Source organism: Rhizobium vallis (assembly GCF_003985155.1).
GTDB classification, from domain to species: domain Bacteria; phylum Pseudomonadota; class Alphaproteobacteria; order Rhizobiales; family Rhizobiaceae; genus Rhizobium; species Rhizobium vallis.
Genome location: NZ_ML133689.1, coordinates 1 through 56,671, shown reverse-complemented (window position 1 = coordinate 56,671; position 56,671 = coordinate 1). Strand labels below are relative to the sequence as shown.

Below are 56,671 nucleotides of genomic sequence, written 5' to 3'. Positions count from 1 at the left end.
CGGAGACGAAGGGCAGCGAGGCCCAAATCACCATGCGTATAGTCAGCCAGCTGATATCGGCAACCTACGACAAGGCCGATGCACTGATCGAGGGCGACGCTGAAAACGTCGCCGAGGTCAACGACCTCTGGACCTTCGCCCGCGATACCCGCTCGCGCGATCCGAACTGGAAACTTGTGGCGACCGAATCGGAACATGAGTGATCAGGCATCGGACTTCGTCCTGCAAGCTGTGAGCTTCGATAGTTTGGAAGGCTGGAAGGATGACGATCCCTCCGGCCTTTTTGAAGTCATGCGGAGCTGCCGGCGGCAGATCACCGATGTCAAACCCTACCGCACCGGATCGCTCGGCCTGAGTTCGGAAGACTTGCTTCCGCTGCTGCTTGCCGCAGAAGATTTCATTCCCTCATCTCCGGAATCGGCACGCACCTTTTTCGAGAGGCACTGTCGACCCTTTCTGATCCGTCGAAAGGACGGCAATTCCGGCTTCGTCACCGCCTTCTACGAACCCGAGATCGATGTGTCGGAACAGCCGGACGAGATTTTCCGGTTTCCCTTCTATCGCCGCCCGGACGATCTGGTCGATATTGACGACGCCAACCGTCCCGCCGAGCTCGACCAAGCCTATGTTTTCGGCCGTCTGCACGAGGGCCGGGTCAGTGCCTATCCGGATCGCCGCGCGATCGATGAAGGCTTTCTCGAAGGCCGGGGCCTCGAAATCGCCTGGGCGAAATCGAAGGTTGATGTCTTCTTCGTGCATGTCCAGGGTGCCGCTCGCCTGCGTTACAGGGATGGCCGCATCGGCCGCATCACCTATTCGGCGAAGGCCGGCCATCCGTTCTCGGCGATCGGCAAGCTGCTGATCGAGCGCGGCGAAATCGACCGGGCCGAGATTTCGATGCAGTCGATCCGCGCCTGGCTGGCGCGTAATCCCGAACAGGTGGACGAAGTGCTACGGCACAATCGCTCCTATATTTTTTTCCGCGAAGCTCCGGTTGCCGATCCTGAGGCAGGTCCGGTCGCCGCCGCAAAGGTGCCCCTTCTTGCCGGTCGCTCGCTTGCGGTCGACCGGATGATCCATACGTTCGGCTTCCCCTTTTTCATCCGTGCCGAAAGTCTCACCCACCTCGACCAGGGCCCCTTCCGCCGACTGATGCTGGCGCTCGATACCGGCTCGGCGATCGTCGGTCCGGCGCGGGGCGATATTTTCACCGGCTCGGGGGATATGGCTGGAGAAAATGCAGGCACCGTCCGCAATGACGCCGATTTCGTCATCCTCGTTCCCAATGCCGCCGCCGAAAGATTCGACTGATGGCGAGGGACCGCAAGCTCAACGCCGATGAGAGGATCCTTTGGGGCAAGGTCGCCCGCAGCACCCGGCCGATGCCCGGCAAGGCGGGTGAACTGACCGAACTCGATGCCTTTCTCGTGCAAGCAGAAGCGGCGGCCGAGCAGGAGAAAGCTGAAAAACAGACAGCCGCCTCGCCCATGCCGCTGCAGCCGGCTGCACCCTCGGCCTTGAAACCGTCGGCCGGGGTACATCACCCGCTCGAAAAGCCGGTCAAGCGCAAGATCGCCAAGGGCCGGCTGGCGCTCGAAGCGCGGATCGACCTGCATGGGCTGGTGCAGAGCGAGGCCCACGCCATCCTTCTCGATTTCCTGATCCGCGCCCATGAGCGCGGTATGCGCCATGTGCTCGTCATAACAGGCAAAGGCAGTTCGATGGGCAGCGAGGGCGCCTTGAAACGGGCCGTGCCCCTCTGGTTCTCAAAGCCGGAATTCCGCTACCTGATCTCCTCCTATGAGCCGGCCGCGCATCACCATGGCGGCGAGGGCGCACTCTATATCCGCCTGTCCCGGCGGCATGGGGAAAGGCCATGACACCTTTCGGAGAGGCGGTTCGCAGGCTGAGAGCGCGCAAGGGCGTCTCGCAGAAGGAGATGGCACAAGCGCTGAATGTCTCTCCCGCCTATCTCTCGGCACTCGAACATGGAAACCGCGGCCTGCCGACATTCGATCTGCTGCAGCGCATCGCCGGCTATTTCAACATCATCTGGGACGAGGCCGAGGAATTGTTCCTGCTTGCCCGTTCTTCGGACCCGCGCGTCGTCATTGACACCTCAGGCCTGCCCCCCGAACATACCGAATTTGCCAATCGGCTGGCGCGCCAGATTCGCAACCTTGACAGCGCCGAGATCGGCCGGTTATCCGCTCTTCTCGAAAATGGCGGCAAAGGCGACGGAAAAGCGTCATAATCCCCTGTTTTATGCCTTGGTTTGGGCGCTTGCCATTGGGAAGTGGGTTCAAAAAACCTATATACGAAAGTGAATAAAGCCGGTGATTCGCAAGGTGCGCCGCAGCTTTACGGCAACAGGGAAAATCTCGACAGAATGAGCGATACATCCGCGACGGAAAACGGCGTAAGCACCGAGTATGGCGCAGATTCCATCAAGGTTCTGAAGGGCCTCGATGCCGTGCGTAAGCGCCCCGGCATGTATATCGGCGATACCGACGATGGCTCCGGCCTTCATCACATGGTCTATGAAGTCGTCGACAACGCGATCGACGAGGCGCTTGCCGGTCATGCCGACATCGTCACCGTCACGCTCAATCCGGACGGCTCGGTAACCGTCACCGATAACGGCCGCGGGATTCCGACGGACATCCATACCGGCGAAGGCGTCTCGGCCGCCGAAGTCATCATGACGCAGCTTCATGCCGGCGGTAAGTTCGACCAGAATTCCTACAAGGTCTCCGGCGGCCTGCACGGCGTCGGCGTTTCCGTCGTCAATGCGCTTTCCGTCTGGCTGAAGCTGAAGATCCGCCGTCACGACAAGATCCATGAAATGAGCTTCACGCATGGCGTGGCCGATGCTCCGCTGAAGGTTACGGGCGAAGCGCCCAATGAGACCGGCACGGAAGTGAGCTTCATGCCGAGCACCGAAACCTTCACCATGACGGAATTCGACTACGGAACGCTGGAGCATCGTCTTCGCGAACTCGCCTTCCTGAATTCAGGCGTGCGTATCCTGCTGACCGACAAGCGCCATTCCGATATCAAGCAGGAAGAATTGCGTTATGACGGCGGCCTCGAGGCTTTCGTCGCCTATCTCGACCGCGCCAAGAAGTCGCTCGTCGACAAGCCGGTTGCCATCCGCGGCGAAAAGGACGGCATCACCGTCGAAGTCGCGATGTGGTGGAATGACAGCTACCATGAGAACGTACTCTGCTTCACCAACAACATTCCCCAGCGCGATGGCGGCACGCATATGGCCGGCTTTCGCGCGGCACTGACGCGTCAGGTCGTTTCCTATGCCGACAATTCCGGCATCACCAAAAGGGAAAAGGTGACGCTGCAGGGCGAAGATTGCCGTGAAGGACTGACGGCCGTCTTGTCGGTCAAGGTGCCGGATCCGAAATTCTCCTCGCAGACCAAGGATAAGCTCGTTTCCTCGGAAGTCCGTCCTGTTGTCGAAAGTCTCGTCAACGAGGCACTGAACACCTGGTTCGAGGAGCACCCCAGCGAAGCCAAGATTCTCGTCGGCAAGGTCGTCGAGGCAGCCGCCGCACGCGAAGCGGCCCGCAAGGCCCGCGAATTGACCCGCCGCAAGGGCGCGCTCGATATCGCCTCGCTGCCGGGCAAGCTTGCGGACTGCTCCGAACGTGATCCGGCAAAATCCGAAGTCTTCCTCGTCGAGGGTGATTCCGCCGGCGGCTCGGCCAAGCAGGGCCGTTCGCGCGAAAACCAGGCAATCCTGCCGCTGCGCGGCAAGATCCTGAACGTCGAACGCGCCCGTTTCGACAAGATGCTGTCGAGCCAGGAAATCGGCACGCTGATCACCGCGCTCGGCACCGGCATCGGCAAGGACGAGTTCAATGTCGATAAGCTGCGCTACCACAAGATCATCATCATGACGGATGCCGATGTCGACGGCGCCCATATCCGCACCCTGCTGCTGACCTTCTTCTTCCGCCAGATGCCGGAATTGATCGAGCGCGGCCATCTCTATATCGCCCAGCCGCCGCTCTATAAGGTCTCGCGCGGCAAGTCGGTGCAGTATCTGAAGGACGAAAAGGCGCTTGAGGAATATCTCATCAGCCAGGGCCTGGAAGATGCCGCGTTGAAGCTCGGCAGCGGCGAGGTCCGCACAGGCCAGGATCTGCGCGAGGTCATCCTCGATGCACTACGCATGCGCACCCTGCTCGACAATCTTCATTCCCGCTACAATCGTTCCGTTGTCGAACAGGCTGCCATCGCCGGCGCGCTCAACGCCGAGCTCGTTAGCGACCGGACAAGGGCGCTGGCGCTGGCAAACGAAGTGGCAGGCCGTCTCGATATCATTGCTGAGGAAACCGAGCGCGGCTGGCAGGGCGATCTGACCAGCGATGGCGGTCTGCGTCTCGAACGCATGGTCCGTGGCGTCAGGGAAATCGTCGTGCTCGACATGGCGCTGATCGGTTCCTCGGATGCCCGGCACATCGACCAGCTGACATCGCGCCTCAAGGAAATCTATCAGACGCCGCCGTCTCTGCATCGCCGCGAAGGCGATATCGAGATTTCAGGGCCGCGCGCTCTGCTCGATGCGATTTTCGCCAGCGGCCGTAAAGGCCTGACCATGCAGCGCTACAAGGGCCTGGGCGAAATGAATGCAGAACAGCTCTGGGAAACGACACTCGATCCGAATGTCCGCTCGCTGTTGCAGGTCAAGGTCAACGACGCCACAGATGCCGACGGCCTCTTCGCCCGGCTGATGGGTGACGAAGTCGAGCCGCGGCGCGAATTCATTCAGGATAATGCGTTGAGCGTCGCAAACCTCGATATCTGATTGAGCTTTAGAGAACAAAGAGCCCCGCTATCCCTGGATGGCGGGGCTTTTCTTTATTCTGACTTCTGCTTGGCTGAGCTTCGCGTCAGTCCGCGATGAAACGGCCGTTGAAGGCAACGTCAGAGAGCGGCTTGCGTTGGCTGGGGAATTCGCGCGCCTGATTGCGCTCGGAAAGGACGCTCTTGTCGGCCAGGCGACCGACGGCAACACCAGCCTCGACCCGGTAACCCTCTGGAATACCAAAGGTCTTTCTGATTTCCTCAAGCTTGATGCCGGCCATGCCATGGGCATAGAAACCGGAAAGGCGCGCCTGCAGCGCCAGATATCCCCAGGCAGTCCCTGTATCGAAGGAATGGGTGTAGCTCGGCTTTTCCTCAGCTGAGCCGGCAGCACCCGTAAAGGCGCGCGACACGACGAAGATCAGCGCCGAAGCGTTCTTCGCCCATTCCTGGTTGGCATCGACGAGCAATGCGACAAATTTTTCCCAATGCTCCGAGCCTTTGAGGGCATAGATGAACCGCCAGGGCTGATGGTTGGAGGAGGACGGCGCCCAATGGGCGGCGTCGAGGAGGCTGAGCAGCTGCGCTTCCTCGATGATTTCGCCGGTGAAGGCGCGCGGCGACCAGCGGTCGAGAAACATGGGATCGATCGGATATTGGGATTCGCGGTTGTTACTCTTCGTCATGCTTGTTCCAATGTTCGAGGCAAATAATTTGGGCTAGGCCGGATCAGTCCGTCCAGACGATGTCGAGTTCTTCGCGGAAAGCGAAGCGCTTCAGATGATCGTCGATGACGCCCTGCATCCTCGCCTGCTGAGCCGGGTCTGTAACGGAAAGCGTCATGGTCAGCGCCGCATCGTCGGCGGCAAACGTCACCTCGGCGGTATCGCTGAACGGCACTCGGCCCTTATGCGGATCGAAGTCGACGCTGAACTTGTGGCTCCAATGTTTGCAAAGCTGCTGTAGATAGCGGCTCGCATGTTCGGTGCGCACGACGGCCTTGGAGAGATGCATTTCGAGCTCCACGTTATCTTGTATATCGGAGTCATATTTCCTCCTTCGCCGGCTTGGCAAGCGCAGCGTCGTCGCAGTTTGGGTGCACAGACTGTCTCCATAAAAGCGGCCTTACGCGGGCGCCGAAGCAGGATATTGAACCGCTTCAGTGACATGGATCGGAGAAGTGCGCATGCTGGTGAACGGAAAATGGACGGAAGACTGGCAGCCCGTTCAGGCAAAAGACGAAAAGGGCGGCTTCGTCAGGCAGATCTCAAGTTTCCGCAACTGGGTCACGCCGGACGGCAGCGCCGGGCCGACGGGCGAGGGCGGCTTCGAAGCGGTCGCCGGTCGTTATCATCTCTATGTCGCCTATATCTGCCCCTGGGCCTCACGTGCCCTGATCGCTCGCAAGCTCAAGGGCCTCGAAGATGCTATCTCCCTTTCCGTCGTAGAACCGGTGCTGACAAAACAGGGTTGGCGCTTCGGCGATTATCCAGGCGCGACGCCGGATCATGTCAACGGCATGACCTACATGCATGAAATTTATAAGCAGGCGGCGCCGGATTTCACCGGCCGGGCCACCGTGCCGGTTCTCTGGGACAAGCAGAAGCAGACCATCGTCAACAATGAATCCGCCGATATTCTGCGCATGCTGAACAGCGGTTTTGGCGATCTGGCAAAGAATCCTATCGATCTTTACCCCGTGGAGAGACGGTCTGAGATCGATGCTTTCAACGACCGCATCTATCCCGCCCTCAACAACGGCGTCTACCGTTCCGGTTTCGCCACCACGCAGATCGCCTATGAAGAAGCCTTTGCCGATGTTTTCTCTTGCCTGGATTGGGTCGAACCGCAGTTCGGAAGCCGGCCTTTCCTATTTGCCGATCATCCCACGGAAAGCGATATCCGCCTTTTCGTGACGTTGGTGCGTTTTGACGTCGCCTATCACGGCATCTTCAAATGCAATCTGCGCCGGCTTTCCGACTATGCCAATCTGCGCGCTTTCTGCCGCCGCATGCTGGAGTGGCCCGGCATCGCCGAGACGGTGAACTTCGATCATATCAAGCGCGGCTATTATTCGATCGAAAGCCTCAATCCGACGAAGATCGTTCCTGTCGGTCCCGATCTTGCAGAAATTTTTTAGGGCATGAGGCCGGAATGTATAAGCGGTTCGGGAAGAAAATCCCCTGAATCGCGGAAAGCCGTACCGCTTCCCGGCAAAGCCGTAATGACACCGATGAATAATTCGTTCATAGGTGGCTGCAAATTCGTTTTCGATAAGGAGGAATTCCATGAAGCTGATGCGTGTTGGCGAAGCAGGCAATGAAAAACCCGCGCTTCTCGATGCCGATGGTAATATCCGCGATCTCTCCGGCCATGTCGCCGATATCGGCGGCGAAGCGATTTCGCCGGCCGGTCTTGCAAAGATTGCTGCGATCGATCCGAACAGCCTTCCGGAGCTTACTTCCGGCCGCATCGGCGCCTGCGTCGCGGGCACCGGCAAATTCATCTGCATCGGCCTCAATTTCTCTGACCACGCTGCCGAAACCGGTGCGACCGTGCCGCCCGAGCCGGTGATCTTCATGAAGGCGACCTCGGCCATCGTTGGTCCGAACGATACCGTGCGTATTCCGCGCGGCTCCGAAAAGACTGATTGGGAGGTCGAACTCGGCGTCGTCATCGGCAAGACTGCAAAATACGTCAGCGAAGCCGACGCGCTCGACTACGTCGCCGGCTACTGTGTTTCCCATGACGTTTCCGAGCGCGCCTTCCAGACGGAACGCGCCGGCCAGTGGACCAAGGGCAAGTCCTGCGACACCTTCGGACCGATCGGCCCGTGGCTGGTCACCAAGGACGAGATCACCGACCCGCAAAACCTCGGCATGTGGCTGAAGGTCAATGGCGAGACGATGCAGAACGGCTCGTCCAAGACCATGGTCTATGGTGTTGCCCACATCGTTTCCTATCTCAGCCAGTTCATGTCGCTGCATCCGGGCGATGTGATTTCCACCGGCACGCCTCCCGGCGTCGGCATGGGCATGAAACCGCCGCATTATCTCAAGGATGGCGACGTCGTAGAGCTCGGTATCGAAGGTCTCGGCAGCCAGAAGCAGGCCTTCGTAGCGGATCGTTAACCACGCTTCCTACTGAGAAACTTAAGTTTTCAGGTTGATCATGATGTCGGAGATCAATTCTCCGGCATTTCTTTTGTGGGTCTGGTTCGTTGATGTTGCTGTGCAACAAAAACCTGTTAGTTTGCGTTACGTGCCAGCGTTACGAAAAGATCAGACGCCGATCGACTGGCCTCGTCTTTTCGATGGAGAAAGGTGGCGCCTTCCATGTTTTATCAGCTTTATGAATTGAACCATGCCGCCATGGCGCCGTTTCGCGCCGCGGCCGATATCATGCGATTTGCCTATGCCAATCCGCTGAACCCGTTCTCCCATACGCCGTTCGGCCGGACGATGGCGGCAAGTCTCGAAATGTTCGAGCGCACGACCCGCCGCTATGGAAAACCGGAATTCGGACTGAAGCAGACGACGATCGGTGACCAGACGGTTTCCGTCCGCGAAGAAATCATCTGGTCGCGACCCTTCTGCAATCTCCTGCATTTTGCGCGCAATGTTCCCGCCGCGCGCAGCAATGATCCGCGCATCCTGATCGTCGCGCCGATGTCCGGCCACTATGCCACGCTGCTGCGCGGCACGGTCGAGGCGCTGCTGCCGAGCGCCGATGTCTACATCACCGACTGGATCGATGCCCGCATGGTGCCGATGACGGAAGGCACGTTCGACTTCGACGATTACGTCGACTACGTCATCGAGATGCTGCATTTCCTCGGTCACGACACGCATGTCATCGCCGTCTGTCAGCCGTCCGTTCCGGTGCTGGCAGCCGCTGCGGTGATGGAGGAAGCCAACGATCCGCTTTCGCCGTCGTCCATGACGCTGATGGGCGGCCCGATCGACACGCGCATCAATCCGACAGCGGTCAACAAGCTCGCTCAGGAGCGGTCGCTGCAATGGTTTTCCGACAATGTCATCATGAACGTGCCGTGGCCGCAGCCCGGCTTCATGCGCCCGGTCTATCCAGGATTCCTGCAGCTTTCGGGCTTCATGTCGATGAACCTCGATCGCCACGTCGTCGCGCACAAGGAATTCTTCATGCATCTCGTGAAGAACGACGGCGAACCTGAAAAGCATCGCGATTTCTACGACGAATATCTCGCCGTCATGGATCTGACCGCCGAATTCTATCTGCAGACGGTGGAGCAGGTCTTCATGAAGCATTCGTTGCCGAAGGGTGAATTGATGCATCGCGGCAAACGGGTCGATCCCGCGGCAATCCGCAAGGTGGCGCTTCTGACCGTCGAAGGCGAAAATGACGACATCTCGGGAGTCGGGCAGACCAAGGCGGCGCAGACCATCTGCGTGAATATTCCCGACGATATGCGCATGCACTATCTCCAGCCGGATGTCGGCCATTACGGCGTTTTCAACGGCTCGCGTTTCCGCCGCGAGATCGCGCCGCGCATCGTCAACTTCGTCCGCCAGCATTCCCGTTCCGTCGTCAAGCCGACGATCCCGCGCGTCATCAAGGGCGGCCGAACGGCCTGATTTATGGATCGCTGAATTAGCAAAACGGATTCAAGGCCTTGTCCGATTTCGTGGGCAATCGTCTTGAAGGCACCTATTGCGGTAACCACATCGATTTCAGCGTTCGGTATTCTGCCGGGCGCGGAAAGCGAGGATACCCGCACGATGAACCAGTCAGCATTGCTTCGACCGGATTGGACTCCGGCTACCATTGCCCTGATGATTCTCGGCTTCATGGTTTTCTGGCCTCTGGGTCTGGCCATGCTAGCCTATATCATCTTCGGCGAGCGTCTGCGCGGCTTCAAGCGCGACGTTAACCAGGCGACCGATGGCTTCTTTGCCTCCTGCCGCCGCCCGAACGGCCGTCACCGCTCGCATTTCTCGACCGGCAACGTCGCCTTCGACGACTGGCGCAAGGCCGAGATCGACCGGATCGAGGAAGAGCGCCGCAAGCTCGACGAGATGCGCGAGGAATTCGATGCTTACATGCGCGAACTTCGCCGCGCCAAGGACCAGGAAGAGTTCGATCGCTTCATGCGTGACCGCAAGAACAACAAGCGTGACGACAACGGCCCGGTTGCAGAATTCCAGACGCCCTGAAGGCATAGGCAATGATTTGATGACCGGCATCCCACCGATGCCGGTTTTTCCATGTCTGCCTGCCGGCGAATCGTATAGAAAACACCCATGTTTCCGCTTCTGAAGACACGGCCCAAGACGCGAAAGCCGGCTCCGCCCGAAACGCGGACGCTCGATGTTGCCGGCCGGCCCATGCCTCTGACCATCAAGCAGCATGACCAGGCAACCCGCATTACGCTGCGCATCGAACCGGGCGGACGGGCCTTGAAGATGACCGTGCCGAGAGGCCTTGCGGCGCGCGAGGTCAATGCCTTCCTCGATCGGCACCAGGGCTGGTTGCTCACCAGGCTCGCCAAGTTTTCGACCGATACCGGCCTGCGCGACGGCGGCAAGATCCTCTTGCGCGGCGTTTCCCATCGCATCGAGCACACCGGCAGCCTGCGCGGCTTGACGGAGGTTGTCTCTCTGGACGGTGGCCCTGTGCTCCGCGTCAGCGGTATGCCGGAGCATGTCGGACGGCGTATCGCGGCCTTTCTCAAGAAGGAAGCGCGCGCCGATCTCGAGAGACTTGCGGCGATGCATGCCGCAACGATCAGAGCGCCGATCCGCTCGATCTCGATGAAGGATACCCGCAGCCGGTGGGGTTCGTGCTCTTCGGAAGGTAACTTGAGTTTCTCCTGGCGCATCGTTATGGCGCCGCCCTCGGTGATCGATTATCTCGCCGCCCACGAGGTCGCCCACCTCAAGGAAATGAACCATGGCCCGCGCTTCTGGTCGCTTTGCAAGAAGCTTTGCCCCGGCATGGAGGAAGCGAAATCCTGGCTGAAGCGGCACGGCAGCCAGTTGCACGCCATTGATTTCGACTGACCGGCGTCGGCGCTAAATGCAGCCTGGCACGCAAATTGGCTCGACTCTTGCCGCATTTCGTGTCACTTCGCTGCCATGAAACCGGATATCAAGATCTGCGGCTTGAAGACGCCAGAAGCGATCGATCGCGCGCTGAAACGCGGCGCGACCCACATCGGTTTTATCTTCTTCGAAAAGAGCCCGCGTTATATCGAACCGGACCTGGCGGCAAAACTTGCCGAGCCTGCCCGTGGCAAGGCGAAGATTGTCGCCGTCGTCGTCGATCCCAGCAATGACGACCTGGACGAGATCGTCTCGCTGCTGAAGCCGGACATGCTGCAGCTTCACGGCAATGAGAGTCCCGAACATGTGCTGACCATCAAGGCGCTCTATGGTCTGCCTGTCATGAAAGTGTTTTCGGTGCGAACCGCCGACGATCTGAAGCGCGTCGAGGCCTATATCGGCATCGCCGACCGTTTCCTCTTCGATGCGAAGCCGCCGAAGGGTTCGGAACTGCCCGGCGGCAATGGTATTTCCTTCGACTGGAGCCTTCTCGGCTGGCTCGATGGCAGCATCGACTACATGCTGTCCGGCGGCTTGAACAAGGACAATGTCGCGGATGCGCTGTTGATCACCAAAGCGCCTGGTATTGACGTCTCCTCAGGCGTCGAAAGCGCGCCTGGTGTGAAGAGTGTCACGATGATCGATGAATTTTTCGATGCGGTCGAAAAGGCGGATGCGCCTGTCATGGCCTCAGGGAGTTGAGAGTGAACGAAACGCCTAAACCGAATTCCTTCCGTTCCGGCCCCGACGAAGACGGCCGTTTTGGCATTTATGGCGGTCGTTTCGTTGCCGAAACGTTGATGCCGCTGATCCTTGATCTGCAAGACGAATGGAACAAGGCGAAGAACGATCCGGAATTCCAGGCGGAATTGAAGCATCTCGGCGCGCATTACATCGGCCGCCCGAGCCCGCTCTATTTTGCCGAGCGGCTGACAGCCGAACTCGGCGGCGCGAAGATTTATTTCAAGCGCGAGGAGCTGAACCATACCGGTTCGCACAAGATCAACAATTGCATCGGCCAGATCCTGCTTGCCAAGCGCATGGGCAAGACGCGAATCATCGCAGAAACCGGCGCCGGCCAGCATGGCGTTGCCTCCGCAACCGTTGCCGCCCGCTTCGGTCTTCCCTGCGTCGTCTATATGGGTGCGACCGACGTCGAGCGTCAGGCGCCGAACGTTTTCCGCATGAAGCTGCTCGGCGCCGAGGTCAAACCGGTCACGGCCGGCAGCGGCACGCTGAAGGACGCCATGAACGAAGCGCTTCGCGACTGGGTCACCAATGTCGAGGACACCTATTACCTGATCGGAACGGCCGCCGGCCCGCATCCCTATCCTGAGATGGTCCGTGACTTCCAGTCGGTGATCGGCACCGAAGCGAAACAGCAGATGCTGGCTGCAGAAGGCCGCCTGCCGGATCTCGTCGTTGCGGCTGTCGGCGGCGGTTCGAACGCTATCGGCATCTTCCATCCCTTCCTCGATGACCCCACCGTCAAGATCGTCGGTGTCGAAGCCGGCGGCAAAGGCCTGCAGGGCGACGAACATTGCGCGTCGATCACCGCCGGTTCGCCGGGCGTGCTGCACGGCAACCGTACCTATCTGCTGCAGGATGGCGACGGTCAGATCAAGGAAGGCCATTCGATTTCAGCCGGTCTCGATTATCCCGGCATCGGCCCTGAACATTCCTGGCTGAGCGATATTGGCCGCGTCGAATATGTGCCGATCATGGACCACGAAGCGCTCGAGGCCTTCCAGACCCTGACCCGCCTCGAAGGCATCATCCCGGCGCTCGAGCCCTCGCATGCGATTGCCGAGGTCATCAAGCGCGCGCCGAAGATGGGCAAGGACGAGATCATCCTGATGAACCTCTCCGGCCGCGGCGACAAGGATATCTTCACCGTCGGCAAGATTCTGGGAATGGGACTGTAAGACATGACCGCACGCATGGACAAACGCTTTGCCGAGCTGAAGGCCGAGGGCCGTCCGGCGCTTGTGACCTATTTCATGGGCGGCGATCCTGATTACGATACCTCTCTCGGCATCATGAAGGCGCTGCCGGAAGCGGGCTCCGATATCATCGAGCTCGGAATGCCCTTTTCCGATCCGATGGCTGACGGCCCGGCGATTCAGCTGGCCGGTCAGCGCGCCCTGAAAGGTGGCCAGACGCTGAAGAAGACGTTACAGCTGGCAGCTGATTTCCGCAAAACCGACGATACGACGCCGATCGTGATGATGGGCTACTACAATCCCATTTATATCTATGGCGTCGAGAAATTCCTCGACGACGCACTCGCCGCCGGCATCGACGGCTTGATCGTCGTCGACCTGCCGCCTGAGATGGATGACGAACTCTGCATTCCGGCGATCCGCAAAGGTATTAATTTCATCCGCCTGGCGACGCCGACGACGGATGAGAAGCGGCTGCCGAAGGTTCTGAAGAACACGTCCGGTTTCGTCTATTACGTCTCCATGAACGGCATCACCGGTTCGGCACTGCCCGATCCGTCGCTGGTTTCGGGCGCTGTGGAGCGCATCAAGCAGCACACCGAATTGCCGGTCTGCGTCGGCTTCGGCGTCAAGACGGCGGAGCATGCAAAGGTCATCGGCGGCTCGGCAGATGGCGTCGTCGTCGGCACCGCCATCGTCAATCAGGTCGCAACCAGCTTGACGAAGGACGGAAAGGCGACGGCGGACACGGTTCAGGCGGTCGCAACGCTGGTGCGCGGCCTTTCCTCGGGAACACGCTCGGCGCGCCTTGTTGCTGCCGAATAGTTTTCCCACATTGGCGCTATTCAACCAGGAGAATTCGAGTTGAACTGGATCACCAACTACGTTCGCCCGCGGATCAATTCCATGCTGGGCCGTCGCGAAGTGCCGGAGAACCTTTGGATCAAGTGCCCGGAAACGGGCGAAATGGTTTTCCATAAGGACCTGGAAGGCAACAAGTGGGTCATTCCAGCGTCCGGTTATCACATGAAGATGCCGGCCAAGGCCCGCCTTGCCGACCTTTTCGACAACGGTGAATACGAATCCCTGCCGCAGCCGAAGGTCGCCCAGGACCCGCTGAAGTTCCGCGATTCGAAGAAATATAGCGATCGTCTGCGCGACAGCCGTCTGAAGACCGAACAGGAGGATACGATTCTCGCCGGTCTCGGAAAGGTGCAGGGGCTGAAGCTCGTTGCCGTCGTGCACGAATTCAACTTCATCGGCGGTTCGCTCGGCATGGCGGCCGGCGAGGCGATCGTCAGGGCTTTCGAGCGCGCGACGTCCGAAAAGTGCCCTTTGGTGATGTTCCCTGCTTCCGGCGGCGCACGCATGCAGGAAGGCATTCTCTCGCTGATGCAGCTGCCGCGCACGACGGTTGCCGTCGACTTGCTGAAGGAATCCGGCCAGCCCTATATCGTCGTGCTGACCAACCCGACGACCGGCGGCGTCACGGCCTCCTACGCCATGCTTGGCGATATCCATCTGGCCGAGCCCGGAGCTGAAATCGGCTTTGCCGGCAAGCGTGTGATCGAGCAGACGTTGCGCGAAAAGCTGCCCGAGGGTTTCCAGACCTCTGAATACCTGCTGGAACATGGTATGGTCGATATGGTCGTCAAGCGGCACGATATTCCGGAAACATTGGCCCGCCTCCTGAAGATCCTGACGAAGAAGCCGGTTTCGGCGGCGAACGACATGAATGGCGGCGCGATCGCCCTGGCGGCGAGCGCCTGATAATCGATAAGCAGGCGGGGTGCTGAATTGATACCCAGAGGCCAAACCGCGGTGAGTGAGGCTGCGCAAGAGATCGACAAGCTCATGGGATTGCATCCCAAGGGGTTCGATCTGTCGCTCGATCGCATCACCCGTATTCTCGAGCAACTCGGCAATCCGCACCGGAAACTGCCGCCGGTGATCCATGTCGCCGGCACCAATGGCAAGGGATCCGTCACCGCCTTCTGCCGCGCACTGCTCGAAGCCGGCGGCTACAGCGCCCATGTCCACACCTCTCCGCATCTCGTCAATTGGCACGAGCGCTATCGCATCGGTGTGGCGGGCGGCCGCGGGCAACTCGTGGACGACGCCGTCTTTGCCGAGGCCCTGCGTCGCGTCGCCGATGCCAATGCCGGACAGCACATCACCGTTTTCGAAATCCTGACCGCGGTCACCTTCATCCTGTTTTCCGAACATCCGGCCGATGCCGCGATCATCGAAGTCGGTCTCGGCGGCCGATTTGACGCGACCAATGTCATTTCCGATCCGGCCGTCTCGGTGATCATGCCGATCTCGCTGGATCATCAGCCTTATCTTGGCGACAGAGTCGAACTGATCGCAGCCGAAAAGGCCGGCATCATGAAGCCGGGATTGCCCGTTGTCATCGGTCATCAGGAATATGATGCAGCGCTCGACGTCCTGATGTCGACGGCCGAACGGCTGCATTGCCCGAGCGCCGTGTTCGGGCAGGATTTCATGGCGCATGAGGAATATGGCCGTCTCGTCTATCAGGACGAATTCGGTCTTGCCGACCTGCCGCTGCCGCGCCTTCCCGGTCGCCATCAATATGCCAATGCCGCCGCCGCGATTCGTGCCGTCAAGGCGGCAGGTTTCACCGTCACCGAGACGATGATGGAAAAGGCGATGAGCTCTGTGGAATGGCCGGGCCGGCTGCAGCGACTGAGCGAGGGCCGGCTGCTGGCGCATGCTCCCGCCGGCGCCGAGATCTGGATCGATGGCGGGCATAATCCTGGTGCCGGCGAAGTGATCGCCGAAGCCATGGCCAATTTCGAGGAGCGCCAGCCGCGGCCGCTTTTTCTCATTATAGGCATGATCAATACCAAGGATCCGGTCGGCTATTTTAGGGCCTTCACCGGATTGGTCGAGAAAGTTTTCTGCGTGCCGATCCGCGGCAGCGAAGCGATGATCGATCCCGTGATATTGTCGAATGCCGCTTACGATGCCGGCTTGGTTGCCGAACCGATGTCGACCGTCGGCGATGCGCTGGAAGCCATCAAAACCGCCCTCGATCCGGAGGCATTGCCGCCGCGCATCCTGGTCGGCGGCTCTCTCTATCTCGTCGGCGATGTGCTTGCCGATAACGGCACGCCCCCGAAATAAGGAATAAACGAAAAAAGCCCGGTCGAAGCCGGGCTTTTTCATGGGATATCAATAAGCGATATCGATCAGGCGGCGTTCGAAATCCAGTTCGAAAGAGCCGTCTTCGGCTTGGCGCCGACAGAGATGTCGGCAACTTCGCCGCCCTTGAAGATCGCAAGGGTCGGAATGGAGCGCACACCGAACTGTGCAGCGAGTTCCGGATTCTCATCGATATTGAGCTTGGCGACCTTGACCTTGCCTTCCATCTCGACGGCGATTTCTTCGAGGCTCGGCGCAATCATCTTGCACGGGCCGCACCACTCAGCCCAGAAATCGACGACGACGGGTTCTGCAGATTCCAGAACTTCCGACTGGAAGTTATTGATATCGACTTTCACGGTAGCCATAGGCTGCTCCTTTAACGGAATTAGGTGTTGAACCACATGTGATGGTGCGGTGCCGAATTTTCAATGTCCGGTATTTCACTTTGTCTTGAGTCCTGCAAGCGCCAAACCGAGCGCCTTTTCGCTCAAGGTGTAGAGCGAGGCGTTCTCGGTATAGACGAGCATGCAGTCGATGCGCTTGCCGGGATAGAGGGGTGCCAGGATCTCGCGGTAGATCGCGAGCTGCGCCTTGTGCGCGAAGGGGATCGCCTCTTCCGTCGCCGGCGGGACCCGATTGGTCTTGTAGTCGAGAATGACGACGCGATCGGAAAGCACGGCAAGCCGGTCGATGCGGCCGGAGACGGCATAGCGCTTCTCATCGAGCGTCAATGTTCCCATGATCGAGACCTCGGGCCGGGCCTCTGCGCCGAGAACGGGCTGCAGACCTTCGTCGTCCAATAGTTTCAGAACCGAATCGACGAGCCTCCGCCGCTCGGCTTCCGGCCAGAACCGCGCCGCCCGCTCGGCATAGCGGCCTGCGGCGTCAGCCCGTTCCGCCGGCAGAATTTCGGGAAGCGCCTGAAGCATGCGATGAATCAGTCTGCCTTTCTCCAGCGAGCGGTCGCTGCGCTCCTTCTCGCCGAACAGCGGCGAGACCACGAGCAGGCCGCCTTCGTCCTCGTCGACGATCGTCCCGGCGCCGGAAGGGCTGAGCGGTCGCGGCAGTTCGGCCTGCGGCGGCAGCGGCCCCAACAAGCCGTCCGGCAGGGCTTCTTCGCTGTCTCGCTCTTCGCTGCGGTCGATCCGCTCGAAGCTGCGCTCCACCTGCGGCACACGCCATCTGGTGCCCTGCCATTCGCCGTCGGGACCGGAAAATGTGGCCGCCTCCACATAGGGATGATCGTCACGCAGCGCCGTCGAGATCATCATATGCCAGGTGTCGCTATTTGCCCGCACACCGCGATAGCCGCAGACGACAAGTCGGTCGGCGGCGCGTGTCATGGCGACGTAGAGCAGCCGGCGATATTCTTCTTCGGCCAACGTCTGAATGCGCGCCGCATCGTTCTGTGTCAGCGAATTGGCGAGATCGGAGACGGGAACCCAGACCGGCATCGGCGGCTCGCCGGATCTGGATTCGAGCAGGCGAAGCTTCGGCAGATGGGTATGGGTGAAGGCCTTGGAACCGCCATCCACGAGGAAAACAATCGGCGCTTCGAGACCCTTGGAGGCATGGACCGTCATGATCCGCACTTCGTTGCGCCCCTTGTCCTGCTCGCGCTTCACCTCCGGTGCTTCGAGCTCCAAAGTCGAGATGAAGGATTGCAGGCCGGGAAGGCCGGAGCTCTCGTGGTCGAGGGTGAAGGTCAGGAATTCGTCGAGAATATCGCTGACCTCGGTGCCGAGACGCGCCAGGAATTGCCGCCGCCCGCCATGGCTGGCCAGCACGCGTGCATAGAAATCATGAACCGACAGGCTCTTGGACTGTCGGAGGAACAGTTCCAGCTTCTCGACGGCACCGTGGAAACGCTCGGTACCGTCGGCGGCAAATTTTTTGAGATGGCTCCAGACACTCTCATTGTCGCCCCGCAAGGCGGCGATCGAAAAGATATCCTCTTCGGAGAGATCGAAAAGCGGGCTCTTGAGCACGGCGGCAAGCGAAAGGTCGTCTTCCGGCAGAAGCAGGAAACGGCCGAGCGCCAGCAGATCCTGCACGGCAATATGGCTGGTGAGCACCAGCCTGTCGGCGCCCGCAACCGGAATATCGCCGCGACGTTTCAGTGCGCGCGTCAACGCATTGACGAAGGCGTCGCGCTTGCGCACCAAGACCAGGATGTCGCCAGCTTCGATCAGGCGTTCCCGACCCTTTTCGACGATGGTCTCGCGACCGACGAGCGTACCGATCGAATGCGCGATCCGCCGCGCCAGGATTGCGGCCGGCGCGCTTTCCGGCGTTGCGTCGAAGGGCGCCGTCCAGTCCTCTTCCTTCACCACCGCTTCCGGCGCGACCATCTCCCAGAAGTCGACGGCGCCGGGATGTCCGATTCGGCTCGAACGATGGACGACCGGTTCGCCGAGCGCGCTGAGGCCGCGGGCATTGTCGGGTTCCTTGAAAATATGGTCGACAGCCTCAAGCACATCGGCGGTCGAACGGAAAGACAGTGGCAGCCGGACGGAGGAAAAGCTCTGCCCGCTGTCGGAAACGCGCCGCCGTGTTCGGTCGCTCTCCTCGGAAAATCGCTCCGGCCGTGCGCCCTGGAAGGAATAGATCGACTGTTTCTCGTCGCCGACTGCAAAGAGCGTGCGCACGATCGGTCGGGCGCTTTCGCCGGAGAAGAAATCCTCGGCAAGCGACTGGATGACACTCCACTGGATCGGGCTGGTATCCTGTGCCTCGTCGACCAGAATATGGTCGATGCCGCGGTCGAGCTTGTAGTGGATCCAGGGACCGACTCCGTTTTTCGTCAAGAGGTCGGCGGTGCGGGTGATCAGGTCCTCGAAATCGAGCTGGCTTCGCTGTTTCTTCAGCTCCTCGTAGTCGTGGTTCAGCCGGTCGGCGAGCACGAGTGCTGCATGCGTGGCGCCGTACATCCGCATCAGTTTCAGCCGGTCGCGGCTTGCCGCGACATGCGCGCGGGCAGCAGCGATGGCGTCCGCCAGCGCGGGTGCTTCGGCAAGCATGGCTTTGACGTGGAATTGCGAATCCGCCTTCGGCTCACCCTTGGCCGCCGTCAAGAAGATCCTTTCGAGCATCTCGGCGCGTCTTGCGTCATCGCGCTCCCGAGCGGCGAGCCTGAGACCGTAGGCGACCTCCTGTGCCTTGACACCGCCCTTCTGGTCGGCAAGCGAGAGATAGAGCTCCAGCGTGGCTGCCGACAACTGCGGCAAGGGCCAATATTGCGCCGCAATCCGGCTCTCCGTATCGTCTGCGGCAAGGCCGAGCCTTCTGCGCAGAACCATCTCTACGCCGCCCTGCTGTTCGGCCGCTGCGGTGAAACGACGAATGGCGTTGCGGTTGGCGACGATGTCGCCGAGCAGGTTCTCAAGTCCGGATTCGTCGCCGAGATTGAGCACGTAGGTAAATGCCTCGGCAAGCGCGCTGCCTTCCTCCGGCGCGGTCGCCGTCAGCAGGGCTCGGCGCGCATCGGAAAGCAGCGCCGCTGCCGCGCGGTCGTCGAGAACGGAGAAGTGTCCCGCAACGTTGGCTTCGAGCGGGAACTGATGCAGCAGCGCCTCGCAAAAGGCGTGGATCGTCTGGATCTTCAGTCCGCCGGGTGTTTCCAGGGCCTTCGCAAACAACCGGCGGGCCTCGGCAAGCTTGATTCCATCGGGCGCCGTACCCTCGATCTGCATGATCCGCCGGCTAAGATCCTCGTCGTCGAGCACCACCCAATCCGACAGCCTTTCGAAGACGCGGTTCGACATTTCGGAAGCCGCAGCCTTGGTATAGGTGAGACAGAGAATGGCCGAAGGCCGCGCCCCGGCAAGCAGAAGGCGGATGACGCGCTGTGTGAGGACATGGGTCTTGCCGGAACCGGCATTGGCCGACACCCACGCTGAACGCATCGGATCGGACGCGATTGCCTGCTGGATCGTCGTCCAGCCAATCCAGTCACCCGGATTGTCATCGTCAGGAAGGTCGGTCACGTCACTCATCGCCGCCGCCTTCCTCTGTCTCGGCGGTCGACCATTCGGAAACGCGGGCGAGATGATCGTAATCGCCGCCGAAATCGAATTGCTGCGCCGGAATGAGCCGCGAGGTAAAGCCCTTTTCGCCGGATTGCAGCAATCCCACGAATTTGACCAGCTGGTCGATCGATTCCTCGGCCAGGTCCATCGCCGATTTCGCCTTGTCGCTGCGCGCCGAGCTTTCGTTATTGACGGTATCGACCTGGAAGCGTCGTCCGGGACGCAGGCGGACATAGAGCAGATCCTGCGGCACGAGACTGCCGGCATCGCGGAAGGCGCCGGCGCCGAGCGCTGCGGCTTCGAGCGCAAGCTGCGGGTCCAGAAGCGCCCGCGCCTGTGACGGTGAAGGATTGTAGCCGGTCTTGTAGTCGATGATATCGGCGGCGTTCGGTCCCGTGACGTCGATCCGGTCGGCGACACCGTTGAGCCGGATATTGATCGCCTCCAGTTCGACGCCGCCCCGCACCTCCGTCAACGTCTTCCGAATGCCGGGCCGTCGCCCCGCCTCCCATTCGAGGAAGGCTCGGGCCACCTCGCGAAAGCGAGGCCGCCACACGGCATCGATATGCGGTGGCAGCTTCTCCATATCGAAAAGCTCGGAAAGGATGCGCTCCATGGCCGCTGCCGCATCCGGCGTGCCGGCGATATGGGCCTCACGGATGAACCGGTCGATGATCTTGTGGTAGAGCGTGCCGCGTTCGGCCGCTCCCGGATCGCGATTGAATGGATCGACGGGGTCGAGCCGAAGGACCCGGCGGGCATAGATGGCGTAGGGATCGCGGCGCAACCGGCCGACTTCGCTGAAGGAATAGGATGTCGGCTGCAGCGCCAGCGGCGGTTTCGGTGAAGGCCGCTGTGCGGGCGCCTGAGCCTCTCCCCGATCGATGAGACCAGCCCATTGCAGGAACCGGTTGCCGCGTCCCTTCAACTGCGCTTCGAACGCCTCGCCGCCGAGCGCCATCAGTCGCTGCAGCCAGCGCGAGGAGACCGTCGGCGTCGAGCCTTGGCGCAAGGCGCGCGAATAGATCAGATGGCGCGTGCCGTTCGCCATCTCGAAGTCATGCGCCAGCTGGCCGATGCGACGTTCCGGCGGCTCCAGCCCGATCTCCGTCTTCATCATGCGCGGCATGAATGGATTGTTGGCCGTCTGCCCCGGCCAGGAACCTTCGTTCAGGCCGCCGAGGATCAGCGTATCGACGCTCTGCAGGCGCGCTTCCAGCGTGCCGAAGATGAAGAGCCTGGGGTGGCTGAGCGCCCGCGGCTTCACGGCATGACCGGCGGCAAGTGCCGCGACGATGTCGATCCATTGTGGTCCGTCGGCCTCCATCTGGCCGTCCGTGCCAATCACTTCGCTGAGCAGCGCGGCGAGCGCATCTCCCGCTTCATCGGACCAGAGATCGGCGAGATTGCCTTGCGGATCGGCCGCGACGGCTTCAAGCGAGCGACCGGTGCGCTCCGCCCATTCTGACAAAGTGAAACTTGCCGTCTTCCCACGATATTCCCTCTGCTGCCGCATCAGCGCCGCAGCTAGGGGCTCGGTCGCTCGCATCGCCCTGCGGGCAAGGTCGTGTGCGGCATCGGCTGCATGGGGCGGCATCGCCTTTCGCCATTGCGGCGCATGCCTGTCCAGGGCCTGTTCGGCAAGCTGATGGCTCAAGAGTGATTCGAGGGCGCTGATATCCACTTCGGCCACGCCGCCGCGCAGCGCTAGGAGTTCGAGCGCCTCTGTGGCGGAAGCCAATGCCTCGCGTTCGAGCCCGAAGCGGGCCAGCGGATGTTTGAGCAGCGACACGATCGCCACCGGATCGCCCGGACGCAGCGCCGCCTCCAGGAGCAATTGCAGCAAGGTGCCCTGCGGCGTGCCGGCAAGCGGCGTGCCGGCGGAATCGTCTGCCAGGATGCCGAAGCGGGAAAGCTCCGCCATCACCCGCCGGGCGAGATTGCGGTCGGGGGTGATGAGCGCTGCCCGGCTCTCGCCATCCTGTCCCGGCCTCTCCAGCGCCAGCCGAAGGGCGATGGCGATCGCTGTTGCCTCCTCGCGCTCGTTGGCGGCTTCGATCAGCGCGGTATCGGCAAAGGCCGAAGACAGGGCGCCCTCGGGGAGATCGTTCTTCCATGCTCCCCAATCGCTGGTCGCCTCCGCCGGGGCAAGCGCCCGGGACAGGATTTCGGCGCGTCGGTCGAGATCGGCCTCCGGCGTGTCGAGGAGCGCGACGTCGGCACGCGTCAGCTTCAGACGCTTGAGCAACGACGACAGGCCATATTGCGGATGGCTCCGGCTTGCGGGATTGGCATGTTGGCCGGGCGCCGGTTCCGGCGCGACCATCTGCCAGTGTCGTTCGGGCATGGAGAGATCGAGACCCGGCAGCACGATCACGCCTTCGGCGAGATTGGCGACGGCGGCGATGAGATCGGCGGTAGCGGGAACCGAACCCGTCGAGCCGGCGATGATGATCGGCCCGGTGGGCTTCGCCGTCGAAAGCCTGTTTGCTTCGGCTCGAAGGATGGCGTTTCTGTGCCGCGCCGGCGAGGATTTGCCGAGCTCGGAAAGCCGCGCCGGCCAGAAGGCGCTGGCGATCTGCAGGAATTCCGCCGTGAGCTGCCACCAGGCCGCATAATCGGCGGTGTCGAGTTTCGACAGCTCCGACCAGTCGAGGTCCTCTGTTTCGATGGAATCGATCAGTTCCGCGAGGTTGCGGGCGAGCCAGATAGCATCCGCCGGGCTTGCGGGCGCGACGAGCGGCGAGTCCGAATGGATATGACGGACGATCTCCGGCAGCTTGTTTCGCCAGGCAAGGATGAGGCGCGCAAGCTCCAGCAGACGGGCGGTATTCGACAGCGGCTGGGCGAGATCGATCGTCGCCGGCAGCGCCTCATCGAAATAGCCGCTGTCGTCATCGGTCTCGCCAAGGGGACGGATAACGGGCAGGATGGCCGAGCGGCCGCCGAGCAGGTCGACGAATTCCGAGCGCAGCACACGCACGGCGCGGCGAGTTGGCAGATAGATCGTAACCCCGGCGAGCGACAGCGGATCGTCGGGCTCGTGCCGGAAAAGGGGCGTCAGACGGCCGTCGCAAAGTGTCGTCGCCAGCGTTTTGAGGAAGGAAAGGCCCGCCGGGATCGTCAGGATGCGTGGCTGGTGCCGCTCCGCCATGAGCCTACGCGAACGCCCGCAGCCGACGGATCGTTTCCTCCGCTTCGCCGATCGCTTCCGGCGTTCCCACCGTCAGCCAGTGGCCTTCGAGCACCATGCCGAAAAGCCGTCCGCGCGCGATCGCCTTGTCGAAATAGATATTGAGGTTGAAGGCATCCTTCGGCGCATCGTCGAGCAGCGATGGGTTCATGACGATTGCTCCGGCATAGACGACGGGATTGGTGGGATCGTCGCGATAACGCGCCAGCCGGCCATCGGTTGCGAGGCTGAAATCGTTCTTGCCATTGTGACCTGTCGTATCCTCAATCCGAACGCAGAGCAGCGCCATATCCATTCGTTCGGGATCGAAGAATCCGGCTAAGCGATGCAGGTTGGTTGGCCGCCCCGGCTGTTCGCCGATCCAGAAGAGATCGGCATTCATCACGAAGACATTGTCGCGCGCAAGCAGCGTGAGGCCCTTCGCCAGCCCGCCGCCGGAATTCATCAGCGCGTCCTGCTCGTCTGATATGACGATGTCGAGGCCGCGATAATTCCTGAGATGATCGAGCATCTGATCGGCATGATGGTGGACGTTGACGACGGCCCGTTCGACGCCGGCTGCGACCAGCGAATCCAGCGCGTAGTCGATCATCGGCTTGCCGTCGATCTTCACCAGCGGCTTCGGGATCGTGTCGGTGATCGGGCGCATACGGGTCCCGAGACCCGCGGCCAGTACCATGGCTTGTCTGATCGTCATTCTGATCCGGAACTTATGATTCGCTCTGGCCTATTCCAGCCCTTGCGCACCAATCGCGCAAGGGGGCAAGCGCCTCATGTTCAAACGCGACGTTGAGATAGGAGAGCGTGCGCGGCATGTGTTTCAGATATCCGGGCTTGCCGTCGCGCTGCAGCAGTCGCACCCAGAGGCCGGCAAGTTTGCAGTTGCGCTGCGCAGACATAATCGCCCAGGCCTTCATGAATCCGGCTTCATCGAAGCCACCCTGCGCGCGGCGAAGCGTAAGATAGTCGTCCATCAACTGCCGGAAGAGATCCGGCTCGATGGTGACACGCGCATCCTGGACGATCGAGGCGAGATCATAAGCGGTCGGTCCGATCATCGAATCCTGGAAGTCGATGATGCCGACCTTGCGGATGCCGTTTTCATGTTCTCGCCAAATGATGTTGGGCGAATGGAAGTCGCGCAGCAGAAGGTTCGTTTCAGCCGATTGCAGCTCGTCGATCAGGTGGTCCCAGATCGCCAGATATTCTTCCCGTTCGGCATCTGATGGTGCCGTGCCGCGCTTCCAGGCGATATGCCAGTCGAGCACAAGCCGCACTTCCATCTTCATCGCCGTGCGGTCGAAATCCGGAACGTGATGCGTATGCATTGATGAAACCGGAATATCCTGCGGAATCTGCATGGAATGGAGATGTGCCAGGCAGGCGACACTTTGCCGATAACGCTCGGCGATCGGCCGTCCATCGTCATCGAGCACGCCTTCGCTGCCGAGATCCTCGATCAGCAGGATGCCGCTGTTATAGTCGACCTTGTAAATCTCCGGCGTCGCAAAACCCCGTTCACGCAAAGCGTTAGCGATCGCCACGAAGGGATAGGCGTTTTCTGCGAGATGCGCGACCTTGGGGTAAGGCTTGCCATCCAGAACAGGCGGCCCGTCCGGCAGCGGCGGCCAATCCATCAGGATCTTGCGTTCACCCTTCTTGGGATAGACGGATTCATAGGCGCGTAGCGACGCATCCCCGATAAGAAACCGCCGCTTGGCTTCTCCATAGCCGGCCCCGGCAAGGAAGCTGCGGATATCAAGCACGCGATGGATACGGGCCGCTGTTTTCTCAGGCGCCGTAATCGTCACGCGGCGGCCGGCACCTTCATGTTCAAGCCGCAAGGAGATGCGTGTTTCAGGCAGCTCGCTTACGGCCATCTCGGGCCATTCGACAAGGCAGATGCCGTTCTGCAGGGCCTCGTCGAAGCCGAGTTCCGTCAGTTCCGCCGGGTCGCCCAGCCGGTAGAGATCGAAGTGCGAAACGGGGATGCGCAGATCGTAGGATTGCACCAGCGTGAAGGTCGGGCTCGGGACCTCAAGCCCCTCGTCATCGGCCATGGCGCGCAGGATGGCGCGCGCGAGCGAGGATTTCCCGGCGCCAAGGTCGCCCGAAAGAGCAAGGCAGTCACCGGCTTTGAGGGCAAGCGCCAGGTCTTCGCCGAAGCGAATGGTGGCCGCCTCGTCCTTCAGGAAAAGCGAGATCGCGTCGCCGGTCGTCATTCGGCGGCGGCGGCAGAATGCGGAATATCGACAGAGGGGATGCGGCAGACGACGGTCGTACCCTTGCCCGGCTCGCTGTCGATGGTCACATCGCCATGGTGCAGGCTGACGAAGCTGTCGACGATCGAAAGGCCGAGGCCGGCGCCGCCGCGTTTGCCGCTTTTTGCCCCCGTCGCGAAGCGGTCGAAGACGGTCGTGATCATCTCAGGCGAGATGCCGGGACCGCGGTCGCTGACCGAGAAGACGAAATCCGTGCCTTCGCGATGGCATTCCAGCGCGATCGAAGTGCCCTCGGGCGAAAAATTCGCCGCATTGGAAAGAAGTTTGAGAAGAATCTGCTTGAGCCGCTGCGGATCGGCGACGATCGAGCCGAGATAGGCGGGTGCGGTGATCTCAAGCGCAACGCCGCTCTCGTGGAGGCGATCGGCGATCTGCATCGAAACGTCGTCGAGCAGGTCGTTGAGATCGATCTCCGCATAGTTGAGCCGCATGATGCCCGCATCGACGGTCGCCAGGTCGAGAATATCGTTGACGAGCGTGAGCAGAACCGAGGACGAGGTGGAAATATGGTCGATATATTCGGCCTGGCGGTCGTTCAGCGGCCCCACACCCTGCGTGCGCAGGAGATCGGTAAAGCCGATGATATTCGTCAGCGGCGAGCGCAGCTCGTAGGAAACATGCTGGACGAAATCGTTCTTCAGTTCGTCGGCCTTGCGCAGCGCTTCGTTCTTCTCGGTGAGGGCGCGCTCGGCACGCACGCTGTCCGTCATGTTGACGAAGGTCAGCATCGTCTGGGCGTTCGGCAGCGGGATGACGGCATAGTCGAGGACGAGGCCGGAGAAGAGTTCCAGCGTTCCCTGGCCCGAGCGGCGCTCGTCATCGAAGCTGGTGATCAGTTCGGCGAATGCCTTCCAGCCGTCCGGCCGGTCATAGGAGGGCGCGCAGGCTTCGCCGAGCGCACGGATATGGGTGCCGGGCTTGGCTTCGGTTTCCGTAATTCCCCAGAGCGCGCGGAAGGCCGGGTTCGACAGGCGGATGCGCCCGTCGGGACCGAACACCGCCACGCCTTCGGAAAGGTGGTCGATCGTTTCGCCCTGCACCTTGACCAGCGTGTTGTAGCGCGTTTCGAGATCGACCTGCTCGGTCAGGTTTTCGAACACCCAGGTAGCGCCGCCCTGCGGGTGAGCGGTCGCGAATACGCGCAACGTCTGCCCGTTCGGCAGATGCCAGAGATCCGATTGCGTGTCGAGCGCGCGATAGACCGAAAGGGCCGCTTCCTTCCAGCTTTTCCAGTTGAGCTGATCCGGCAGCTTCTTGGCTGCCCGCAGCCGTTCGAGCAATTCGCTGTTGTCGGGCCGGCCTTCGAGGAAGGCGATATCCAGCTCCCAGAGGGCGACAAAGGCCTGGTTGTAGAATTGCAGCCGGCGGTCGCCGTCGAAGATGGCGACCGGAGTGGCGAGATGGTCGAGCGTTTCGGCATGGCTCTTCAGCGTCCGTTCCAGTTCGGCGCGCACCGCCTCTATATCGGACACATCGATCGCGATACCTGCCGACCCCCCGGGCACCCTGACGTCGACGACGTCGAAGAATGTGCGGTTGCCGTGCACGACAGTCGAGATCGTATCGTGGAAGGGCGATTCTGGCGTCGTCACCGCACGAATGCGTTCGCGCGCAACCGTCGTCAGCATCTCGCGGCCTTCATTGATCGCCTGCTGCGGCGTTCGCGCTTCGACCGCCTCGCCGTAAGCCTGGTTGACCCAGGTGAGGCGCCCGCCCGGGTCGCGCTGCCAGGCCGGCATGTCGATCGCGTCGAGCATGGTCTGGAAGGCAGAAATCGAGGTCATCAGCCGATCGCGCTCGATCCTGAGTTCCGCGAGTTCGGCACGCAGATTGTTGAGCGCCACGAAACGGACGAAGGCACGCCCGCCGGAAACCCGGCCCTGCGCCTCGAGGATTTCGTCGCGGATGGTTTCGACCACCATGTCGAAGCTCTGCGCCTCGTCGCGCAGCCGGTCGATCGCCTTTTCCAGCTCGGAGGCCGAGCGTGACCTCAGCCAAAGGCCGAAGGCCAGGAATTCGCCGTCCTGCGGCGCGCCGGTCTCGGGCGGAAGCTGGCCGAGCAGTTCCGGCCGGGCATTGCCGTCCCAGATGACGATCCGCCGGTTCTTATCGGCGATCAGGGCTTGGTATTGCGAAATGCGCTGCTGTGCATCGGAGAGCGCCGAGCGGATTTCCCGGCTCTCGCTTTCCAGATTGCCGCGTTGGCGCACGAGCCACAGCGTCGAAAGCAGGGCTGCCGATATGACGCCGATGACGACGGAAACGCCGACGACCTGCGAGGAGGTGAAGAGGTGGGCCGAGGCTGCCGCCTGCTGCTCCGCCTGTGCCAGAACCGGCCGCGCCAGCGCAGAGAGCGCCGTGCCGGCCGCGCAGGTTTTCAGGAAGCGCGCCAATGATCCATGCTCCTGCTTTGCGGCCTCGTGTGCCGTTGCAGATTTATGTTCTTGGCCTGCCGTGAGCGAGCGGCGACCGGCGCGCGCGCCGTCATCCGCCTGACCGGGCAGGCTGTTTTTCATTTCCGACATCCGCGGTATGTCTCCGTCCTTCAATGTGCCGCATTACGACAAGACATCCCATTTTCGAGACGGTCGGACGGGTCCGGCGCCACGAATCAAGTCTTAAAACAATACTTCGGAAGGGAATCGGCGGGAAGGGAGCGTCCAAAAAATAAGCCACGGCATTTGTCAATGCCGTGGCTTCTACATCTTGTGGATATTGATGATCAGATCAATATCTGTAGTGATCGGACTTGAACGGGCCCTTTGGCGAGACGCCGATATAGGCAGCCTGTTCCGCCGAAAGCTCCGTCAGCTTTACGCCGAGCTTGTCGAGATGCAGGCGTGCGACCTTTTCATCGAGATGCTTCGGCAGGATATAGACCTGGTTGGAATACTGGCCGGGCTTGGTGAAGAGCTCGATCTGCGCCAGCGTCTGGTTGGTGAAGGAAGCCGACATGACGAAGGACGGGTGGCCCGTTGCGTTGCCGAGGTTGAGCAGGCGGCCTTCGGAGAGAAGGATGATGCGGTTACCCTTGGGGAACTCGATCAGATCGACCTGCGGCTTGACGTTGGTCCATTTGAGGTTACGCAGCGCAGCGACTTCGATTTCGTTGTCGAAGTGGCCGATATTGCCGACAATCGCCATGTCCTTCATCTCCCGCATGTGGTCGATGCGGATGACGTCCTTGTTGCCGGTCGTGGTGATGAAGATATCGGCCGAAGAAACGACGTCCTCGAGCAGCACGACTTCATAACCGTCCATCGCGGCCTGCAATGCGCAGATCGGATCGGCTTCGGTGACCTTGACGCGGGCGCCGGCGCCGGAAAGCGAAGCGGCAGAACCCTTGCCGACGTCGCCGTAGCCGCAGACGACGGCAACCTTGCCGGCCATCATCACGTCGGTGCCGCGGCGGATGCCGTCGACCAGCGATTCCTTGCAGCCGTATTTGTTGTCGAACTTCGACTTGGTGACGGAGTCGTTGACATTGATCGCCGGGAAGGGCAGCAGGCCCTTCTGGCTGAGCTGGTAGAGGCGGTTGACGCCTGTCGTCGTTTCTTCGGTAACGCCCTTGATGGCGTCGCGCTGCTTGGTGAACCAGCCCGGAGAAGCGGCAAGGCGCTTCTTGATCTGCGCGAAGAGGATTTCCTCTTCCTCGGAATGCGGATGGGACAGCACGTCCTCGCCGGCTTCGGCGCGGGCGCCGAGCAGGATGTACATGGTGGCGTCGCCGCCGTCATCGAGGATCATGTTGGAAAGGCCGCCATCGGCCCACTGGAAGATCTTGTCGGTATAGACCCAGTAATCTTCGAGCGACTCGCCCTTGATGGCGAAGACCGGAACGCCGGCAGCAGCGATTGCGGCAGCGGCGTGATCCTGCGTCGAGAAGATGTTGCACGAGGCCCAGCGGACTTCGGCGCCGAGCGCGACCAGCGTCTCGATGAGCACGGCTGTCTGGATGGTCATGTGCAGCGAGCCGGTGATGCGCGCGCCCTTCAGCGGCTTTGTATCGCCAAATTCGCTGCGGCAGGACATCAGCCCCGGCATTTCGGTTTCGGCAATCGTAATTTCCTTGCGGCCGAAATCCGCAAGCCCGATGTCGGCGACGACATAATCTTTTTCAGTGCTCATAGAGGCCTCCAGGCTGAAAAACGTTTCAAAATTGGCGCGCGCGAAGATGACCGCGCGACGGATGGACCGCGTGCTAACGCATGTCGTCCGGAAGTGTGCAGCGGTTCCGGGATTACGGCATGCATAACAGCAAGAGCTAAAGCGCATTGCATGAATTACGTGCAATGCGACGCGCTTTAGCGCACGGCATGCCGCCGTTTAGCAGGCTTCGCGTGGGATGGCAATAAGGATATAAAGAAGTCTTTATATGTTTATATGATTCGGACGGCGGTTATATTTCTTCGCCGAACCGGTTCTGAATCAGTTGATCCAAGGCCTCCAGCGCTTCCTGAGCCTGGCTGCCGCTCGCCGAGACGACAACGCTCGAGCCGGGGCTGGCCGCTAGCATCATCAGGCCCATGATCGAGGTGCCGCCGACCGTCATTCCGTCTTTGGAAACGGTAATGGCGGCATCGAAGGTCTCGACCATCTGCACGAATTTGGCGGAGGCGCGCGCGTGAAGACCGCGTTTGTTGATGATGAGGAGTTCCCGCGAGAGCGACGTCATGAAGGCCCGTTATTTTCCGCTGAGCACCCGGCTCGCGACATTGATGTATTTTCGCCCGGCTTCGGAAGCCTCCACCAGTGCCTTCTCCATGTTGTTCTCGCCGCGCACGCCAGCAAGCTTGATCAGCATTGGCAGGTTGACGCCGGCAATGACCTCGGTATGGCCGCTGCTCATGACCGATATGGCGAGATTGGACGGCGTACCACCGAACATGTCGGTGAGGATGACGACGCCATGGCCATCGTCGGCGCCGGAAACAGCTTCCAGAATGTCCTGCCGTCTCTGGTCCATATCGTCTTCGGGGCCAATACAGACCGTCTCGATGAATTTCTGAGGACCGACGACGTGCTCGACAGCATGACGAAACTCTTCAGCCAGCTTGCCATGAGTGACAAGCACAAGTCCGATCATGATATTACTGCTCCCATATACGCAAACGGTGGCCCAGATATCGCAATGCAGCAATTACGTCCACCGGTGGCGGCACATCTTGGCTATGAAAAGCTGAAGTGCAAGATAAAAATGCAAATATATAAGGCAGATTGGCCAATCTTGAAGGCCTCAATGGCCGATATCCGGCGCTTTCGCCATCAGAATGGCGAGGGGTGAGGGAACGTTTGTGAGCAACCGCAATGCGGGAAGCGAAAAACCGGCCGCAAGGCTGACGATTTCACCCTCGGGAGGAACGCGGTTTTCACCGGAAGCGCTGCCAGGAAGCACGGCATAGTGCATGGTCGCCCTGGGGATATGATCCTGCCGGACGATGCCGGTGCCGCGAAGCTCGATCAGCCCGGCGATCGACGGCGGGCATGCGGCGATCACCGAGCCTGCCTCTTTGGAAAGAAGAACCTGGTCGTCTGCAACAAGCGACGTGAAGAGGCCCAGCCGTCGCGCCTCGGTCATGCAGGAGAAGGCCAGCATCGATTTTCCCCAGCCCGAGGGTCCGCTGAACAGGAGCCCGGTTCTGCCGACGACGATCGCCGTCGCATGAATGTTCGGAGCTTCCGTCATGCCGCGGCGTCGAGGGGCAGGGCGAGGATGAAGCGCGCGCCGACCACATGCCCGTTTTCGCCATTGGTGATGTTCTCCGCCCTCAGCGAACCGCCATGGGCTTCGGCGATCTGGCGGCTGATCGAAAGGCCGAGACCGGAATTCTGGCCGAAGCCCTCCGATTCCGGCCGGTCCGTATAAAAACGCTCGAAGATGCGGTCGATATTTTCCGCCTGGATTCCGGGGCCATTGTCCTCGATGTAGGTGACGCAGCGCGACCGTGTCCGCACCAGCCGTACGGTGATCTTGCCGCCCTTCTCAGGCACGAAGGAACGGGCGTTCTCGATCAGGTTCGTCACGATCTGGCCGATGCGCAGATCGTGACCGTTGACGATGAAGCGCGCCTTGACGTTCGGCTTGCGATCGATGGCATATTCGATCTCCACCTGCTTCTTGCTGCCTCTTATCTGGCGTGACACATCGATCAGGTCGCGCAGCAGCACCTCCATGTCGATGGAGGAGGCATCGACGCGCGCGAGTTCGGCGTCGAGGCGCGAGGCGTCGGAAATATCGCTGATCAGGCGGTCGAGGCGGCGGACATCGTGCTGGATGACATCGAGCAGCCGCTTCTTGGAATCCTCGGATCTGGCGAGCGGCAGTGTTTCGACGGCGCTGCGCAGCGAGGTCAGCGGGTTCTTGAGCTCATGGCTGACATCGGCCGCAAAGCTCTCGATCGCGTCGATGCGGTCATAGAGCGCCGTTGTCATCTCGCGCAATGCAATGGAAAGGTTGCCGATTTCATCCTGGCGGGCGGAAAAGTCCGGGATTTCCTCACGCGCCTTGGCGCCGCGGCGCACGCGGATCGCCGCTGCCGAAAGCCGGCGTAGCGGATTGGCGATCGTCGATGACAGCACCAGTGAAAGCAGCACGTTGACCAGCGTCGCCACGCCGAAGACCCGCATGATGGCAAGCCGTTCGGCATGCACGATATTGTCGATGTCACCCGCCTGCGTCGAGAGCAGCAGCACGCCGAGCACGGCGCGGAACCGCTGGATCGGCACCGCAACGGAAACGATGAGCTCACCTTTTTCGGTGGTGCGCACCACGGCGCCGCGCACGCCGGTCAGCGCGTTCATGACTTCGGGATAGATGGAGCCGTCGCCGCCCGGGGCTTCCTTGTAGAGCGGCAGGTTGCCGGGCTGCAGCGCCTTGTTGAACAGCGTCGCGAACCAATCGCTCCAGGTCTGCTTCTCCTCTTCGACTGGCGGCAGGTCGAAGCGCAACACTTGGCCGCGCGAATAGAGATGGCGCGAATCGAGCAGCAGATTGGCGTCGGCATCGAAGATGCGGGCGCGCGTGCGCGTCGGAGAGATCAGCCGGCGCAGAACCGGGGCGACCTTTTCGGGATCGATCGGGAATTCGAGATCCTCGTCGTTTGGCACCGGGGTGATGCTCTGGCCGGCTTGCAGCTCGAGCAGTTTCTGCGGATCGATGGTGATCGAGTTCGTATCGACCGACGCAGAGGCTGAAACGGCGCCGGCGATGATCTCACCTTGCGTCAAAAGGCTTTCGGCGCGAGCATCGATCAGTCCCTCACGAAACTGGTTGAGGTAGAGAATGCCGCCGACGAGCACCACCAGCGCGGCGAGATTGAAGAAGACGATGCGGCGCGTCAGGCTCGAAAAGACGGCATTGCCGAAGATGCGACGGATCAGCGTGAAGGGATGCGACCAACGGCGCCCTCGGGCGAGAGGGCTGCTTACGCCCTCCGCATCATCCAGATCCCTTTCCCGCACCAACTGTGCCAATGACAGGCCCTTTCAAAGGGCGGGGCCGGTTGGACCGGCCCGCAACCCTTAATCGTCTCTTGCCGCGCTGTAAGGCGTCAGGCTGCTTCGCGGAAGCGGTATCCCACTCCGTAAAGCGTTTCAATCATATCAAAATCGGTATCGACCATCTTGAATTTCTTGCGAAGCCGCTTGATGTGGCTGTCGATGGTCCGGTCGTCGACATAGACCTGTTCGTCATAGGCGGCGTCCATTAATGCATCCCGGCTCTTGACGACGCCGGGGCGCTGCGCCAGCGAATGCAGGATCAGGAATTCCGTCACCGTCAGCGTCACCGCCTCGCCCTTCCAGGTGCAGGTATGGCGTTCCTGGTCCATAACCAGTTGTCCGCGCTCCAGCGAGCGGGCCTGCTGTACCGCGCCGGCTTTCGGCGTGCCGGCGGGGTTCGTGCCGGCGGCGGCCGCGGCTTCGCGGCTCGAGGCGCGGCGCAGGACGGCGCGCACGCGCTCCACCAGCAGGCGCTGCGAAAACGGCTTGGTGATGAAATCGTCAGCGCCCATCTTCAGGCCGAAGAGTTCGTCGATCTCCTCATCCTTGGAGGTGAGGAAGATCACCGGAATATCGGACTTCTGCCGCAGGCGGCGCAACAGCTCCATGCCGTCCATGCGCGGCATCTTGATATCGAAGATCGCAAGCTGCGGCGGTCGCGCCAGAAGGCCGTCGAGCGCCGAGGCACCGTCCGTATAGGTCTCGACCTTGTATCCTTCAGCCTCCAGCGCGATCGACACCGAGGTGAGGATGTTGCGGTCGTCATCAACGAGCGCGATTGTCGGCATGGTGTTGGTCTCCATCATCAGTGCGCAATCTCCCGGATTTTGGTGGTCCCCAGGCGGTCTCAGTGACCGGATGCGCTTATGGAGGATAAAGGTGGAACAAATTGTGGCAAAGATAAAGGGGAGGATTGTCGTAAAATTCTAGGACAATCTGAACGCGTACGACAAAATGTTTCAACGCGATCTTTTCAAACGATTTAAAAAGAACGCCACAAATTTAAATCGATTAATTATTTGATATTACTGCATTTTCTCAATTTTTGTCTCTTGTTTTTTAAAATTTCTCCCCGTATTTCTAGCTTAGTTTTAACGGCAACGAGCCTGAGCAAAGGGAACTAGCCATGGAAAAGTTCGGAGTTCATAACCCGGCAACGGAGCTGAAAACGGTTGGATTGGGCGGCGCAGCAAGCGTTCGCTATAACTTTTCCGCCGCAGCGCTCTATGAGGAATCGATCCGCCGGGGTGAAGCCGAACTGACCGCTCAGGGCGCACTCCGGGCCATCACCGGCCAGCACACGGGCCGTTCGCCGCGTGACAAGTTCGTGGTTCGCGACGCCAATACCGATGGCGAAATCTGGTGGGACAACAACAAGCCGATCTCGCCGGAGCACTTCGCCCTGCTGCGCGACGACATGCTGGTGCATGCCGCCGGCAAGGACCTGTTCGTCCAGGATCTCGTCGGCGGCGCCGAGGAAAGTCACGCCCTGCCGACCCGCGTCGTGACCGAGTTCGCCTGGCATTCGCTGTTCATCCGTAATCTGCTGATCCGCCCCGACACTACGGCGCTGCCGACTTTCGTGCCGAAGCTGACGATCATCGACCTGCCGAGCTTCAAGGCCGATCCGGCCCGCCACGGCTGCCGGTCGGAAACGGTGATCGCCTGCGACCTCACCAACGGCCTCGTCCTCATCGGAGGCACCTCCTATGCCGGCGAGATGAAGAAGTCGGTTTTCACCGTGCTCAATTACCTGCTGCCGGCCAAGGGCGTGATGCCGATGCACTGCTCGGCCAATGTCGGCCCGGATGGTGATTCGGCTGTTTTCTTCGGCCTCTCTGGCACCGGCAAGACGACGCTTTCGGCTGATCCGGCGCGCACCCTGATCGGCGATGACGAACACGGCTGGAGCGAAAACGGCATCTTCAACTTCGAAGGTGGCTGCTACGCCAAGACCATCCGTCTTTCGGCCGAAGCCGAGCCGGAAATCTACGCCACGACGCAGCGCTTCGGCACCGTGCTCGAAAACGTCGTGCTGAACGAACGCCGCGAGCCGAATTTCGACGACGGATCGCTGACCGAGAACACCCGCTGCGCCTATCCGATGGATTTCATTCCGAACGCCTCGGAAACCGGCCGGGCAGGCCATCCGAAGACGATCATCATGCTGACCGCCGACGCTTTCGGCGTCATGCCGCCGATCGCTCGGCTGACGCCTGATCAGGCGATGTATCACTTCCTCTCCGGTTACACCGCCAAGGTGGCCGGTACCGAGAAGGGTGTCGTCGAGCCTGAGGCGACCTTCTCCACCTGCTTCGGCGCGCCTTTCATGCCGCGGCATCCGGCTGAATACGGCAATCTGCTCAAGGAGCTGATCGGCCGCCACGGCGTCCAATGCTGGCTGGTCAATACCGGCTGGACCGGCGGCGCTTACGGCACCGGCAAGCGCATGCCGATCAAGGCGACGCGCGCGCTTCTTGCCGCTGCCCTTGCTGGCGAACTCGGCAATGTCGAATTCCGTGCGGATCCGAATTTCGGCTTCGCCGTGCCGGTCTCCGTCAATGGCGTCGACGGTGGCATTCTCGATCCGCGCTCGACCTGGGCCGACAAGGCGGCCTATGACGCGCAGGCCGAAAAGCTGGTCTCGATGTTCATCGCCAACTTCGCCAAGTTCGAGGGTCACGTCGATGGCGGCGTCCGCGACGCCGCTCCCGGCGTGAAAGTCGCAGCCGAATAAGCAGATCAAACTCTGACTCACGTGAAACCCGGCATCGCAGGATTGCCGGGTTTTCTCGTTGATGGCCGATATTTTCAATTCATTGCCGATATGAGATAGAACGCCGCATGGCCAGCGACGCGCTCTACATCGATGACAGGATTACCATCGCCGGATGGGAGCTGACGGAACAGTTCGTTCTGGCGGGCGGTCCCGGCGGGCAGAACGTCAACAAGGTCTCGACGGCAGTCCAGCTATTCTTCAACATCCCGAATTCGCCGTCTCTCAATGAGCGCGTCAAGGCCAATGCGATCAAGCTCGCCGGTCGGCGCCTGTCGAAGGAGGGTGTGCTGATGATCGAGGCGAGCCGGTTTCGCAGCCAGGACCGGAACCGCGAGGATGCGCGCGAGCGGCTGAAGGAGCTGATTCTGGAAGCCGCCAAGCCGCCGCCGCCGCCGCGGAAGAAGACCAAACCGACCAAGGGCTCGGTCGAGCGTCGCCTGAAGGAAAAATCCGGCCGCTCGGAAGTCAAGAAAATGCGCGGCCGCCCCGGCGGCGGCAGTGAATAACATGCCGGAACTCTTGAAAGGCATCCGCCATCTCCCCGGCTATCTTGACCGGGCTCAGCAGGAAGCGTTGGTCGAGGTGATCCGCACTATCGTGGCCGAAGCGCCGCTTTACGTGCCCGTGATGCCCGGCACCGGCAAACCGATGTCCGTGCGCATGACCAATTGCGGGCCGCTCGGCTGGGTGACGGACAAGGAGCGTGGCTATCGCTACCAGCCGACGCACCCGGCGACCGGCCGGCCCTGGCCTGATATGCCGCAGAAATTGCTCGATATCTGGAATGAAGTGTCGGGTTATGACAGGCCGCCCGAAGCCTGCCTCGTCAATTTCTACTCCGACGAAGCGCGCATGGGCCTGCATCAGGACAAGGACGAACAGGATCTGCAGGCGCCTGTCGTCTCGATCTCGCTCGGCAACAGCTGTCTCTTCCGCGTCGGCGGTCTCAGCCGCAACGATCGTACGCTATCTTTCAAACTTTCGAGCGGCGATCTGGTTGTGCTCGGCGGCGAGGGGAGGCTTTGTTTCCATGGCGTCGACCGCATCCATCCGGCGACCTCGACGCTGCTGAAGAACGGCGGCCGGATCAACCTGACGCTGCGCCGTGTGCAGCCCTGAAATATAATCGCCTGCTATAGTTTTCTGAGTGCGACCTGCTCGATCAGATGATCCTTGCCCTTTTTCAGGATCAGATCGGCGCGCGGTCGCGTCGGCAGGATGTTCTGGCGCAGGTTCTTCAGGTTGATGTTCGTCCAGAGATCCTCGGCGATTTCAAGCGCCTCCGCATCGGTAATCGAGGCGTAGCGATGGAAATAGGAGTTCGGATCGCGGAAGGCGGTCTCCCGCAGCCGCATGAAGCGCGTGACGTACCAATTGTGGATCTGGTTCTCCGCGGCATCGATATAGATCGAAAAGTCGAAGAAATCGGACACCATCGGCACGATCTTGCCGTCGGCCGGCAGGTCGCGCGATTGCAGCACGTTGATGCCCTCGAAGATCAGGATGTCCGGCCGGTCTACGAACTTGTACTCGTCCGGCAGCACGTCATAGACGAGATGCGAATAACAGGGCGCCTTCACATCCGGCCGCCCCGCCTTGATCGCCGAAAGAAAGCGCAGGATCGCGGCCGTGTCGTAACTCTCAGGAAAACCCTTGCGCTGCATCAGCTTTTCCCGCTGCAGCACGGCGTTCGGGTGAAGAAAGCCGTCGGTGGTGATCAGATCGACCTTCGGGCTGGAAGGCCAGCGTCCCAGCAGCTCCTTGAGAACACGCGCCGTAGTCGATTTTCCCACAGCGACCGAGCCGGCGATGCCGATGACGAAGGGAGTCTTCGTCACATCGGACAGGCTGAGGAAGCGGTTGCGCTGCTCAAACAGCATCTGCGAGGATTCGACATGCGCCGAAAGCAGGCGCGACAGCGAGAGATAAATGCGCCGGACCTCGTTGAGATCGATCGGGTCGCCCATCGAGCGCAGTCGGTTGACCTCGTCGCTGGTCAGTGTCAGCGGCGTGTCGGCTCGGAATTTCGCCCATTGCGCGGAGGAGAAGAAATGGTAGGGCGAATAGGATTCCGACTGGAAGTGATCCAACGTTTCCGGCACCCCGATAATCTCAGTCGCGATACTCATGAACTCTGCCGGCTGGCCTTTTCCTTGAGGCCGGACTGCGCGGTTCTGCGCTCGAGTTCGGCCATGACATTCTCTAACGGTATTTCAGCAATCTTCAATACGACCAAAAGGTGATAGAGCACATCGGCGGCTTCATAGGTCAGATTGTCGCGGTCGTCGGTCACCGCCGCCATCACGGCTTCGATCGCCTCTTCACCGAGCTTCTTTGCCGCCTTCGGCTGGCCGGCGGCCACGAGCTTGGCCGTCCAGGATTGATCCGGCGAGGCTGTCGACCGCTCTGCGACGATCCTTTCGAGATCGGAAAGGGAAAATCCGCTCATATGTCCGCTTTCAAGGTTCAGTCGAGACGCATGTCGATGCCGCACTTCGACATATAGTGTTTCGCCTCGCCGACAGAATAGGTGCCGAAATGGAAGATCGAGGCGGCAAGCACCGCATTGGCGTGGCCCTCCTTCACCCCGGCGACGAGATCGTCGAGATCGCCGACACCGCCGGAGGCGATGACCGGCACCCGCACCGCATCGGCGATCGCCCGCGTCAGCTCCAGATCGTATCCAACCTTGGTGCCGTCACGGTCCATCGACGTGACCAGCAATTCGCCGGCGCCATGGGCCACCATCTTCTGGGCGAATTCGATGGCATCGATGCCGGTCGCGTTGCGGCCGCCATGTGTATAGATTTCCCAGGCGCTGAGATTGTCGCCACCGACCTGCTGCGTGCGCCGGCGCTTGGCATCGATCGAGACAACGATGCACTGGTCGCCGAACTTGTCGGCCGCCTCGGTGACGAAATCGGGATTGCTGACGGCCGCCGAATTGATCGAGACCTTGTCGGCGCCGCAAAGCAGGAGCTTGCGGATATCGGCGATGGTTCTGACGCCACCGCCGACCGTCAGCGGCATGAAGCATTGGTCGGCCGTACGCGACACGACATCAAAGATCGTCTCGCGATTGTCCGACGAGGCGGTGATGTCGAGGAAGCAGAGTTCGTCGGCGCCGGCGGCATCATAGGCCTTCGCCGCTTCGACAGGATCGCCGGCATCGACGAGATTGAGGAAGTTGACGCCCTTAACGACGCGGCCGTCCTTGACGTCGAGGCAGGGGATCACACGGGCTTTGAGGGTCATTTATGCGGTCTCCCTTGCCTTGCTGGCTTTGATCAGCGCCAGCGCTTCCGCCGGATCGATCCGGCCGTCATAAAGCGCGCGACCTGAGATGGCCCCTTCCAGCTTCCGCGCATCGGGCTGCAGCATGCGCTTGATGTCTTCGATGGAGGCAAGGCCGCCCGAAGCGATGACGGGGATGGAGACGGCATCGGCAAGCGCCAGCGTCGATGCCCAGTTGATGCCGGTCAGGATGCCGTCGCGGTCGATATCGGTGTAGATGATCGCGCTGACGCCGGCGCCCTCGAATTTCTTGGCAAGCTCGACGATGCCGAGTTCGGAAGCCTCCGCCCAACCCTCGACGGCCACCTTGCCGCCCTTGGCATCGATGCCGACGGCCACATGGCCCGGAAATTTTCGGCAGGCCTCGATGACCAGATCAGGATTTCTGACCGCGACGGTGCCGAGAATGACGCGCCGCAGCCCGCGAGACAGCCAAGCCTCGATATGTTCAAGCGTGCGGATGCCGCCGCCGAGCTGCACCGGATTTTCAGTCGCCTTCAGGATCGCTTCGACGGCATCGCCATTGGCCGAATGCCCCGCGAAAGCGCCGTCGAGATCGACCACGTGCAGCCACTCGAAACCCTGGTCTTCGAAGGATTTCGCCTGGGCGGCCGGATCAGTGTTGTAGACCGTCGCCTGCTGCATGTCGCCGAGCTTCAGGCGGACGCATTGGCCGCCCTTCAGATCGATCGCGGGAAAAAGGATCATGTCGTCTTACGTCCGTAGAGTGGTCGGTACCATCAGCGCATTCCACGCATCTACGATATCCGAGCGGAAAAAGACAGCGGCAATGGTGGCCGCGCCGAAAAGCAGCAGAAGCAGTAGGGTTACGGTAAAGCCGGCGCGGACCTGGCGCCAGAAGCCGAGACGCCTCTTCATCGATTTCTCGATTTCGCGCACTCGGCGCAGCGCATCGCTGTTGACGGCGGCAAGCCGGATTTCAGGCTCCATCGCTTCCACATAGGTCTCGGCATAGCTCGAAAGAATCTGCGAGGCGCGGTCGCGCAGCGTGTTGCGCAGATCGGTCGAGAGATAATTGCTGTTGACGGCGGCAAGCTCGGCCTCATTGGGCGAACGGCCGGCATTGCGCTTGCGATGGCTAAGGACGAAATCGCGCTTTTGCCGCTCGTAGAGTGCGTAGGCAAGCAGGCCGATCAGATCGTCCTCGCCTTCGATATAGAATTCCAGCACGGCCTCGGCGATATCGTCGGCGCTGATGCCGTTGGCGCGTAGTTGGGAATTCTCGTTGCCGGCAAGGAATTCATGGATCATCGGTCCAGCCTTTCTTTCAACGCCCTGGTCGCATTGGAAAGCGCTTTTTTATGGATGGTTTCGTCGACACGGCGAATGATCGTTCCATCGGGAAGCCGGATGTCCGAGAAGGGAGGCAAACCCTCGCGGGAGGGCCGCAATGTATAGAACACCTTGCCTGATTTCCGTGAAGCCGGCATCGAGCGCACTCCAGTTCCGCCGTTTTCCATAAAGGGAAAATAAGGCGCCTGTATTAAAAGCCAGCCCCTGGAGCAATTCCGGTGAAAGTGCGCAGCGGATTTGCGTCCGGAATGCGCGAAGAGGGGATGCCCTACGGGTTCCAACGCAGGAAGTTGGCGATCAGGGCGAGGCCGAGCTTCTGGCTCTTTTCCGGATGAAATTGTGCCCCAGCCATGTTGTCGCGCCCGACGAGAGCGGTCATCGGGCCGCCATAGTCGACGGTCGCGATGACGTCGCCGGCGTTTTCGGCGGCAAGATGGTAGGAGTGGACGAAATACGCGTGCAGTCCCTCCGACCCGGTCGGAATGCCGTCGAAAAGGGGATGTTCGCGCTTCAGGTCGAGCGTGTTCCAGCCGATCTGCGGGATCTTGAGCATGGGATCATTAGGCGTCATCTCAACGACGTCGCCGGGAATCCAGCCGAAACCGTCGGTCACGGTCTTCTCGAGACCGCGCGAGGACATCAGCTGCATGCCGACGCAGATGCCAAGGAACGGCCGCGCCCTCTTCTCGACTGCTTCGATCAGCACCTCGGCCATCCCAGGCACGGCATCGAGGCCGCGCCGGCAGTCGGCATAGGCGCCGACGCCGGGAAGCACGATACGATCGGCCGCGGCAACGTGCTCCGCCTTGTCAGTGAGATCGATATGCGCATCGATGCCCGCCTCACGGGCGGCACGCTCGAAAGCCTTGGTCGCCGAGCGCAGGTTGCCGGAACCGTAGTCGATAATCGCGACGCGCATTATCAGCGTCCTCCATCAAAACCAAAGAGACCGAGCGATGTGGCCTGGCCATGCGGCTTGCTCGGACGGGCTTTGTTGTCCCAGTCCGCTGCCGCGGTGTCGTCACCCGTCGCTACGCCCGTCCTGTCCGAGAAATAGACCTGCTCGGCAATGCCGATCGTATCGGCTGCAACAAGCCCGTCTTCGTTCCAGCCTTTGGCGGCAAGGTTGCGAATGCGGAAATTCTGGCCCTCGAGGCCGACCAGCATATTCACGCCCAGCAGGATTGCCGCTCCCGCCGGCCAGAGGCCCGGTTCGTCCATCAACGCCCCGCCGATCCCTTGTAGCAGAAAGGCCGCCGCTGCATGCAGCCACAGCCGATGCGCCAACAGCCAAACCCATGGAAACAGGAAGCCGAGAAACGTGAAGCCGTCGCGAATGGCTCGCGTCTCGTCAGGGGCCCGCGCGCCGCCGGGTGGCGTCAAAAAAATATAGCTTGCTGTCATTGTCGCCGCTCCCTTGAGTGGCTCAGACGAGCGTGCCCTTGGTCGAGGGAACGCGGCCCGCCTGTCTCGGATCGATCTCTGTCGCCGTGCGCAATGCACGGGCAACGGCCTTGAAGCATGTCTCGGCAATATGGTGGTTGTTGGCGCCATAGTGGTTGAGAATATGCAAGGTGATGCCGGCATTCTGGGCGAGCGCCTGGAAGAATTCGCGGACGAGCTCGGTGTCGAAGGTGCCGATCTTCGGCGCGCTGAAGGCGACGTTCCAGACGAGGAACGGCCGGCCGGAAAGATCGACCGCGGCCTTCGTCATCGTCTCGTCCATGGCAAGATCGATCGACGCGTAACGGGTGATGCCGCGCCGGTCGCCGAGCGCCTTGGAGATCGCCTGGCCGATGGCAATACCCGTATCCTCGACAGTGTGATGGTCGTCGATATGCAGGTCACCCTTGGCGTCGATGTCCATGTCGATGAGAGAATGTCGCGAAAGCTGGTCGAGCATATGGTCGAAGAAGCCGACGCCCGTCGAAATCTTCGATTTGCCGGTGCCGTCGAGATTGACGGAAACGGAAATCGAGGTCTCGTTGGTCTTGCGGGAAACGCTGCCAGCGCGGCTTGCTGCGGTCTCGGCCATATGGCCCTCCATCGGGAATAAGGCCGTTCCTTATCAGGCGCATCGGGAAATATCCAGAAGCCGGGGAAGAGAAAAGCCGGCCCATTTGCAATCGGCTCCGGCCCACTTACATAGGGTTCAACAAGGCCGGTATGCGGCCTGGAAGAACGGCCCGCGTCATGGGCAGACAGGTGTTTTATGACAACAATCATTACAGTTCGAAAAGGCGGCAAGGTAGTGATGGCGGGCGACGGCCAGGTGAGCCTCGGCCAGACCGTCATGAAGGGCAATGCCCGCAAGGTGCGCCGTATCGGCAAGGGCGAAGTTGTCGCCGGTTTCGCCGGCGCCACCGCCGATGCCTTTACGCTGCTCGAAAGGCTCGAAAAGAAGCTGGAGCAATATCCCGGCCAGCTGATGCGCGCCGCCGTCGAACTCGCCAAGGACTGGCGTACCGACAAATACCTGCGTAATCTCGAAGCGATGATGCTCGTCGCCGACAAGTCGATTACGCTGGCGATCACCGGCAACGGCGACGTTCTGGAGCCTGAACATGGCACGACGGCGATCGGTTCGGGCGGTAATTATGCCTTCGCGGCCGCCCGCGCGCTCATGGATACCGACAAATCGGCCGAAGAGATCGCTCGCCGCGCCCTCGATATCGCCGCCGACATCTGCGTCTACACCAACCACAATATCGTGGTGGAATCGCTGGATGTCGAAGGCTGAGCTCTATGCCTTGCGGCCGTTCCGCCGAACCGAGGCAGGCTCTCAAGGACTTGGCGAAACAACGACGAATTACGGCCGGGCGCTGCTGATCGCCCTGGACCGCCAGGAGAATAACACCCAATGACGACCTTTTCCCCCCGCGAGATCGTTTCCGAACTCGACCGTTACATCATCGGCCAGCATGACGCCAAGCGCGCCGTTGCGATCGCGCTGCGCAACCGCTGGCGCCGCCAGCAGCTCGATCCGAGCCTGCGCGACGAAGTCATGCCGAAGAACATCCTGATGATCGGCCCGACCGGCGTCGGCAAGACCGAGATTTCCCGCCGTCTGGCAAAACTCGCCGGCGCGCCCTTCATCAAGGTCGAAGCCACCAAATTCACCGAGGTCGGCTATGTCGGCCGCGATGTCGAGCAGATCATCCGCGATCTGGTAGAAGTCGGCATCGGCCTGGTGCGCGAGAAGAAGCGGGCCGAAGTGCAGGCCAAGGCGCATGTGAGCGCCGAGGAGCGCGTTCTCGATGCGCTGGTCGGCACGACAGCATCGCCTGCCACCCGCGAAAACTTCCGCAAGAAGCTGAGGGACGGTGAACTCGACGACAAGGAAATCGATATCGAGGTGGCCGATGCCGGTTCCGGCATGGGCGGCTTTGAAATTCCGGGCATGCCCGGCGCCAATATCGGCGTGTTGAACCTGTCGGAAATGTTCGGCAAGGCGATGGGCGGCCGGACCAAGAAGGTCCGCACGACGGTCAAGGCTTCCTACACAGATCTGATCCGTGACGAATCCGACAAGCTGATCGACAACGAGGTGATCCAGCGCGAGGCCGTTCGCTCCACCGAGAATGACGGTATCGTCTTCCTCGACGAAATCGACAAGATCGCCGCTCGTGACGGCGGCATGGGCGCCGGCGTTTCGCGTGAAGGCGTCCAGCGCGACCTCCTGCCGCTTGTCGAAGGCACGACGGTCTCGACCAAATACGGGCCTGTCAAAACAGACCATATCCTTTTCATCGCCTCTGGAGCTTTCCATGTCTCCAAGCCTTCGGACCTTTTGCCGGAACTGCAGGGCCGCCTGCCGATCCGTGTCGAATTGCGTCCGCTGAACAAGGAGGATTTCCGCCGGATCCTCACCGAGACGGAAGCAAGCCTCATCCGCCAGTACCGGGCGCTGATGGAGACAGAAAGCTTGAGCCTCGAATTCACCGACGACGCGATCGACGCGCTTGCCGATGTCGCCGTGCATCTGAATTCCTCCGTCGAGAATATCGGCGCACGCCGTCTGCAGACGGTGATGGAGCGGGTGCTGGACGATATCTCCTATAACGCGCCGGATCGGGGCGGGACGGCCGTGACGATCGATGCTGCTTATGTCCGCGAACATGTCGGCGATCTCGCGCAGAATACCGATCTTTCGCGCTTCATTCTGTGATATCGGCGCACCGGTCTAAGTCTTTCCCGATGTGAAGACCGGATTGTGGCGAACTCTCTCTCGACAGCGGGCCTTTTACTTTTTAGTGAAGGCCCGTTTTGTTTTCCGCTCCGGCTTTATTCGGCCAAGATTCTGGTCCAGTCAGCCGCATCGCGAACAGGACGATGAACGGACGGGATAGCGGATCGTGCGACGCCTTTTGACAAGCCTTATGATTGCCGTTGCCCTGGTGAATTCGGCGCCTGCCTTCGCAATGCAGACGGTGCCGGCGGGCAACCGCAACGCCGAGCAACCCGATATTCCGGGGGCTTCTGTCAGGCGCACCAAAGGCACCAAGAGCAGCTTCGATGTGAAATACGAGAAAGTCCACGATCTTCTCGCGAGCGATCACGAGCTGATGGCCAAGATCCGCAAGGTCTCCAGCGCCTACGGCATCAACCCCATCCACGTCGTCGGCGCGATCGTCGGCGAACATACCTATAATGTCGATGCCTACGACCGGCTGCAGGCCTATTACGTCAAGGCCGCCTCCTATGCCGGAGAAAGCTTCCGCTTCGCCTATGACGGTGAAAACGTCGACGATTTCGTGGCACGGCCGCAATTTGCCGCATGCAAGGGCAAGACCGATTCCTACACGCTCTGGTCCTGCCGGGAAGATGTCTGGGAAAGCGATTTCCGCGGCAAGACCGTGGGCGGCGAGAGCTTCCCCAACAACCGTTTTAGCGCGGTCTTCTTCCAGCCCTTCTATGCCGGTCAGACTTTCGGTCTCGGTCAGGTCAATCCGCTGACGGCGCTGATGCTCTCCGATCTCGTGGCCCGCGTGTCGGGCTATCCGAAGCTGAACGAGAAGAATGCCGGCGCCGTCTACAAGTCCATCATGGATCCCGACATTTCGCTCGCCTTCGTCGCGGCCTCGATCCGCAGGTCGATCGACGATTATAAAGAGATTGCCGGCATGGATATTTCGGGCAATCCCGGCCTGACCGCGACGCTTTATAATGTCGGCAACTCACGTCAGCGCGCCGCTGCCCTGGCTGCGAAGAACCGCTCCGGCGGCGCGACCGTCTGGCCCGAGGAGAATTATTACGGCTGGCTGATCAACGACAAGCTGGACGAACTCAAGGGCCTGCTCTAGCTTCAAGCTTGCCGGGAAGGCGCCGATCTTCCCCGAAAGGCTTTGACGATGGACATGCGTCCTGATCCCTTCGTTCCGCCGGCACCGCTGCCGCGCACCACGCCGCCGAGCCGGTTGGAAATCATCCGCATCATCCTGCGTAACCCGCTCGAACTCTGGGGCGAGCCGTCCTATACGCTGCCCTGGATCCACACCAGATTCTTCGGTCAGAGGACACTGATCGTCAACGATCCCGGCCTCATCAAGCATGTGCTGGTCGACAATGCCAATAACTACCGCATGTCGGATATTCGCCAGCTCGTTCTGCGTCCGATCCTGCGCGACGGCCTTCTGACAGCCGAAGGTCCTGTCTGGAAGAGATCGCGCAAGGCGGTGGCGCCTGTTTTCACGCCCCGCCATGCCCAAGGCTTCGCCGGCCAGATGCTGCGCCAGTCCGAGGACTATGTCCGCAAATATGAGGGCACAGGCGAGGCAGGCGCAATTTTCGACATCAGTACTGATATGACCGAGCTGACCTTCGCAATTCTCGCGGACACTTTGTTTTCAGGTGAAATCGTCACCTCGAGCGGTCATTTCGCAGACGATGTCAATGAACTCCTGCATCGCATGGGCCGCATCGATCCGATGGATCTGATGCGCGCTCCGTCCTGGGTTCCACGTGTGACACGCATCGGCGGCCAGAAGGTGCTGGAGAAATTCAGGGCCATCGTGCGGGACACGATGGATATGCGGCTCGCGAAGATGAAGACGGATCGCAGCACGGCGCCCGAGGATTTCCTGACGCTGCTCCTTGAGCAGGCTGGCCCTGACGGGCTGACGAAGGAAGAGATCGAAGACAATATTCTGACCTTCATCGGCGCGGGGCATGAGACCACAGCCCGAGCCTTGGCCTGGACGCTATATTGCGTATCGAACAGCCCGCATATCCGCGAGGCGATGGAACAAGAAATCGACGGGGTGCTCGCCACCGAGGCCGAACCTGTGGAATGGCTGGATATGATGCCGCAGACGCGCGCTGCCTTCGAGGAGACTTTGCGCCTCTACCCGCCGGCTCCATCCATCAACCGCGCCGCCATATCGGATGATTCCTGGACGAGCGCCAAGGGCGAGCGGGTCGAGATCGAGACCGGTGTGACGGTGCTCATCATGCCCTGGACGCTGCATCGCCATGAACTTCACTGGGACAGGCCGCGCGCCTATATGCCCGAACGCTTCCTGCCGGAAAATCGCGGCTCCATCGGACGCTTCCAGTTCCTGCCTTTCGGCGCCGGTCCGCGTGTCTGTATCGGCGCGACCTTTGCGCTTCAGGAGGCGGTGATAGCCCTTGCCGTCCTGATGGGCCGCTATCGCTTCGATTCCACCGATCAGACGAATCCCTGGCCGGTGCAGAAACTGACGACACAGCCGCAGAACGGACTTCCGATGCGCGTGACGCGGCGTATAATTTCCCGAAAGGCATAAATCTTTCGAATTATTGCGGAATTGACTATGAATGAAAGCCGGGCAAAGTGGCAGCATTCAAGTCATTGCCAGGGAGAATCTCACATGAGCCGCGTTGATAAGAACGGTCTTGCCATCGAAGCCGTCCTTCACGATTTCCTCGTCAAGGAGGTATTGCCGGGTCTGGCGGTCGATGCGGACAAGTTCTTTGCCGATTTTTCGGCGATCGTCCACGATCTTGCTCCAAAGAATCGCGCGCTGCTGGCAAAACGCGACGAACTGCAGGTCAAGATCGACGACTGGTATCGCCGGCATGGTGCGCCCTCGGATATGGACGAATACCAGTCCTTCCTCCGCGAAATCGGCTATCTCCTGCCTGAGGGATCGGACTTCCAGGTTTCGACCGAAAATGTCGACCCGGAGATCGCCTCGATCGCCGGCCCGCAGCTCGTCGTCCCTGTAATGAACGCCCGCTATGCGCTCAACGCCGCCAATGCCCGCTGGGGCTCGCTCTATGATGCGCTCTACGGCACGGACGCGATTTCCGAAAGCGACGGCGCCGAAAAGGGCAAGGGCTACAATCCGAAGCGCGGCGACAAGGTCATCGCCTGGGTACGCGATTTCCTCGACACCGCAGCGCCGCTGCAGGACTTGCGCTGGAAGGACGTCGGAAGTTTCGCCGTCAAGGATGGAGCGCTCGTCGTCAGATCGGTCGATGGCGAGTTGGCAATGCTGACGGATAGCCGCCATTTTGCCGGCTATCGCGGCGATGCCGCCACTCCGACGAATATTCTCCTGAAGAACAACGGCATTCACATCGAAATCGTCATCGATGCGGCCACGACGATCGGTAAGGCCGATCCCGCTCATATTTCCGATGTCTGGCTGGAATCGGCGATCACGACCATCATGGACTGTGAGGATTCGATTGCCGCTGTCGATGCCGAGGACAAGGTCACCGTCTATCGCAATTGGCTCGGCCTGATGAAAGGCGATCTGCAGGAAGAAGTGGCAAAGGCCGGAACGAGCTTCATCCGCAAGCTCAATCCGGATCTGGACTATACCGGTGCCGACGGTGCGGCCTTCGAGCTGCATCGCCGCTCGTTGATGCTGGTGCGCAATGTCGGCCACCTCATGACCAATCCGGCGATCCTCGACCGCGACGGAAACGAAGTGCCTGAGGGCATCATGGATGCTGTCATCACCGGCCTGATCGCGCTTTATGATATCGGCCCGGCCGGCCGGCGGAAGAATTCCCGCGCCGGCTCCGTATATGTGGTCAAGCCGAAGATGCATGGGCCTGAAGAGGTTGCCTTCGCCGTCGAGATCTTCTCGCGGGTCGAAGATGCGCTTGGCCTGGCGCGCAACACCATCAAGATGGGCATCATGGATGAGGAGCGCCGCACGACCATCAATCTCAAGGAGTGCATCCGCGCCGCCCGCGAGCGCGTCGTCTTCATCAATACCGGCTTCCTCGATCGCACCGGCGACGAGATCCACACCTCGATGGAAGCCGGTCCGATGATTCGCAAGGGCGACATGCGCCAGGCGGCCTGGATTTCAGCCTATGAGAATTGGAACGTCGATATCGGCCTCGAATGCGGCCTCTCCGGCCATGCCCAGATCGGCAAGGGCATGTGGGCGATGCCGGATCTGATGGCGGCGATGCTGGAACAGAAGATCGCCCATCCGAAGGCCGGCGCCAACACCGCCTGGGTGCCATCGCCGACGGCAGCGACCCTGCATGCCACGCACTACCACCGCGTCAATGTCGCCAGGGTCCAGCAGGGCCTGAAGGACCGCGCCCGTGCCAAGCTCTCCGATATCCTCTCCGTGCCGGTTGCGGTGCGGCCGAACTGGACACCGGAGGAGATCCAGCGCGAGCTCGACAACAATGCCCAGGGTATCCTCGGTTATGTCGTGCGCTGGATCGACCACGGCGTCGGCTGCTCGAAGGTGCCCGACATCAACAATATTGGCCTGATGGAAGATCGCGCGACATTGCGCATCTCGGCCCAGCACATGGCGAACTGGCTGCACCACAAGGTGGTCACCGGGGCTCAGATCGTCGAAACGATGCGACGCATGGCGGCCGTGGTCGACCGGCAGAACGCGTCGGACCCCGCCTATCAGCCGATGGCCGCCAATTTCGATGATTCGATCGCCTTCCAGGCCGCCCTCGATCTCGTCCTGAAGGGCAGGGAGCAGCCGAACGGCTACACCGAGCCGGTGCTTCACCGCCGCCGCCTCGAGCTGAAGTCAAAGCAGTCCGTATGATGAATACAAAAAGGCCGCCGGAACGACAGTCCCGGCGGCCTTCTTTATACCGAATTCGATATCTAGCTTACTGAATGACGACGACCTTGGACGTGCCCTTGCCGGGACGGACGCGGCTGTAGAGATCGATGACGTCCTGATTCATCAGGCGAATGCAGCCCGAGGAAGCGGCAGTGCCGATCGAAGCCCATTCCGGCGTGCCGTGCAGGCGGAAGAGCGTATCCTTGCCGTCCTCGTTGAAGAGATACATGGCGCGTGCGCCGAGCGGATTGCTGAGACCCGGGCCCATGCCGTCTTCGACATATTTGGCGACATCGGGACGGCGGACGGCCATTTCCTTCGGCGGGTGCCAGGTCGGCCATTCCTGCTTCCAGGCGACGTAGGCGGTGCCGGCCCATGCGAAGCCCTGCTTGCCGACGCCGATGCCGTAGCGCATCGCCTTGCCGTTGGCGAGGATGTAATAGAGGAAGCGCTCGCGCGTATTGACGATGATCGTGCCGGGGCGCTCGGTGGTCTCGTAGTTGACGACCTGGCGGCGGAACTGCGGCTTGACCCGGCTGATCGGGATCGCCGGCAGCGAGTATCCGGCATCCTTCGTCACGCCGTAGGCGTCATCGAAGATTTGTGCCGTCTGTACTGTCGGGCCTGCGCCCTTGTTGTCAACGGACGCGCTGTCGGAACTCGTGGAGCAACCGGCCAGTGCGAGCGTCGTCAGCAGGCCAAATACAGGGAAAGCATTGCGGATGCGCATGGATGACTCTTGAAGTTTTGGGGCAAGGAGAACGGTCTTTCGACCATCGTTGATTATGGTTTATTTTCGATTAACTTGCGCTTTGCAAGGCTACTGCAGCGCGACAAATCCGTCTGCCGCGCAAATTAGAAGCGCATGGTTTTTTTGCAACAACACGCCAGCCCCTGCGATGGTTATCCATGACGATTTTGAGTGTTTACAATAACAATCCGTTAATCGATGGCCGGCAATCGGACAGAGCCATGATGGTGCGGCGGGGCACGCAGATATTACTGCATGAAATGCGCCATGCCGTGCTGCCCGAACTGCCGCTGGCCAGCGGCCGTCGTGCCGATTTGATCACCCTTTCGGAAAAGGGCGAGGTCTGGATCATCGAAATCAAGACGTCGATCGAGGACTTCAGAGTGGATCGCAAATGGCCGGAATACAGGCTGCATTGCGACCGCCTGTTCTTTGCGACCCACCAGGATGTACCGCTCGAGATCTTTCCCGAGGAATGCGGGCTTTTCCTCTCGGACGGTTATGGCGCCCATATGATTCGCGAGGCGCCGGAACACCGCATGGCCGCTGCCACGCGCAAATCGGTCACGCTCAATTTCTCGCGGGCCGCCGCCCAAAGGCTGATGATGGCCGAATGGGCGAACGGAAAACCGTTCAATCCGGATGATGTCTGATCCTGCGCCTGCTTATTTCGGCGCGCGTTTGGCAAGGATACGCTGCAGCGTGCGCCGGTGCATGTTGAGCCGGCGCGCCGTTTCGGAGACGTTGCGCTCGCACATTTCATAGACCCGCTGAATGTGTTCCCAGCGCACACGGTCGGCTGACATCGGATTTTCCGGAAGTTCCGCCTTTTCGCCCGGGCGCTGCGTCAGCGCCGAGAAGACGTCGTCGGCATCGGCCGGCTTTGCAAGATAGTCGACCGCGCCGAGCTTCACAGCGGTTACCGCCGTTGCGATATTTCCATAGCCGGTCAGCACGATAATCCTGGTGTCATCGCGCCGCTGGCGGATCGCTTCGATGACGTCGAGCCCGTTGCCGTCGCCGAGCCGAAGATCGACCACCGCATATTTCGGCGGCCGGCCCTTCGATTTCGCAACGCCCTCCGCCACTGATTCGGCCGTTTCCACCTGGAAGCCCCGCGTTTCCATGGCTCGCGCCAGACGGCGCAGGAACGGCCCGTCGTCGTCGACGATCAGCAGACTGGCGTCGGGACCGATATGGTCTTCATCCGACACGGCGAAATTTTCATGATTCTGTTCTGTCATCGTCTCGGGTCCTGGCGACTGAGCGCCTATCTCGGTCAACCGCAATTTCTACTTATGCCCATAAACTCATTTTGTCGAATTTGCGTCGATCAGCATGCGCGGCCATTCGATGCGGATGCGGGCACCGGCACTTTCCGGGTCGCGGTTCTCGAAGACAAGCGATGCGCCCGAGCGCTCCAGCAGCGTCTTGGCGATGAAAAGCCCGAGCCCGAGGCCGCCGGCCGTATCTTCCTTTTGCCGTCTGGTCACATAGGGTTCGCCGATTCGCGTCAGAATGTCGGGCGCGTAACCGTTACCGTCGTCCTCGATGACGATCAGCACCTTGTCGTGATCGTGCTCGACGGTGACGGTCACTTTCTCCCTGGCATAGTCGACGGCATTTTCGATGAGGTTGCCGAGCCCGTACATGATGCCGGCATTGCGATCAGTCACCGGCTCGCTCTTGCGCGGGCTCTTTTCGATGAGCTCGAGCGTTATGCCGAATTCCCGATGCGGCGCGACGATCTCCTCGATCATCGAGGACAGCGGCAACCGGCGCATATGCGCCTCGCCCTCCGAGGAGAGCGTCGTCAGCCGCCGCAGAATGTCACGGCAGCGTTCGCTCTGGCTGCGCAGCAGCATGACGTCTTCGCGGAAACGGTCGTCGTCCTTGAGTTCCCGCTCCATTTCCTTGGCAACGACGCTGATCGTCGCAAGCGGCGTGCCGAGCTCGTGAGCGGCGGCGGCGGCAAGCCCGTCGAGCTGCGAAAGGTGTTTTTCCCGCTGCAGCACCAGTTCGGTCGCCGCCAGCGCGTCGGCAAGCTGGCTCGCCTCCATCGAGACGCGGTAGGCATAAAAGGCGGCAAAGGCCATCGTCGAGGCGATCGAGCACCAGACGCCGAACTGCATGACATTGTGCACATTGATCTCGACCCCGTCGAACCAGGGCAGCGGAAAGGGCGAAAAGGCAAGCACCGTGATGCAGACCATCGCAAAGCAGATCAGCGCGGTGCTGTAACGAATCGGCTGCGACGCAAACGATATGATGACGGGCACGCAGACGAGGGCTGCGAAGGGATTGGCAAGTCCACCGGTGATGAAGAGCAGGGCGCAGAGCTGCAGAAGATCGAAGCCGAGCAGCGCAAAGGCGGCCGGAGACTCCAGCCGGTGCGTCGGCGGGTAACGAATCGTCAGATAGAAGTTCACCCACGCAAGGGCGGCGATCAGCGAACAGCTTGCAATGAGCGGCAAGGGAAATTTCAGCCAGAAGGCGACGATGAACACCGTCACCGCCTGCCCTCCGACGGCGAGCCAGCGCAGACGCACCAGCGTCTGCAGGCGCAGCCTCCGGCTGCTGTGGCGGTCTTCCAGCGTGTGGCTTTGCGTCTTATCGATCATACCAGGCTTGTCGATCATGCCGGGGGTTCCTTGAATGACCCTCATGTACCACGCGGCTTTGCCCGTGTCGTCGGCAACGCCTCTTCCGGCCGCTCCGGCCACGGATGTCGGGGATAGCGCCCGCGCATTTCGGCGCGTACATCCTTCCACGACCCGGCCCAGAAGCCCGGCAGGTCGCGCGTCGTCTGGATCGGCCGGTGTGCCGGCGAGGTCAGTTCCAGGAGCAGCGGCAGGCGGCCTCCGGCAATCGCCGGGTGTTGCTTCAGCCCGAACAGCTCCTGCACGCGGATCGTCAATACCGGCTCCTCACCCTCATACTGGATCGGATGCCGCTGGCCGGTCGGCGCCTCGAAATGCGTCGGCGCAAGCCGGCTAAGATCGCGCTGCAACTCGTGTGGCACAAGGGACATCAGCCCGTTGGAAAGCCCGCCTGCCGAAATCTCCGAAAGGCTGCGGGCCTCCGTCTGGAAGGGTGCGAACCAATCGTCCAATCGGGAAAGTAAGGCGGCGTCGCTGACGTCGGGCCAAGGATCGCCGATCGTCCGGTAAAGGAATCCAATCCGGTCGCGTAGCTGCAGCGCCTCCTTCGAGAAGGCAAGCTGATCGAGCCCGAGTTCGCGCACCCCCTCCATCAGTGCTTGGGTGACGGCGGTTCCGGAAGGACGCGGCAAGGGCGTCTCCTCAAAGACGATCGCGCCAAGCCGGGTTGCTCGCCGCGCTCGTACCTGCCGGCTCTGCCGGTCGAAGAATGTCTGGTCGTCCGTCCTGATTTCGCCGGGTAGCTCGGCTTCGACGTCGGCGCGCGTCACTTCGGCCGCGGCCAGAACCCGCGCCTGCGCCGCCCGTCCGGTCAAGTCGGCAATGACAAGCATCTGGCTGCCGGCCAGCCTCTCGGTTTCCGGCAGCTCCGCCCCCCGCCCGTTCGCCATCACGAATCGCCCGCGCCCGCCGCGCTGAAGCGCGATTCGGTCAGGGAATGCGTGCAGCAGAAGCTGGCCAGCCAGCGCCGGCGATGCTGAAGTGCCGGTGTCGAGGCCGGCGGCCAGCCGCCCCGCCAGCCGTCGCGAGGCTTCGGCTCTTTCGCCCCGCTCGGCCTTGAAGCGTCGCAGCCGCTCTTCGATATCGACGCTTGTTCCGCCGAGCCCCTGTTCGGTCAGAAGCACGGCGATCATCGCCGCATCGCGGGCATGGCCCGATTCGCCCGATGATACGACCATGGCGGCAAGCCGTGGCGGCAGGGCAAGATCGCGCATCACCTTGCCGCGCGCCGTCAGGGCGCCGTCCTTGTCGAGCGCGCCCAGTTGACTAAGCAGCGCCCGCGCTTCCCTCAGCGTCGTTTCCGGCGGCTGATCGACGAAGGCAAGTGCTGCCGGATCCTGAACGCCCCAATGGGCGAGGTCGAGCACCAGCCCCGAGAGATCGCTGGAAAGGATCTGCGGCGGCGTGAAAGCCGGCAGTGCCGCCGTCTGCCCCTGGTGCCAAAGCCTCAATGCAATGCCGGGCTCCGTTCGTCCCGCGCGGCCCGCCCGCTGATCGGCGGAAGCTCGCGACACCCGCACGGTTTCGAGCCGTGTGATCCCGGTCGAGGCCTCGAAGACCGGCAGACGCTGCAATCCGCTGTCGATCACGATCCTGACGCCGTCGATGGTGATGGACGTTTCGGCGATCGAGGTGGCGAGCACGATCTTGCGTGTTCCCTTCAGCGCCGGTCGGATCGCCGCATCCTGCTCTTTCTGGCTGAGATTGCCGTAGAGCGGAGCAATCAGCGTTTCGGGGCCGAATCGTCCCTGCAGCCGCTCGACGGTCCGCGTGATTTCGGCCTGGCCGGGCAGGAAGGCGAGGATCGAGCCGTCCTCATCGGCATGCGCGTTGATAATCGCCCGCGTAACCGCATCCTCGATGCGTTCGCCGCCCGGCCGATCCTGGTAGCGGATGTCGATCGGAAAGCTGCGCCCCAGGCTTTCGATAACAGGCGGATGATCGAGCAGGCTGGCCACGCGCCCCACGTCGAGGGTCGCCGACATCACGAGGATGCGCAGATCGTCACGCAGCGCCGACTGGACGTCGAGCGCCAGCGCGAGCCCGAAATCGGCATCCAATGACCGCTCATGGAATTCGTCGAAGAGCACGGCCGAGACACCGGTCAGTTCCGGATCGTCGAGGATCATCCGTGCGAAAACCCCTTCGGTCACCACTTCGACCCGCGTCCTTGCGGAAATCCGGTTATCGAGGCGCATACGGTAGCCGATCGTCTCGCCCACCTGTTCGCCGATCAACGATGCCATCCGGCTTGCCGCTGCCCGCGCCGCAAGCCGTCGCGGCTCCAGCAGGATGATCTTGCCGTCGCCACGCCAAGCCTGATCGAGCAGGTAAAGCGGGACCAGCGTCGTCTTGCCGGCGCCGGGCGGTGCGGAAAGAACGGCGCGTCGCTGCTCGGCCAAGGCGACACCGACGGCTGGCAGGATATGGGAAACCGGAAGTTCCGGCAGTGATGCACTGATCGTCACTTTCGGCCCGTCACTGTCTCATAGGCAAGAATGGCTCCAGCGAGATCCTCGAGTGCGGCGCCGACCGACTTGAACAGCGTGATTTCTGCGTAATCGCTTCGTCCGCCATGGGCACCGCTGACGAGTTCCGCAAGCTCAGCCTTGATGTCGCCTTCCTTCAGCACGCCGCTTTTCAATGGCTGGACGATATCGCCCGCCTCGCTGATGGCGCCGGCCCGGGTGTCGACATAGACCGAAGCACGGCGGATGGCCTCGTCGTCGCTTTCGCGCATGCTTGGCTTGAAGGCGCCGACGAGATCGAGATGCGCGCCGGGCTTCAACCATTCGCCTGATATCAGCGGTTCGCTCGAAAGCGTAGCGCAGGAAACGATATCGGCCGTCCGCACCGCGGCTTGCGCATCCGCGACCGCCTCGGCATCAAGACCGTGCGCCCGTGCTTCGGCCGCGATCTTCTCCGCCGCTTCTCTGTTGCGCCCCCAGACCCGGTACCTCTTGATTGGTCGGGTCGTGCCATGGGCAAACATTAGGTTGAGCGACAACCGCCCGGTTCCGCAGACGAGCATCTCCTCTGCGTCAGGGCGGGCGAGATGACGGGCCGCCAGAGCGGACGCCGCCGCCGTTCGCCGTGCCGTCAACTCGCCGCCGTCGATGGCGGCAAGCATCTCGCCGGTAGCGCCGGAGGAAAGCAGATAGGTTCCGAAGATTGCCGGCAGACCCCGCCGCACATTGCCTGGAAAGACCGAGACCGTCTTCACCCCTGCATAGCGTCCGGGAACCCAGGCCGGCATCAGCAGCAGTGTGGCGCTCTCCTCGTTCGGCACTTCCATTTCGTGGTGATGGCGCACCGGCATCACGCATTCGCTCTGGAACATGGCGGCGATCGCCTCGATTAGCTCCGGCCAGGGCAGGGCCGCACGCGTCTGTTCTTCATCGAGGACAAGCATTCTTTACTCCAGCGGATCGTTCTTCGCCGCCAAACTAGCGAGTGAGGCATAGCCTAGGCAAGCCGGCTGGAATTCCTGCTCAGGCTCCCCATATATGGCTTGTCTCCATCGCTGAACCCATTCTTCGGGATTTGGCAAAAACGAATCCTCAAAACCGCCCGATCGGCGGCAGATTTTGGTCGTTTTTGAAGGTTGGCGCTAAAAACCCTTGATTTTCAACCTGTTACAAAAATGTCAAAAAACTTTGGTTTGGTGTGTTGACTGTTTCGGTGGGTTAGTTCTATAAGCCCACTCACTGAACGAGGGCGGCGGCGCTGCTGGCGACGAAGTTTCTCGTTCTAAAGAAATCAAGCGGATTGGCGATTGCTGGTTTGTTGCTCTGGGCGGAAGTTTGGAGCG

General features: G+C 61.1%; 52 protein-coding genes and 1 pseudogene (1 of these 53 cut by a window edge). 25 read left to right on the top strand and 28 right to left on the bottom strand.

Annotated elements, in window-relative coordinates; translation table 11 throughout:
* The 5 genes from EFQ99_RS13425 to gyrB all read left to right on the top strand — a co-directional run.
* Positions 1-203: the 3' end of a Tim44/TimA family putative adaptor protein gene (locus EFQ99_RS13425; RefSeq protein ID WP_126921523.1), read on the top strand. 502 nt of this gene lie to the left of the window's left edge; only the last 203 of its 705 coding nucleotides appear in the window; its start codon lies beyond the left edge, outside the window; it ends in the stop codon at positions 201-203.
* On the top strand, positions 196-1,311 hold the full coding sequence (mltA, locus tag EFQ99_RS13420; RefSeq protein WP_126921522.1) for a murein transglycosylase A: 1,116 nt from the start codon (positions 196-198) through the stop codon (positions 1,309-1,311). Before EFQ99_RS13425 ends, mltA begins: the two co-directional genes overlap by 8 nt.
* Positions 1,311-1,880, top strand: a complete 570-nt coding sequence (locus EFQ99_RS13415; protein WP_126921521.1) for a Smr/MutS family protein — start codon at positions 1,311-1,313, stop codon at positions 1,878-1,880. Before mltA ends, EFQ99_RS13415 begins: the two co-directional genes overlap by 1 nt.
* On the top strand, positions 1,877-2,254 hold the full coding sequence (locus tag EFQ99_RS13410; protein ID WP_126921520.1) for a helix-turn-helix domain-containing protein: 378 nt from the start codon (positions 1,877-1,879) through the stop codon (positions 2,252-2,254). Before EFQ99_RS13415 ends, EFQ99_RS13410 begins: the two co-directional genes overlap by 4 nt.
* 135 nt (positions 2,255-2,389) lie before the next feature.
* Positions 2,390-4,825, top strand: a complete 2,436-nt coding sequence (gene gyrB / locus EFQ99_RS13405) for a DNA topoisomerase (ATP-hydrolyzing) subunit B (protein ID WP_126921519.1) — start codon at positions 2,390-2,392, stop codon at positions 4,823-4,825.
* A gap of 85 nt (positions 4,826-4,910) precedes the next feature.
* Here the strand turns inward: gyrB and EFQ99_RS13400 are convergent, their stop codons facing one another.
* Both EFQ99_RS13400 and EFQ99_RS13395 read right to left on the bottom strand, forming a co-directional pair.
* Complete coding sequence (locus EFQ99_RS13400) at positions 4,911-5,510, bottom strand: nitroreductase family protein (RefSeq protein ID WP_126921518.1); 600 nt, start codon at positions 5,508-5,510, stop codon at positions 4,911-4,913.
* Between the two features lie 43 nt (positions 5,511-5,553).
* Positions 5,554-5,838 (bottom strand): DUF2218 domain-containing protein, encoded by a 285-nt coding sequence (locus tag EFQ99_RS13395; RefSeq protein ID WP_126921517.1) that lies wholly within the window; start codon positions 5,836-5,838, stop codon positions 5,554-5,556.
* 172 nt (positions 5,839-6,010) lie between these two features.
* Between EFQ99_RS13395 and EFQ99_RS13390 the strand changes: the two genes are divergently transcribed.
* The 10 genes from EFQ99_RS13390 (at position 6,011) to EFQ99_RS13345 (ending at position 15,997) form a co-directional block, all read left to right on the top strand.
* Positions 6,011-6,964 carry a glutathione S-transferase family protein gene (locus tag EFQ99_RS13390; protein WP_126921516.1) on the top strand — a complete coding sequence of 318 codons (954 nt, stop codon included), beginning with the start codon at positions 6,011-6,013 and terminating at the stop codon, positions 6,962-6,964.
* 148 nt (positions 6,965-7,112) lie between these two features.
* Complete coding sequence (locus tag EFQ99_RS13385; RefSeq protein ID WP_126921515.1) at positions 7,113-7,955, top strand: fumarylacetoacetate hydrolase family protein; 843 nt, start codon at positions 7,113-7,115, stop codon at positions 7,953-7,955.
* A gap of 204 nt (positions 7,956-8,159) precedes the next feature.
* On the top strand, positions 8,160-9,437 hold the full coding sequence (locus EFQ99_RS13380) for a polyhydroxyalkanoate depolymerase (RefSeq protein ID WP_126921514.1): 1,278 nt from the start codon (positions 8,160-8,162) through the stop codon (positions 9,435-9,437).
* 144 nt (positions 9,438-9,581) lie between these two features.
* Positions 9,582-10,016: a DUF2852 domain-containing protein gene (locus tag EFQ99_RS13375; protein ID WP_126921513.1), complete on the top strand. Its 435-nt coding sequence runs from the start codon at positions 9,582-9,584 to the stop codon at positions 10,014-10,016.
* An 87-nt stretch (positions 10,017-10,103) separates the two neighbouring features.
* The gene (locus tag EFQ99_RS13370; protein ID WP_126921512.1) at positions 10,104-10,862 is read left to right on the top strand and encodes a M48 family metallopeptidase; all 759 of its coding nucleotides are present in this window, start codon (positions 10,104-10,106) and stop codon (positions 10,860-10,862) included.
* Between the two features lie 75 nt (positions 10,863-10,937).
* Complete coding sequence (locus tag EFQ99_RS13365) at positions 10,938-11,606, top strand: phosphoribosylanthranilate isomerase (protein WP_126921511.1); 669 nt, start codon at positions 10,938-10,940, stop codon at positions 11,604-11,606.
* A 2-nt stretch (positions 11,607-11,608) separates the two neighbouring features.
* Positions 11,609-12,829, top strand: coding sequence for a tryptophan synthase subunit beta (gene trpB / locus EFQ99_RS13360; protein ID WP_126921510.1), 1,221 nt, complete (start codon positions 11,609-11,611; stop codon positions 12,827-12,829).
* 3 nt (positions 12,830-12,832) lie between these two features.
* Positions 12,833-13,672 (top strand): tryptophan synthase subunit alpha, encoded by an 840-nt coding sequence (trpA, locus tag EFQ99_RS13355; RefSeq protein ID WP_126921509.1) that lies wholly within the window; start codon positions 12,833-12,835, stop codon positions 13,670-13,672.
* A 39-nt stretch (positions 13,673-13,711) separates the two neighbouring features.
* Positions 13,712-14,617 (top strand): acetyl-CoA carboxylase, carboxyltransferase subunit beta, encoded by a 906-nt coding sequence (accD, locus tag EFQ99_RS13350; protein ID WP_126921508.1) that lies wholly within the window; start codon positions 13,712-13,714, stop codon positions 14,615-14,617.
* 27 nt (positions 14,618-14,644) lie between these two features.
* Positions 14,645-15,997, top strand: a complete 1,353-nt coding sequence (locus EFQ99_RS13345) for a bifunctional folylpolyglutamate synthase/dihydrofolate synthase (RefSeq protein ID WP_208722752.1) — start codon at positions 14,645-14,647, stop codon at positions 15,995-15,997.
* A 65-nt stretch (positions 15,998-16,062) separates the two neighbouring features.
* On the opposite strand, the gene trxA is transcribed toward EFQ99_RS13345, so the two are convergent.
* The 12 genes from trxA to EFQ99_RS13285 form a co-directional block, all read right to left on the bottom strand.
* Positions 16,063-16,383: a thioredoxin gene (gene trxA, locus EFQ99_RS13340; protein WP_008528748.1), complete on the bottom strand. Its 321-nt coding sequence runs from the start codon at positions 16,381-16,383 to the stop codon at positions 16,063-16,065.
* A 75-nt stretch (positions 16,384-16,458) separates the two neighbouring features.
* Positions 16,459-20,013, bottom strand: a complete 3,555-nt coding sequence (gene addA / locus EFQ99_RS13335; RefSeq protein ID WP_126921507.1) for a double-strand break repair helicase AddA — start codon at positions 20,011-20,013, stop codon at positions 16,459-16,461.
* Entirely contained in the window at positions 20,006-23,200 is a 3,195-nt protein-coding gene (addB, locus tag EFQ99_RS13330) for a double-strand break repair protein AddB (protein ID WP_126921506.1), read from the bottom strand. Before addB ends, addA begins: the two co-directional genes overlap by 8 nt.
* A gap of 4 nt (positions 23,201-23,204) precedes the next feature.
* Positions 23,205-23,936: a nucleotidyltransferase family protein gene (locus EFQ99_RS13325; RefSeq protein WP_126921505.1), complete on the bottom strand. Its 732-nt coding sequence runs from the start codon at positions 23,934-23,936 to the stop codon at positions 23,205-23,207.
* A 13-nt stretch (positions 23,937-23,949) separates the two neighbouring features.
* Entirely contained in the window at positions 23,950-25,461 is a 1,512-nt protein-coding gene (tsaE, locus tag EFQ99_RS13320) for a tRNA (adenosine(37)-N6)-threonylcarbamoyltransferase complex ATPase subunit type 1 TsaE (RefSeq protein WP_126921504.1), read from the bottom strand.
* Entirely contained in the window at positions 25,458-28,046 is a 2,589-nt protein-coding gene (locus EFQ99_RS13315) for a sensor histidine kinase (RefSeq protein WP_126921503.1), read from the bottom strand. Before EFQ99_RS13315 ends, tsaE begins: the two co-directional genes overlap by 4 nt.
* A gap of 202 nt (positions 28,047-28,248) precedes the next feature.
* Positions 28,249-29,649: an adenosylhomocysteinase gene (ahcY, locus tag EFQ99_RS13310; protein ID WP_126921502.1), complete on the bottom strand. Its 1,401-nt coding sequence runs from the start codon at positions 29,647-29,649 to the stop codon at positions 28,249-28,251.
* Positions 29,650-29,920: 271 nt separating this feature from the next.
* Positions 29,921-30,196, bottom strand: a complete 276-nt coding sequence (locus tag EFQ99_RS13305; protein ID WP_126921501.1) for an HPr family phosphocarrier protein — start codon at positions 30,194-30,196, stop codon at positions 29,921-29,923.
* A 9-nt stretch (positions 30,197-30,205) separates the two neighbouring features.
* Positions 30,206-30,607 carry a PTS sugar transporter subunit IIA gene (locus EFQ99_RS13300; protein WP_003544139.1) on the bottom strand — a complete coding sequence of 134 codons (402 nt, stop codon included), beginning with the start codon at positions 30,605-30,607 and terminating at the stop codon, positions 30,206-30,208.
* 150 nt (positions 30,608-30,757) lie between these two features.
* A complete protein-coding gene (locus EFQ99_RS13295) occupies positions 30,758-31,207 on the bottom strand; it encodes an HPr kinase/phosphorylase (protein ID WP_126921500.1) in 450 nt (149 codons plus the stop codon).
* Positions 31,204-32,994, bottom strand: a complete 1,791-nt coding sequence (locus tag EFQ99_RS13290) for a sensor histidine kinase (protein WP_126921499.1) — start codon at positions 32,992-32,994, stop codon at positions 31,204-31,206. Before EFQ99_RS13290 ends, EFQ99_RS13295 begins: the two co-directional genes overlap by 4 nt.
* A gap of 77 nt (positions 32,995-33,071) precedes the next feature.
* Entirely contained in the window at positions 33,072-33,809 is a 738-nt protein-coding gene (locus tag EFQ99_RS13285) for a response regulator transcription factor (RefSeq protein WP_208722765.1), read from the bottom strand.
* Positions 33,810-34,147: 338 nt separating this feature from the next.
* Here EFQ99_RS13285 and EFQ99_RS13280 point away from each other — a divergent pair, with 338 nt between their 5' ends.
* From EFQ99_RS13280 to EFQ99_RS13270, 3 genes are all read left to right on the top strand, one after another.
* Positions 34,148-35,758 carry a phosphoenolpyruvate carboxykinase gene (locus EFQ99_RS13280; protein ID WP_126921497.1) on the top strand — a complete coding sequence of 537 codons (1,611 nt, stop codon included), beginning with the start codon at positions 34,148-34,150 and terminating at the stop codon, positions 35,756-35,758.
* A 107-nt stretch (positions 35,759-35,865) separates the two neighbouring features.
* A complete protein-coding gene (gene arfB / locus EFQ99_RS13275) occupies positions 35,866-36,306 on the top strand; it encodes an alternative ribosome rescue aminoacyl-tRNA hydrolase ArfB (RefSeq protein WP_126921496.1) in 441 nt (146 codons plus the stop codon).
* Between the two features lies 1 nt (position 36,307).
* Positions 36,308-36,919: an alpha-ketoglutarate-dependent dioxygenase AlkB family protein gene (locus tag EFQ99_RS13270; protein WP_126921885.1), complete on the top strand. Its 612-nt coding sequence runs from the start codon at positions 36,308-36,310 to the stop codon at positions 36,917-36,919.
* A gap of 14 nt (positions 36,920-36,933) precedes the next feature.
* Here EFQ99_RS13270 and coaA read toward each other — a convergent pair whose 3' ends face one another.
* The 9 genes from coaA to hisB all read right to left on the bottom strand — a co-directional run bounded on the left by coaA (position 36,934) and on the right by hisB (position 42,443).
* The gene (coaA, locus tag EFQ99_RS13265; RefSeq protein ID WP_126921495.1) at positions 36,934-37,929 is read right to left on the bottom strand and encodes a type I pantothenate kinase; all 996 of its coding nucleotides are present in this window, start codon (positions 37,927-37,929) and stop codon (positions 36,934-36,936) included.
* Positions 37,926-38,249 (bottom strand): phosphoribosyl-ATP diphosphatase, encoded by a 324-nt coding sequence (locus tag EFQ99_RS13260; protein ID WP_126921494.1) that lies wholly within the window; start codon positions 38,247-38,249, stop codon positions 37,926-37,928. The genes coaA and EFQ99_RS13260 overlap by 4 nt, the downstream gene beginning before the upstream one ends.
* A gap of 17 nt (positions 38,250-38,266) precedes the next feature.
* Complete coding sequence (hisF, locus tag EFQ99_RS13255; protein ID WP_126921493.1) at positions 38,267-39,055, bottom strand: imidazole glycerol phosphate synthase subunit HisF; 789 nt, start codon at positions 39,053-39,055, stop codon at positions 38,267-38,269.
* The gene (gene hisA / locus EFQ99_RS13250) at positions 39,056-39,802 is read right to left on the bottom strand and encodes a 1-(5-phosphoribosyl)-5-[(5-phosphoribosylamino)methylideneamino]imidazole-4-carboxamide isomerase (RefSeq protein ID WP_126921492.1); all 747 of its coding nucleotides are present in this window, start codon (positions 39,800-39,802) and stop codon (positions 39,056-39,058) included. It lies immediately after the preceding gene.
* 6 nt (positions 39,803-39,808) lie between these two features.
* A complete protein-coding gene (locus tag EFQ99_RS13245; protein ID WP_126921491.1) occupies positions 39,809-40,366 on the bottom strand; it encodes a hypothetical protein in 558 nt (185 codons plus the stop codon).
* A complete protein-coding gene (locus EFQ99_RS13240) occupies positions 40,363-40,545 on the bottom strand; it encodes a hypothetical protein (RefSeq protein WP_126921490.1) in 183 nt (60 codons plus the stop codon). Before EFQ99_RS13240 ends, EFQ99_RS13245 begins: the two co-directional genes overlap by 4 nt.
* A 131-nt stretch (positions 40,546-40,676) precedes the next feature.
* On the bottom strand, positions 40,677-41,327 hold the full coding sequence (gene hisH / locus EFQ99_RS13235; RefSeq protein ID WP_126921489.1) for an imidazole glycerol phosphate synthase subunit HisH: 651 nt from the start codon (positions 41,325-41,327) through the stop codon (positions 40,677-40,679).
* A gap of 2 nt (positions 41,328-41,329) precedes the next feature.
* Entirely contained in the window at positions 41,330-41,812 is a 483-nt protein-coding gene (locus EFQ99_RS13230; protein WP_126921488.1) for a DUF2628 domain-containing protein, read from the bottom strand.
* Positions 41,813-41,834: 22 nt separating this feature from the next.
* The gene (hisB, locus tag EFQ99_RS13225) at positions 41,835-42,443 is read right to left on the bottom strand and encodes an imidazoleglycerol-phosphate dehydratase HisB (RefSeq protein WP_126921487.1); all 609 of its coding nucleotides are present in this window, start codon (positions 42,441-42,443) and stop codon (positions 41,835-41,837) included.
* A gap of 177 nt (positions 42,444-42,620) precedes the next feature.
* Between hisB and hslV the strand changes: the two genes are divergently transcribed.
* From hslV to EFQ99_RS13195, 6 genes and pseudogenes are all read left to right on the top strand, one after another.
* The gene (gene hslV / locus EFQ99_RS13220) at positions 42,621-43,148 is read left to right on the top strand and encodes an ATP-dependent protease subunit HslV (protein WP_126921486.1); all 528 of its coding nucleotides are present in this window, start codon (positions 42,621-42,623) and stop codon (positions 43,146-43,148) included.
* A 28-nt stretch (positions 43,149-43,176) separates the two neighbouring features.
* Positions 43,177-43,272: pseudogene (locus tag EFQ99_RS13215) on the top strand (GNAT family N-acetyltransferase); the annotation flags it as partial.
* The gene (hslU, locus tag EFQ99_RS13210) at positions 43,269-44,576 is read left to right on the top strand and encodes an ATP-dependent protease ATPase subunit HslU (RefSeq protein ID WP_126921485.1); all 1,308 of its coding nucleotides are present in this window, start codon (positions 43,269-43,271) and stop codon (positions 44,574-44,576) included. The pseudogene EFQ99_RS13215 and the gene hslU, both read left to right, overlap by 4 nt.
* Before the next feature lie 187 nt (positions 44,577-44,763).
* Complete coding sequence (locus EFQ99_RS13205; protein ID WP_126921484.1) at positions 44,764-45,711, top strand: DUF1402 family protein; 948 nt, start codon at positions 44,764-44,766, stop codon at positions 45,709-45,711.
* A gap of 48 nt (positions 45,712-45,759) precedes the next feature.
* Complete coding sequence (locus tag EFQ99_RS13200; RefSeq protein WP_126921483.1) at positions 45,760-47,172, top strand: cytochrome P450; 1,413 nt, start codon at positions 45,760-45,762, stop codon at positions 47,170-47,172.
* An 84-nt stretch (positions 47,173-47,256) separates the two neighbouring features.
* Complete coding sequence (locus tag EFQ99_RS13195; protein ID WP_126921482.1) at positions 47,257-49,428, top strand: malate synthase G; 2,172 nt, start codon at positions 47,257-47,259, stop codon at positions 49,426-49,428.
* 67 nt (positions 49,429-49,495) lie between these two features.
* On the opposite strand, the gene EFQ99_RS13190 is transcribed toward EFQ99_RS13195, so the two are convergent.
* Positions 49,496-50,179, bottom strand: a complete 684-nt coding sequence (locus EFQ99_RS13190; RefSeq protein WP_097617727.1) for a L,D-transpeptidase — start codon at positions 50,177-50,179, stop codon at positions 49,496-49,498.
* A gap of 179 nt (positions 50,180-50,358) precedes the next feature.
* Here EFQ99_RS13190 and EFQ99_RS13185 point away from each other — a divergent pair, with 179 nt between their 5' ends.
* On the top strand, positions 50,359-50,853 hold the full coding sequence (locus EFQ99_RS13185; protein ID WP_126921481.1) for an MmcB family DNA repair protein: 495 nt from the start codon (positions 50,359-50,361) through the stop codon (positions 50,851-50,853).
* A 12-nt stretch (positions 50,854-50,865) separates the two neighbouring features.
* Here the strand turns inward: EFQ99_RS13185 and EFQ99_RS13180 are convergent, their stop codons facing one another.
* The 4 genes from EFQ99_RS13180 to lhpI form a co-directional block, all read right to left on the bottom strand.
* Complete coding sequence (locus EFQ99_RS13180) at positions 50,866-51,444, bottom strand: ActR/PrrA/RegA family redox response regulator transcription factor (RefSeq protein WP_126921480.1); 579 nt, start codon at positions 51,442-51,444, stop codon at positions 50,866-50,868.
* 66 nt (positions 51,445-51,510) lie between these two features.
* Entirely contained in the window at positions 51,511-52,839 is a 1,329-nt protein-coding gene (locus EFQ99_RS13175) for an ActS/PrrB/RegB family redox-sensitive histidine kinase (RefSeq protein ID WP_208722751.1), read from the bottom strand.
* A gap of 23 nt (positions 52,840-52,862) precedes the next feature.
* The gene (hrpB, locus tag EFQ99_RS13170; RefSeq protein ID WP_126921479.1) at positions 52,863-55,328 is read right to left on the bottom strand and encodes an ATP-dependent helicase HrpB; all 2,466 of its coding nucleotides are present in this window, start codon (positions 55,326-55,328) and stop codon (positions 52,863-52,865) included.
* On the bottom strand, positions 55,325-56,272 hold the full coding sequence (lhpI, locus tag EFQ99_RS13165; protein ID WP_126921478.1) for a bifunctional Delta(1)-pyrroline-2-carboxylate/Delta(1)-piperideine-2-carboxylate reductase: 948 nt from the start codon (positions 56,270-56,272) through the stop codon (positions 55,325-55,327). Before lhpI ends, hrpB begins: the two co-directional genes overlap by 4 nt.
* Positions 56,273-56,671: the final 399 nt, after the last annotated feature.

What these genes read in the sequence shown, in the direction of transcription:
- hisF (WP_126921493.1), bottom strand. Translation starts at nt 39,055, where the DNA reads ATGACCCTCAAAGCCCGTGTGATCCCCTGCCTCGACGTCAAGGACGGC.
- EFQ99_RS13385 (WP_126921515.1), top strand. Translation starts at nt 7,113, where the DNA reads ATGAAGCTGATGCGTGTTGGCGAAGCAGGCAATGAAAAACCCGCGCTT.
- EFQ99_RS13245 (WP_126921491.1), bottom strand. Translation starts at nt 40,366, where the DNA reads ATGATCCATGAATTCCTTGCCGGCAACGAGAATTCCCAACTACGCGCC.
- mltA (WP_126921522.1), top strand. Translation starts at nt 196, where the DNA reads ATGAGTGATCAGGCATCGGACTTCGTCCTGCAAGCTGTGAGCTTCGAT.
- EFQ99_RS13180 (WP_126921480.1), bottom strand. Translation starts at nt 51,444, where the DNA reads ATGACAGAACAGAATCATGAAAATTTCGCCGTGTCGGATGAAGACCAT.
- hisB (WP_126921487.1), bottom strand. Translation starts at nt 42,443, where the DNA reads ATGGCCGAGACCGCAGCAAGCCGCGCTGGCAGCGTTTCCCGCAAGACC.
- EFQ99_RS13410 (WP_126921520.1), top strand. Translation starts at nt 1,877, where the DNA reads ATGACACCTTTCGGAGAGGCGGTTCGCAGGCTGAGAGCGCGCAAGGGC.
- gyrB (WP_126921519.1), top strand. Translation starts at nt 2,390, where the DNA reads ATGAGCGATACATCCGCGACGGAAAACGGCGTAAGCACCGAGTATGGC.
- tsaE (WP_126921504.1), bottom strand. Translation starts at nt 25,461, where the DNA reads ATGACGACCGGCGACGCGATCTCGCTTTTCCTGAAGGACGAGGCGGCC.
- EFQ99_RS13240 (WP_126921490.1), bottom strand. Translation starts at nt 40,545, where the DNA reads ATGCCGGCTTCACGGAAATCAGGCAAGGTGTTCTATACATTGCGGCCC.
- EFQ99_RS13190 (WP_097617727.1), bottom strand. Translation starts at nt 50,179, where the DNA reads ATGCGCATCCGCAATGCTTTCCCTGTATTTGGCCTGCTGACGACGCTC.
- EFQ99_RS13185 (WP_126921481.1), top strand. Translation starts at nt 50,359, where the DNA reads ATGACGATTTTGAGTGTTTACAATAACAATCCGTTAATCGATGGCCGG.
- EFQ99_RS13295 (WP_126921500.1), bottom strand. Translation starts at nt 31,207, where the DNA reads ATGACGGAAGCTCCGAACATTCATGCGACGGCGATCGTCGTCGGCAGA.
- EFQ99_RS13270 (WP_126921885.1), top strand. Translation starts at nt 36,308, where the DNA reads ATGCCGGAACTCTTGAAAGGCATCCGCCATCTCCCCGGCTATCTTGAC.
- EFQ99_RS13365 (WP_126921511.1), top strand. Translation starts at nt 10,938, where the DNA reads ATGAAACCGGATATCAAGATCTGCGGCTTGAAGACGCCAGAAGCGATC.
- EFQ99_RS13195 (WP_126921482.1), top strand. Translation starts at nt 47,257, where the DNA reads ATGAGCCGCGTTGATAAGAACGGTCTTGCCATCGAAGCCGTCCTTCAC.
- EFQ99_RS13370 (WP_126921512.1), top strand. Translation starts at nt 10,104, where the DNA reads ATGTTTCCGCTTCTGAAGACACGGCCCAAGACGCGAAAGCCGGCTCCG.
- trxA (WP_008528748.1), bottom strand. Translation starts at nt 16,383, where the DNA reads ATGGCTACCGTGAAAGTCGATATCAATAACTTCCAGTCGGAAGTTCTG.
- lhpI (WP_126921478.1), bottom strand. Translation starts at nt 56,272, where the DNA reads ATGCTTGTCCTCGATGAAGAACAGACGCGTGCGGCCCTGCCCTGGCCG.
- trpA (WP_126921509.1), top strand. Translation starts at nt 12,833, where the DNA reads ATGACCGCACGCATGGACAAACGCTTTGCCGAGCTGAAGGCCGAGGGC.
- EFQ99_RS13380 (WP_126921514.1), top strand. Translation starts at nt 8,160, where the DNA reads ATGTTTTATCAGCTTTATGAATTGAACCATGCCGCCATGGCGCCGTTT.
- addB (WP_126921506.1), bottom strand. Translation starts at nt 23,200, where the DNA reads ATGGCGGAGCGGCACCAGCCACGCATCCTGACGATCCCGGCGGGCCTT.
- EFQ99_RS13400 (WP_126921518.1), bottom strand. Translation starts at nt 5,510, where the DNA reads ATGACGAAGAGTAACAACCGCGAATCCCAATATCCGATCGATCCCATG.
- EFQ99_RS13415 (WP_126921521.1), top strand. Translation starts at nt 1,311, where the DNA reads ATGGCGAGGGACCGCAAGCTCAACGCCGATGAGAGGATCCTTTGGGGC.
- EFQ99_RS13395 (WP_126921517.1), bottom strand. Translation starts at nt 5,838, where the DNA reads ATGCATCTCTCCAAGGCCGTCGTGCGCACCGAACATGCGAGCCGCTAT.
- EFQ99_RS13285 (WP_208722765.1), bottom strand. Translation starts at nt 33,809, where the DNA reads ATGCCGACAATCGCGCTCGTTGATGACGACCGCAACATCCTCACCTCG.
- EFQ99_RS13375 (WP_126921513.1), top strand. Translation starts at nt 9,582, where the DNA reads ATGAACCAGTCAGCATTGCTTCGACCGGATTGGACTCCGGCTACCATT.
- EFQ99_RS13260 (WP_126921494.1), bottom strand. Translation starts at nt 38,249, where the DNA reads ATGAGCGGATTTTCCCTTTCCGATCTCGAAAGGATCGTCGCAGAGCGG.
- ahcY (WP_126921502.1), bottom strand. Translation starts at nt 29,649, where the DNA reads ATGAGCACTGAAAAAGATTATGTCGTCGCCGACATCGGGCTTGCGGAT.
- EFQ99_RS13325 (WP_126921505.1), bottom strand. Translation starts at nt 23,936, where the DNA reads ATGACGATCAGACAAGCCATGGTACTGGCCGCGGGTCTCGGGACCCGT.
- EFQ99_RS13200 (WP_126921483.1), top strand. Translation starts at nt 45,760, where the DNA reads ATGGACATGCGTCCTGATCCCTTCGTTCCGCCGGCACCGCTGCCGCGC.
- EFQ99_RS13175 (WP_208722751.1), bottom strand. Translation starts at nt 52,839, where the DNA reads ATGATCGACAAGCCTGGTATGATCGATAAGACGCAAAGCCACACGCTG.
- addA (WP_126921507.1), bottom strand. Translation starts at nt 20,013, where the DNA reads ATGAGTGACGTGACCGACCTTCCTGACGATGACAATCCGGGTGACTGG.
- coaA (WP_126921495.1), bottom strand. Translation starts at nt 37,929, where the DNA reads ATGAGTATCGCGACTGAGATTATCGGGGTGCCGGAAACGTTGGATCAC.
- hisH (WP_126921489.1), bottom strand. Translation starts at nt 41,327, where the DNA reads ATGCGCGTCGCGATTATCGACTACGGTTCCGGCAACCTGCGCTCGGCG.
- hisA (WP_126921492.1), bottom strand. Translation starts at nt 39,802, where the DNA reads ATGATCCTTTTTCCCGCGATCGATCTGAAGGGCGGCCAATGCGTCCGC.
- EFQ99_RS13315 (WP_126921503.1), bottom strand. Translation starts at nt 28,046, where the DNA reads ATGTCGGAAATGAAAAACAGCCTGCCCGGTCAGGCGGATGACGGCGCG.
- arfB (WP_126921496.1), top strand. Translation starts at nt 35,866, where the DNA reads ATGGCCAGCGACGCGCTCTACATCGATGACAGGATTACCATCGCCGGA.
- hslU (WP_126921485.1), top strand. Translation starts at nt 43,269, where the DNA reads ATGACGACCTTTTCCCCCCGCGAGATCGTTTCCGAACTCGACCGTTAC.
- EFQ99_RS13390 (WP_126921516.1), top strand. Translation starts at nt 6,011, where the DNA reads ATGCTGGTGAACGGAAAATGGACGGAAGACTGGCAGCCCGTTCAGGCA.
- EFQ99_RS13230 (WP_126921488.1), bottom strand. Translation starts at nt 41,812, where the DNA reads ATGACAGCAAGCTATATTTTTTTGACGCCACCCGGCGGCGCGCGGGCC.
- EFQ99_RS13280 (WP_126921497.1), top strand. Translation starts at nt 34,148, where the DNA reads ATGGAAAAGTTCGGAGTTCATAACCCGGCAACGGAGCTGAAAACGGTT.
- EFQ99_RS13300 (WP_003544139.1), bottom strand. Translation starts at nt 30,607, where the DNA reads ATGATCGGACTTGTGCTTGTCACTCATGGCAAGCTGGCTGAAGAGTTT.
- hslV (WP_126921486.1), top strand. Translation starts at nt 42,621, where the DNA reads ATGACAACAATCATTACAGTTCGAAAAGGCGGCAAGGTAGTGATGGCG.
- EFQ99_RS13305 (WP_126921501.1), bottom strand. Translation starts at nt 30,196, where the DNA reads ATGACGTCGCTCTCGCGGGAACTCCTCATCATCAACAAACGCGGTCTT.